General features: G+C 67.0%; 51 protein-coding genes and 1 pseudogene (1 of these 52 only partly in view). 23 read left to right on the forward strand and 29 right to left on the reverse strand.

Going from position 1 to position 56,229, the window contains the following annotated elements; all coding sequences use genetic code 11:
* Positions 1-68 precede the first annotated feature (68 nt).
* A pseudogene (locus NKT36_RS18870) lies at positions 69-959 on the reverse strand (outer membrane protein assembly factor BamB family protein); the annotation flags it as partial.
* Between the two features lie 229 nt (positions 960-1,188).
* Between NKT36_RS18870 and NKT36_RS18875 the strand changes: the two are divergent.
* Entirely contained in the window at positions 1,189-3,522 is a 2,334-nt protein-coding gene (locus tag NKT36_RS18875) for a hypothetical protein (protein ID WP_327054179.1), read from the forward strand.
* A gap of 329 nt (positions 3,523-3,851) precedes the next feature.
* Here the strand turns inward: NKT36_RS18875 and NKT36_RS18880 are convergent, their stop codons facing one another.
* Positions 3,852-8,069, reverse strand: coding sequence for a PAS domain S-box protein (locus tag NKT36_RS18880; RefSeq protein WP_327054180.1), 4,218 nt, complete (start codon positions 8,067-8,069; stop codon positions 3,852-3,854).
* Between the two features lie 236 nt (positions 8,070-8,305).
* Between NKT36_RS18880 and NKT36_RS18885 the strand changes: the two genes are divergently transcribed.
* Entirely contained in the window at positions 8,306-8,605 is a 300-nt protein-coding gene (locus NKT36_RS18885) for a DUF7344 domain-containing protein (protein WP_327054181.1), read from the forward strand.
* A gap of 177 nt (positions 8,606-8,782) precedes the next feature.
* On the opposite strand, the gene NKT36_RS18890 is transcribed toward NKT36_RS18885, so the two are convergent.
* The 3 genes from NKT36_RS18890 to NKT36_RS18900 form a co-directional block, all read right to left on the reverse strand.
* The gene (locus NKT36_RS18890; RefSeq protein WP_327054182.1) at positions 8,783-9,157 is read right to left on the reverse strand and encodes a PIN domain-containing protein; all 375 of its coding nucleotides are present in this window, start codon (positions 9,155-9,157) and stop codon (positions 8,783-8,785) included.
* Complete coding sequence (locus tag NKT36_RS18895; RefSeq protein ID WP_327054183.1) at positions 9,154-9,387, reverse strand: antitoxin VapB family protein; 234 nt, start codon at positions 9,385-9,387, stop codon at positions 9,154-9,156. Before NKT36_RS18895 ends, NKT36_RS18890 begins: the two co-directional genes overlap by 4 nt.
* A gap of 170 nt (positions 9,388-9,557) precedes the next feature.
* Complete coding sequence (locus tag NKT36_RS18900; RefSeq protein ID WP_327054184.1) at positions 9,558-9,794, reverse strand: UPF0058 family protein; 237 nt, start codon at positions 9,792-9,794, stop codon at positions 9,558-9,560.
* 108 nt (positions 9,795-9,902) lie between these two features.
* On the opposite strand from NKT36_RS18900, the gene NKT36_RS18905 reads away from it, so the two are divergent.
* The 3 genes from NKT36_RS18905 to NKT36_RS18915 all read left to right on the forward strand — a co-directional run bounded on the left by NKT36_RS18905 (position 9,903) and on the right by NKT36_RS18915 (position 12,087).
* Positions 9,903-10,085, forward strand: coding sequence for a hypothetical protein (locus tag NKT36_RS18905; RefSeq protein WP_327054185.1), 183 nt, complete (start codon positions 9,903-9,905; stop codon positions 10,083-10,085).
* 809 nt (positions 10,086-10,894) lie between these two features.
* On the forward strand, positions 10,895-11,686 hold the full coding sequence (locus NKT36_RS18910) for a ParA family protein (RefSeq protein WP_327054186.1): 792 nt from the start codon (positions 10,895-10,897) through the stop codon (positions 11,684-11,686).
* Positions 11,683-12,087 carry a hypothetical protein gene (locus tag NKT36_RS18915; RefSeq protein WP_327054187.1) on the forward strand — a complete coding sequence of 135 codons (405 nt, stop codon included), beginning with the start codon at positions 11,683-11,685 and terminating at the stop codon, positions 12,085-12,087. The genes NKT36_RS18910 and NKT36_RS18915 overlap by 4 nt, the downstream gene beginning before the upstream one ends.
* Positions 12,088-12,102: 15 nt before the next feature.
* Here NKT36_RS18915 and NKT36_RS18920 read toward each other — a convergent pair whose 3' ends face one another.
* The 3 genes from NKT36_RS18920 to NKT36_RS18930 form a co-directional block, all read right to left on the reverse strand.
* On the reverse strand, positions 12,103-12,456 hold the full coding sequence (locus NKT36_RS18920; RefSeq protein WP_327054188.1) for a PadR family transcriptional regulator: 354 nt from the start codon (positions 12,454-12,456) through the stop codon (positions 12,103-12,105).
* A gap of 229 nt (positions 12,457-12,685) precedes the next feature.
* Positions 12,686-12,934, reverse strand: a complete 249-nt coding sequence (locus tag NKT36_RS18925; protein ID WP_327054189.1) for a hypothetical protein — start codon at positions 12,932-12,934, stop codon at positions 12,686-12,688.
* Between the two features lie 359 nt (positions 12,935-13,293).
* Entirely contained in the window at positions 13,294-14,250 is a 957-nt protein-coding gene (locus NKT36_RS18930) for a transcription initiation factor IIB (RefSeq protein ID WP_327054190.1), read from the reverse strand.
* 437 nt (positions 14,251-14,687) lie between these two features.
* Here NKT36_RS18930 and NKT36_RS18935 point away from each other — a divergent pair, with 437 nt between their 5' ends.
* Positions 14,688-14,885, forward strand: a complete 198-nt coding sequence (locus NKT36_RS18935; RefSeq protein WP_327054191.1) for a hypothetical protein — start codon at positions 14,688-14,690, stop codon at positions 14,883-14,885.
* Positions 14,886-15,272: 387 nt separating this feature from the next.
* On the opposite strand, the gene NKT36_RS18940 is transcribed toward NKT36_RS18935, so the two are convergent.
* On the reverse strand, positions 15,273-15,572 hold the full coding sequence (locus tag NKT36_RS18940; RefSeq protein ID WP_327054192.1) for a PadR family transcriptional regulator: 300 nt from the start codon (positions 15,570-15,572) through the stop codon (positions 15,273-15,275).
* A 283-nt stretch (positions 15,573-15,855) separates the two neighbouring features.
* Positions 15,856-16,449 (reverse strand): DUF7344 domain-containing protein, encoded by a 594-nt coding sequence (locus NKT36_RS18945; protein WP_327054193.1) that lies wholly within the window; start codon positions 16,447-16,449, stop codon positions 15,856-15,858.
* Between the two features lie 658 nt (positions 16,450-17,107).
* Between NKT36_RS18945 and NKT36_RS18950 the strand changes: the two genes are divergently transcribed.
* Positions 17,108-17,854, forward strand: a complete 747-nt coding sequence (locus NKT36_RS18950) for a helix-turn-helix domain-containing protein (protein WP_327054194.1) — start codon at positions 17,108-17,110, stop codon at positions 17,852-17,854.
* Here the strand turns inward: NKT36_RS18950 and NKT36_RS18955 are convergent.
* The 5 genes from NKT36_RS18955 to NKT36_RS18975 form a co-directional block, all read right to left on the reverse strand.
* The gene (locus NKT36_RS18955; protein WP_327054195.1) at positions 17,851-18,912 is read right to left on the reverse strand and encodes a helix-turn-helix transcriptional regulator; all 1,062 of its coding nucleotides are present in this window, start codon (positions 18,910-18,912) and stop codon (positions 17,851-17,853) included. The genes NKT36_RS18950 and NKT36_RS18955 overlap by 4 nt on opposite strands.
* A 331-nt stretch (positions 18,913-19,243) precedes the next feature.
* A complete protein-coding gene (hisS, locus tag NKT36_RS18960; protein ID WP_327054196.1) occupies positions 19,244-20,566 on the reverse strand; it encodes a histidine--tRNA ligase in 1,323 nt (440 codons plus the stop codon).
* A gap of 77 nt (positions 20,567-20,643) precedes the next feature.
* Positions 20,644-22,887: a flippase gene (locus NKT36_RS18965; protein WP_327054197.1), complete on the reverse strand. Its 2,244-nt coding sequence runs from the start codon at positions 22,885-22,887 to the stop codon at positions 20,644-20,646.
* 156 nt (positions 22,888-23,043) lie between these two features.
* Positions 23,044-24,633: a right-handed parallel beta-helix repeat-containing protein gene (locus NKT36_RS18970; RefSeq protein WP_327054198.1), complete on the reverse strand. Its 1,590-nt coding sequence runs from the start codon at positions 24,631-24,633 to the stop codon at positions 23,044-23,046.
* A 337-nt stretch (positions 24,634-24,970) separates the two neighbouring features.
* Positions 24,971-26,239: a glycosyltransferase gene (locus tag NKT36_RS18975; RefSeq protein WP_327054199.1), complete on the reverse strand. Its 1,269-nt coding sequence runs from the start codon at positions 26,237-26,239 to the stop codon at positions 24,971-24,973.
* A 244-nt stretch (positions 26,240-26,483) separates the two neighbouring features.
* Here NKT36_RS18975 and NKT36_RS18980 point away from each other — a divergent pair, with 244 nt between their 5' ends.
* The 9 genes from NKT36_RS18980 (at position 26,484) to NKT36_RS19020 (ending at position 33,541) form a co-directional block, all read left to right on the forward strand.
* Positions 26,484-27,185: a DUF4129 domain-containing protein gene (locus NKT36_RS18980; RefSeq protein ID WP_327054200.1), complete on the forward strand. Its 702-nt coding sequence runs from the start codon at positions 26,484-26,486 to the stop codon at positions 27,183-27,185.
* Positions 27,182-27,772, forward strand: coding sequence for a DUF7269 family protein (locus NKT36_RS18985; RefSeq protein WP_327054201.1), 591 nt, complete (start codon positions 27,182-27,184; stop codon positions 27,770-27,772). Before NKT36_RS18980 ends, NKT36_RS18985 begins: the two co-directional genes overlap by 4 nt.
* The gene (locus NKT36_RS18990) at positions 27,769-29,019 is read left to right on the forward strand and encodes a DUF58 domain-containing protein (RefSeq protein WP_327054202.1); all 1,251 of its coding nucleotides are present in this window, start codon (positions 27,769-27,771) and stop codon (positions 29,017-29,019) included. Before NKT36_RS18985 ends, NKT36_RS18990 begins: the two co-directional genes overlap by 4 nt.
* Entirely contained in the window at positions 29,016-29,756 is a 741-nt protein-coding gene (locus NKT36_RS18995; protein WP_327054203.1) for a DUF7519 family protein, read from the forward strand. The genes NKT36_RS18990 and NKT36_RS18995 overlap by 4 nt, the downstream gene beginning before the upstream one ends.
* Before the next feature lie 77 nt (positions 29,757-29,833).
* On the forward strand, positions 29,834-30,745 hold the full coding sequence (locus tag NKT36_RS19000) for a glycosyltransferase family 2 protein (protein WP_327054204.1): 912 nt from the start codon (positions 29,834-29,836) through the stop codon (positions 30,743-30,745).
* A gap of 4 nt (positions 30,746-30,749) precedes the next feature.
* Complete coding sequence (locus NKT36_RS19005; RefSeq protein ID WP_327054205.1) at positions 30,750-30,920, forward strand: hypothetical protein; 171 nt, start codon at positions 30,750-30,752, stop codon at positions 30,918-30,920.
* Between the two features lie 244 nt (positions 30,921-31,164).
* A complete protein-coding gene (locus NKT36_RS19010) occupies positions 31,165-31,749 on the forward strand; it encodes a DUF7344 domain-containing protein (RefSeq protein WP_327054206.1) in 585 nt (194 codons plus the stop codon).
* Between the two features lie 137 nt (positions 31,750-31,886).
* A complete protein-coding gene (locus tag NKT36_RS19015; protein ID WP_327054207.1) occupies positions 31,887-33,179 on the forward strand; it encodes a helix-turn-helix transcriptional regulator in 1,293 nt (430 codons plus the stop codon).
* A 140-nt stretch (positions 33,180-33,319) separates the two neighbouring features.
* The gene (locus NKT36_RS19020; RefSeq protein WP_327054208.1) at positions 33,320-33,541 is read left to right on the forward strand and encodes a DUF7563 family protein; all 222 of its coding nucleotides are present in this window, start codon (positions 33,320-33,322) and stop codon (positions 33,539-33,541) included.
* Between the two features lie 54 nt (positions 33,542-33,595).
* Here NKT36_RS19020 and glmU read toward each other — a convergent pair whose 3' ends face one another.
* The 4 genes from glmU to NKT36_RS19040 form a co-directional block, all read right to left on the reverse strand.
* Positions 33,596-34,777 (reverse strand): bifunctional sugar-1-phosphate nucleotidylyltransferase/acetyltransferase, encoded by a 1,182-nt coding sequence (glmU, locus tag NKT36_RS19025; protein WP_327054209.1) that lies wholly within the window; start codon positions 34,775-34,777, stop codon positions 33,596-33,598.
* A 120-nt stretch (positions 34,778-34,897) separates the two neighbouring features.
* A complete protein-coding gene (locus tag NKT36_RS19030; protein ID WP_327054210.1) occupies positions 34,898-35,290 on the reverse strand; it encodes a hypothetical protein in 393 nt (130 codons plus the stop codon).
* A 65-nt stretch (positions 35,291-35,355) separates the two neighbouring features.
* Entirely contained in the window at positions 35,356-35,715 is a 360-nt protein-coding gene (locus NKT36_RS19035; protein WP_327054211.1) for a hypothetical protein, read from the reverse strand.
* A gap of 167 nt (positions 35,716-35,882) precedes the next feature.
* Complete coding sequence (locus NKT36_RS19040; protein WP_327054212.1) at positions 35,883-36,653, reverse strand: SDR family oxidoreductase; 771 nt, start codon at positions 36,651-36,653, stop codon at positions 35,883-35,885.
* A gap of 173 nt (positions 36,654-36,826) precedes the next feature.
* Between NKT36_RS19040 and NKT36_RS19045 the strand changes: the two genes are divergently transcribed.
* Both NKT36_RS19045 and NKT36_RS19050 read left to right on the forward strand, forming a co-directional pair.
* Positions 36,827-38,554 carry an NAD+ synthase gene (locus NKT36_RS19045; RefSeq protein ID WP_327054213.1) on the forward strand — a complete coding sequence of 576 codons (1,728 nt, stop codon included), beginning with the start codon at positions 36,827-36,829 and terminating at the stop codon, positions 38,552-38,554.
* 39 nt (positions 38,555-38,593) lie between these two features.
* Entirely contained in the window at positions 38,594-38,764 is a 171-nt protein-coding gene (locus tag NKT36_RS19050; RefSeq protein ID WP_327054214.1) for a hypothetical protein, read from the forward strand.
* Between the two features lie 66 nt (positions 38,765-38,830).
* Here NKT36_RS19050 and NKT36_RS19055 read toward each other — a convergent pair whose 3' ends face one another.
* The 7 genes from NKT36_RS19055 to NKT36_RS19085 all read right to left on the reverse strand — a co-directional run bounded on the left by NKT36_RS19055 (position 38,831) and on the right by NKT36_RS19085 (position 46,160).
* Positions 38,831-39,559 carry a DICT sensory domain-containing protein gene (locus NKT36_RS19055; protein ID WP_327054215.1) on the reverse strand — a complete coding sequence of 243 codons (729 nt, stop codon included), beginning with the start codon at positions 39,557-39,559 and terminating at the stop codon, positions 38,831-38,833.
* Entirely contained in the window at positions 39,556-39,936 is a 381-nt protein-coding gene (locus tag NKT36_RS19060) for a helix-turn-helix transcriptional regulator (RefSeq protein ID WP_327054216.1), read from the reverse strand. Before NKT36_RS19060 ends, NKT36_RS19055 begins: the two co-directional genes overlap by 4 nt.
* Positions 39,937-40,083: 147 nt before the next feature.
* Positions 40,084-41,523 carry a M61 metallopeptidase family protein gene (locus NKT36_RS19065; RefSeq protein ID WP_327054150.1) on the reverse strand — a complete coding sequence of 480 codons (1,440 nt, stop codon included), beginning with the start codon at positions 41,521-41,523 and terminating at the stop codon, positions 40,084-40,086.
* Positions 41,524-42,336: 813 nt separating this feature from the next.
* Complete coding sequence (locus NKT36_RS19070) at positions 42,337-42,960, reverse strand: hypothetical protein (RefSeq protein WP_327054151.1); 624 nt, start codon at positions 42,958-42,960, stop codon at positions 42,337-42,339.
* 205 nt (positions 42,961-43,165) lie between these two features.
* Positions 43,166-44,455, reverse strand: a complete 1,290-nt coding sequence (gdhB, locus tag NKT36_RS19075) for a glutamate dehydrogenase GdhB (protein WP_327054152.1) — start codon at positions 44,453-44,455, stop codon at positions 43,166-43,168.
* Between the two features lie 6 nt (positions 44,456-44,461).
* On the reverse strand, positions 44,462-44,611 hold the full coding sequence (locus NKT36_RS19080) for a rubrerythrin-like domain-containing protein (RefSeq protein WP_327054153.1): 150 nt from the start codon (positions 44,609-44,611) through the stop codon (positions 44,462-44,464).
* A 259-nt stretch (positions 44,612-44,870) separates the two neighbouring features.
* Positions 44,871-46,160, reverse strand: a complete 1,290-nt coding sequence (locus tag NKT36_RS19085) for a polysaccharide deacetylase family protein (protein ID WP_327054154.1) — start codon at positions 46,158-46,160, stop codon at positions 44,871-44,873.
* Between the two features lie 185 nt (positions 46,161-46,345).
* Here NKT36_RS19085 and NKT36_RS19090 point away from each other — a divergent pair, with 185 nt between their 5' ends.
* Positions 46,346-47,881 (forward strand): hypothetical protein, encoded by a 1,536-nt coding sequence (locus NKT36_RS19090; protein WP_327054155.1) that lies wholly within the window; start codon positions 46,346-46,348, stop codon positions 47,879-47,881.
* A gap of 134 nt (positions 47,882-48,015) precedes the next feature.
* On the opposite strand, the gene NKT36_RS19095 is transcribed toward NKT36_RS19090, so the two are convergent.
* Entirely contained in the window at positions 48,016-48,816 is an 801-nt protein-coding gene (locus NKT36_RS19095) for an FkbM family methyltransferase (protein WP_327054156.1), read from the reverse strand.
* A gap of 221 nt (positions 48,817-49,037) precedes the next feature.
* Here NKT36_RS19095 and NKT36_RS19100 point away from each other — a divergent pair, with 221 nt between their 5' ends.
* From NKT36_RS19100 to NKT36_RS19115, 4 genes are all read left to right on the forward strand, one after another.
* Complete coding sequence (locus NKT36_RS19100; protein ID WP_327054157.1) at positions 49,038-50,552, forward strand: lipopolysaccharide biosynthesis protein; 1,515 nt, start codon at positions 49,038-49,040, stop codon at positions 50,550-50,552.
* 247 nt (positions 50,553-50,799) lie between these two features.
* Positions 50,800-52,518 carry an asparagine synthase-related protein gene (locus tag NKT36_RS19105; protein ID WP_327054158.1) on the forward strand — a complete coding sequence of 573 codons (1,719 nt, stop codon included), beginning with the start codon at positions 50,800-50,802 and terminating at the stop codon, positions 52,516-52,518.
* A gap of 136 nt (positions 52,519-52,654) precedes the next feature.
* Positions 52,655-53,962, forward strand: a complete 1,308-nt coding sequence (locus tag NKT36_RS19110; RefSeq protein WP_327054159.1) for a DUF1616 domain-containing protein — start codon at positions 52,655-52,657, stop codon at positions 53,960-53,962.
* Entirely contained in the window at positions 53,962-54,549 is a 588-nt protein-coding gene (locus NKT36_RS19115; protein ID WP_327054160.1) for a metal-dependent hydrolase, read from the forward strand. Before NKT36_RS19110 ends, NKT36_RS19115 begins: the two co-directional genes overlap by 1 nt.
* 127 nt (positions 54,550-54,676) lie before the next feature.
* Here NKT36_RS19115 and NKT36_RS19120 read toward each other — a convergent pair whose 3' ends face one another.
* Together NKT36_RS19120 and NKT36_RS19125 are read right to left on the reverse strand one after the other, a co-directional pair.
* Positions 54,677-55,132 carry a type IV pilin N-terminal domain-containing protein gene (locus NKT36_RS19120; RefSeq protein ID WP_327054161.1) on the reverse strand — a complete coding sequence of 152 codons (456 nt, stop codon included), beginning with the start codon at positions 55,130-55,132 and terminating at the stop codon, positions 54,677-54,679.
* A gap of 461 nt (positions 55,133-55,593) precedes the next feature.
* Positions 55,594-56,229 carry the 3' portion of an NAD-dependent epimerase/dehydratase family protein gene (locus NKT36_RS19125; protein WP_327054162.1) on the reverse strand. 282 nt of this gene lie beyond the right edge of the window, so 636 of the gene's 918 nt are visible here — the last part of the coding sequence; its start codon lies off the right edge, out of view — the gene reads right to left on this strand; its stop codon occupies positions 55,594-55,596.

Below are 56,229 nucleotides of genomic sequence, written 5' to 3' on the forward strand. Positions count from 1 at the left end.
ACCGCCCCGTCGTCCACGGACCGCGCTTCGACAGTGACGCGGTCGTCGTCGCCGACGAGTCGTTCGGTCCGGACGTAGTACGCCGTCCCGTCCTGGACCGCCGGGCTGCCGAGCGTTCCGTTCTCGACGGCGACGCGCCACTTCACCGACCCGTCGTCGGCGTCCAGCGCGACGCCGTCACTGCGGAGGACGGTGTCGTCTCCGACGGCAAGTGCGTCACCGATTTCGCCGGTCGCCCCGTCGACGCCGTCCGCTCTCCAGACGGTCTCGCCGGTGTCGCAGTCGAACGCGAACGTGCCGTCGCGGTTCGACGTGAACACCAGGTCGTCGGTGACGACCGGTGGCGACCACACGTCGTGCTCCGTGCGGTCCCACTCCGTCCGGCCGGTGTCGGCGTCGAGGGCGTAGAATCCGCCCTCGCCTGCGTCCGGCGTCCCGTGCAGTCGCGTGGCGAAGTAGACCCGGTCGTCGTCGACCGCCGGCGTCTTCTGCGCCGGGACGTCGGAGCGCTGCCACTGCCGGTCGCCGGTCTCGACGTCGACCGCGCGGACGTACCCCTCGCTCTCGGCGTCGTCGCTGTCCGTCGTCACGCCGATGTAGAGGGTCTCGTCGGCGACGACCGGTTCGACGTTGTACATGCCGCCGTTCAGGTCCATCCGCCAGTCGAGAGCGGGGTACGGCGTCGGACCGCGACCGTTAGTCGTCCCCGTTCTCGCGGGGCCCGACCGCGGCCCCGTCCATTCCTCGTCGTTCTCGTCTCGACCGTCGGCATCATCCCCGTCTCCGTCGTCCTGTTCGTCCCCGTCTCCGTCACCCTGTCCGTTTCCGTCTCGCCGGTCGCCGTCCTCGTCGGCGAGGGAGACGGCGCTTCCGTACCCGGCCGTTCCCACCGCGACGCCCATCGACTGCAGGAGCGCTCGACGGCTGTGATAGTTCCGAGAGTGTGGCTCTTCACTCATGCATTCCAGAAACAAAATCAACACTAACTGGTATTGTTATACTGTCCCTGCAATCGGTAGTATGCGTTCAGGTCCCGGATAACAATGATATCGAACGCGATTAAATCGAAGTATGCGAAACAGGGAAATCATCGGGTGCCGAACGCGAATTTTCGGCGTAGTGTGCCAGGACAGCGCGTCAGGTGTCAGTAGAATCACCGTGGGCGGGTCGCCCAGCGGAGGTGCCTGAATGCCGACCTACGACGCCGTCGAGCAGGGGGCGGACGACAGCGGACAACAGGCCATCGACCCCGTCCTCGACGACCTCGTCGGGAGCGACACGACCATCGTCTTCCCGCCGGGGACGTACCGACTCGACGAACTCGTCGTTCCGTCGGGGGTCGACGATCTCGAACTCGTCGCACCAGACGGGGCACGGCTCGTCCCGGGTCGGGCGGGCGACAACGTCCGGTGGATCGACGTGTACTCGGACGGGTTCGTGCTGGACGGGTTCGAACTCGACATGCGGAACGTGGCGGTCCCCCCGTTCGTGCGGATGGACTCCGGCGCGGGCAACTGGGAGCTCAGGCGACTCGTCACCCGCGGGCGGGTCCGGGCGGCCACCGACACGAACGTCGGGTCGGACACCTCCAGCGACGCGCGCACGTACTTCCGACTGTCGTCGGCGGCGGGGACGCGCGGTCTCCTGCAGGACTGCTACTTCCACCGGGGGTCGTGTGCGCCGACGGAGGCGAGCAACCGCCGTGCGATACTGGTCGAGTCCGCGAAGGGCGCGCTCACGCTCAACCGCTGCTGGTTCGAGAACTGGGCGGAGAACACGATCTACGCAAAGAAACCGGAGGGGACGCTGAAGATCCAGAACTGCTTCGTCCGCAACTCCCAGAACGGGATGCGCCTCGGCGGCAACACCGAGGTTCGCAACTGCGTCTCGATCAAGAACGCCCGCCACCCGACCCAGGCGTGGTCCAACGGCTCGCTCCAGCGCGGCGTGAACGCGGAGGCGACCGACCCGGCGAACCCGTCGGCGGACATCAACACGTACGACGGGACGCTCACCGTCGCGGACAGCGACTTCTACCACCGGTACCTGGACAGCAGTTGTGGCGGTGCCATCACGGCACCGACGCCGTGCGAACGCATCGACGTCCGGAACGTCCGGATCAGCTACGACTCCCGGAAGAACCACGACGCCATCTACACGTACGATTCGCGGATGAGCGACGGGACGCCCGCGAACCTCGAGTACCTCCGACTCGAGGACGTCCACGTCACCAACGACCACGACTCGGAGTACGGCATCTTCGTCGGCCAGGCACCGGACACGTGGGGACGGGTGTCCGGCGTCATCGGCGGTAGCGGCCCGGCGACCAACTCCTCGTTCGTCCGGAGTCGGATGACGATCGACGGCGACCCCGACGCCCCCGACACGACGCCGCCGCTGCCGAGTCCGCCGCCGGTCGGCGAGGTGCCGATGGAGCCGTCCCAGCTCGTCCGCATCGACAACACGGGCACCGACGCGCCGACGACCTACCGGATAACCGCCGGCGAGTACGTCCTCCCGGCGGGCAACGACGGGGCGACGCTCACCACGTCCTGGGGGCCGGACGGCGGCCCCAGGCGGCCGCCGAACGCCGCGGTCGCCACCGGGACGGTCCCGGCGGGGAAGGCGTACGCCTTCTACGTCACCGGTGGCATCGTCTCGACCGAGGCGGACGGACCGGCGACCTGGACGGTCGACGGGGAGCCGTACGACCCGAACGCACCGGCCGCCGTCGTGACGAGCACCGTCACCAGCGACCAGCCGACGAGGGAGACGTGGTTCCGGGCCGACCCGGTCGCGCAACCGAACGGCGTCGTCGTCGCGAAGCCGCTGTCGTTCGACGGCGCGGAACCGGCGCACGTCAGGCTCCGGAACGTCGCCGACGGTGCCGTCGAATACAGGCTCGAGGAGTGGGCGTACCTCGACGGCGCGCACGTCAGCGAGACGTTCCACATGCTCTCCACGGAGGTCGGCCAACGGGAGCTACGGCTGGCCGACGGCTCACCCTACCGGATGACGGCCGGCACCGCGGTCGCCCGGGACGACTTCGTCACCGTCTCGCTGGACGGCGTCTTCGACGCGCGGCCGGTCGTCCTGGCGCAGGCCCAGACGTTCGACGGCCCCGACCCCATCGTCACGCGACTGCGGAACGTCGGCGGGAACTCCTTCGAGGTGCGACTCCAGGAGGAGGAGGCGCTCGGCAGCCACACGACCGAGACGGTCGGTTACGTCGCGCTCCAGCAGGCGACGGGCCGACTCGCGGGCAGCCCGTTCGAGGTGCGGCGGACAGCGGACACCGTCACCGACGAGTGGTCCCGTCTCACTTTCCGGCAGGAGTACGAGAATCCGCGGTTCGTCGCCGACATCCAGACGTTCGACGGCCGCGACACGGCGGCGCTCCGCTACCGGAACCTGACCGGGACCGGCGTCGAGGTCACGGTCGAGGAGGAAAAGAGCGCGGACGACGAGACGAACCACACCACCGAGGCGGTCGGGTACGCCGTCTTCGAGGGCGACGTCTGAGGCCCCTTGCGGCCGACGCGTCACCCACCGGCGACGAAAAGAGTCCAGCCCGGGCGCGTTTCAGCGAACCTTCTGAACGGACCCGTTCCGACGCCTCGTCGACCCAGATGGGTGAGTCCCCGGCTTGAAGCCGCTCCCGCTTGAGAACGGGCTTCGCGCTTCCCGGAGAGCGTCGCGTTGGTACGAAACGCTTCCGTTTATAATTCTAAGCGGAAGTGCACTGTTCGGCGATCGAACGGCGAAAATCGCATGACTGGGGCGCGACGACGAGAGAATAAACTCCATGCTGCTATACAGAATCTCGGGGGTCCCGTCCACCGACCGGGGTCTTACGAGAGCGACGACGCCAGGAACCGGTCGAAGACCTTCTGTTCGGCCTTGCGGAGGTGCTGGTGGAACGTCGGCGCGGCGATGCCCAGCGAGGTGGCGACGTCCTCGCCGGAGGTCTCGCGAGGCCAGTCGAAGAAGCCGGCGTAGTAGGCCGCCTCGAGAACGGTCCGCTGCCGGTCGGTGAGGTCCTCGGTCAGTGCGCGCTGGACGCGCCTGGCCGGGTCGTCCTGGCGCGTGACCTGGCGCCGCTTGAGCAACTGGGCCGTGGGGTAGGTCTCCTCGACGGCGTCGATTATCCGCCGGACGTCAGCGCTCGGTGAGACGTGGAGGGTCATGTCGTAGTCGCCGTCCTCGATGACGGCGCGCTCGACGGACCCGCCGAGCGACGCGACCACCGACAGCACTGGCGGTTCGGAAAGCTTGAGCCGGAAGTCGGTGTCGCCGCTCTCGTCGTGGAAGTCCACCGACTCCCAGTGCGGGACCGTCTCGACGAGTTCCCGGACGTCGTCGACCGCGTCCGCGGTCGCGCTCCCGTAGACGAGGTACTCCTCGTCCTCGACGGGGACCGCGTAATCGAGCGTGATGGTCCCGGTCCCGTCGGCGTCGGCTCCCACCGTCTCGAAGACGTCACGGATGTGGAACTCGAGTTCGACCATCTCGTCGCTCATCAGCGCTCGCTTGCGCTCGGTGGCGGCGATGGCGTGGCCGACCACCTCGCCGAGCTGGCTGATGACCGCCCGTTCCTCGCCCGCGAACGCTCCTGGCCGTTCCGCGTAGACGTTCAGCACGCCGTACACCGTCTCCTCGTGGACGATGGGGATGGCGGCGGACGACCGGAAGCCGTACTGGCCGACGGTTTCGCGCCAGGGCTCGTAGTCATCGTCGGTGTCGATGTCGTGCGTGGTCTGGATCTCGCCCGTCTGGAGCGCCTTGCCCGTGGCTCCCCTGCTGCGCTCGTCGTCGGGGTGGACGGAGATGGTGACCTCGTCGAGATACCCTTCGACGCCGGCCTCTGCCTTGAGCGTCACCGTCTCGGACGCCACGTCGACGTCGCCGATCCAGGCGAACACGTAGGAGTCCGAGTCGGCGAGGCGGTCACAGACCGTCTGCTCGATCTGCTCGCGGGTCGACTGGTCGAGGACCGCGTCGGTCACGTCGCGGACGACCTCGTTGAGGTGGTTCAGTGCCGCGAGCCGTTCGCGCTGGCGGACCAGTTCCCGCTCGTGGTCGTGACGAGCGATGGCGGACGCGAGGATGGTGGCGACCGACTGGACGAAGTTGACCTCGTGCTCGGCGAACTCCCTGGGTTCGGTGTCGTGCGTACCGAGGATGCCCCACGGGTCGTCCGGCGAGCCGATGACGACGCTGATGCCGCTCCGGACGTCGTGGTCGGTGAGGAGGTCGGGCCCGGTGAACCGCGATTCGGCGTCGAGGTCGGTCACCACGATCGGCCGGTCGTTCCGTATCGTGTGGGCCGCCTGCGACTCGTCGTCGACCGCCGAGATGGTGGTCGACCCGACGATGCCCTCCTGCCATCCGACGCCCTCGCGCAGTCGAAGCTCGTCGCCGTCCGCGTCGAGTTCGAGCACCTTGGAGTACTCGTTGCCGAGAGCGTCGGCGACCAGCTCTGCTCCCTCGGCCATCAGCGCGTCGAGGTCGTTGTCCTCGAGCGCGCGCTGACCCAGGTCGGTCACGACCTCCTGCTGGTGAACCTGCTGTTCGAGTCTGTGCTCGCGCTCGATGCGGTCGGAGATGTCGCGGACGATGCCACAGCGTCCTTCGCCGTCCTCCATCGGGAAGGGGGCCAGCCTGCTCTCGCACGGGACGGACTCGCCCGACTTCGTGTGCAGGTCGAGGTCGATGCTCGCGCTGTCCCGTTCGCCCGCGGCTATCTGCTCCACCACCGACTCGGCCCTGGGCGTGATCGCGTCGTCGTGTACCATCGTCGCGGGTGCGCCGAGAAGCTCCTCGCGGTCGTACCCGGTCAGGTCGCACAGTCCCTCGTTGACCATGACGATCCGGGCGTCCTCGTCGACCGCGTAGATGCCGTCGTCGACGGTCTCGACGATGGTCTCGTACTGTTCGAGTTCGCGCTCGCGTTCGACGCGGTCGGTGATGTCCTGGGACATCCCCATTGCGGTGAATATCTCTCCGTCTTCGTCGCGGACCGGCACGAACTGGAACTGGTAGATCCGGTCACCGACCGTCTCCTCGAACCTGGCGCTCTCACCGTCGAGCGCGGCCTCGTAGCGTGGGACGACCACGTCGCCGAGTTCCTGGGGCAGCACGTCGCGAAGGGAGCCCCCTTCCAGGTCCGCGCGCCGCAGATCCCCGGTACTTTCCGGGTCACCTCCGAACGTGACGTAGCGGAGGTCCTGGTCGACGAGCGCGACGGCACCGTTCGGGAAGTGCTCGACGAGGGTCTGGTACCGGCGACGGGTCTCTTCGAGTTCGCGCTCGCGCTGCTTGCGCTCGGTGACGTCGCGGAAGTACACCGAAACACCGTTCTCGGAGGGGTACGCCGTCACCTCGAACCACGACTCCAGCGGCGGATAGTACTCCTCGAACGAGGCCGACTCCTGCGTCTCGAGCGCCTGTTCGAACTGCTTCTGGAACGTCGAGTTGACCTCTTCGGGGAACACCTCCCAGACGTTCCGTCCGACGAGTTCGCCGACGGACCGGTCCAGGTAGTTCGCCGCCCGCTCGTTGACGTGGGTGAACCGCCACTCCCCGTCGAGCGCGTAGAACGCGTCGTCGATGCGGCCGAACACGTCCTCCAGCTCGCTCTCCAGTTCGTCGCGCTGACGTTCCAGCCGGCGCTCCTTCCGTCTGCGCTCGGTGACGTCCCGTCCGATGCCGGTCACCCCGACGACCTCACCGTCGTCCCTGATGGGCGTGGCAGTGAACTCGTACGGAACCGTGGACCCGTCGGCGGTCTTCAGTGCCAGTTCGGCGGTGATGCTCTTGCCCTGCAGCACCCGTTCGATGGCGGTGCTCATCTCCTCCGTCGCCTCGTCGACGACGAAATCCCTGGGGCCCATCTCGCTGATCCGTGCGTCCGCGTACCCCGTGACCTCCCGCAGGCGGTCGTTCCACCGGAGGAACTCGCCGTCGGCGTCGAACGCGTAGACGATGTCGTGCTGGTTGTCGAACAGGCTCTCGACGAACGCCTTCTCGTCGCGCAGTCGCTGTTCGTACTCGCGGCGTTCGGTCATGTCGCGGGTCACCTTCACGTACCCGTCGAGTTCGCCGTCGTCGTCCCGGATGGCGGTGATGGTGGCTCTCGCCCAGAAGCGCGACCCGTCGGCGCGGACGCGCCATCCCTCGCTCTCGACCCATCCCTCCTCGGCCGCGGCCGCGAGGTTCCGTTCGGGGATGCTCGCCTCCCTGTCTTCGTCGGTGTAGAAGACGGAGACGTGTTCCCCGAGGACGTCGTCGGCGTCGTATCCCTTGATGTGCTCGGCACCGGAGTTCCACGTCCGGACCCGTCCGTCGGCGTCGAGCCTGAATATCGCGTACTCCTCGACGGCCGCGACGAGCGACTCGAACTGTTCGCGGTCCTCGTCGCGTGCTCGTTCGGTCCGCTTGCGGTCGGTGACGTCGTAGTAGAGCTCGACCCGTCCGCCGGCGAAGGCGCCGGACTCGATCGGTTCGCTGTGGTGTTCGAGCCAGCGCTCCTCGCGTCCATCGTCGGCAGTCACGTGGCACTCGAACTGTTCGGGGTCGGTGTTCTCGTCGTACGCCGCGAGCAACGTCTCGGCGAACGACGCCGAATCCTCGACGGCGTCAGCGATGGTCTCGTCGATGAGTTCGCGCTTGTCCCGTCCGACGACCTCCCCGTGGTCGAGCCCGAAGTACCGCCCGGTCGTCGCGTTGATCCACGCGACGTCGAACTCGTCGTCGAGGACGAAGACGCCCACGTCCGCGCCGTCGAGGACGTCGCCGACGAGCGACTCGGTGACGGCCGCCCACTCCGTCGAACCCTCGCGTCGCTCGGGCGGCGGCTCGGACCGCGGTCGCCACCAGACTCGCGCGCTCGCCCCGACCTTCTTGGTCTCGAGGCGACCGTGGTCGACGAGGCGGTCCAGTCGGTCGTAGGTACTTCGACGACCGAGGTCGAGGCGATTCGCCACCTCGCTCGTCGTCAACGGGTCGCCGGACCTGTCGAACACGGCGAGCGTCTCCTGAAGGCTCTCGGTCAGCGATTGATGTGACATACGCCGTCTACTGGCCGCGTAGCTTATAAGCTTCCGCCGGCGGAGCCTCGACGACCGTTACGTATCTTTCTGGTCACGTACTCGTACCGTACTCGACGATAGATGAATTCACGTCGGGATCCGGTATCGATTTCTGGCCCCAGGCGGGCCGAGCCTAAGATATTATAGGACACTCTTACCGCCGGCCGGTGTCTTTCCCGGTGTACGGAGCAACCCACCCGACACGCTACGATACCATGACTCAGTCAATACGCGACATCACCGGCGAGATGACGGGTACAGTCGAATTGAACGAAAGCGAGCGCCACCAGCTGCTCGCGTCCGAGCGCCGCCGCACGACGCTCGAGATCCTCTCGGGACGCATCACGCCGGTCGACCTCGGAGAACTGGCGACCGCGGTCGCCGAACGGGAGACCAGCGTAGCCAGCGAGCAGCACAGAGAGCGGATACGGATCTCGCTCCACCACAAGCACCTCCCGAAGATGGCCGACATGGGCGTCGTCGACTACGACGCAGACGCGGGCCGGGTGAAGTGACGACCGGCTCGGTCGGCCGAGTTACGGTCTCCGACGACGCTACGGTGGACGGTGGATCGTTTCCGGAGGACGCGCCGTGTCGAGCCGCGACGGTATCTCGATTTTCCGACGACGTCGACCCGCGAGCGACGCGACTCGTGTCCCCGGCCGACCGCCGCACATTCATCGACTCCAGGATCAGTAGGTCTCGACCGCGACGCCGTCGATCCGTTCGAAGTCCGCCACGTTCGCGGTCAGCACCGGCTCGTCGTGGCGGGCCGCCGTCGCCCCGATGACGGCGTCGCCGTAGTCCAGTCCCAGCCGTCCCGCGATCCACCCGGCCTTCCGCGCGACGTGCTCGTCCAGCGGGACGACCGGATGCCCCCGGATGGCGTTCTCGACCTGCCGCGCCTCGTCCTCGTTCTCGGTCGCGCCGTATCCGACGAACAGCTCCACGATCGTCATCGTCGGTACCTTCAACGGCGTGTTCCCGTCCGTCAGTCGCTGTCCCTTCTCGAACGCCGCACGGTCCGCGTCGAGGAGGTCGAGCACGTAGGAGGTGTCGACTATCATTCGGTCCGGGCCCGTTCCCGCAGGTCCTCGACCCGCCCGCGGGTCCGCTCGCTCGACTCGTCGATCGCGTCCCGCATCTCGTCGACGTCCTCGCCGACACCGTAGAGGTCGAGCAGCGAACCGCCGCCGACGAGGCGTTCGATCGCCTCCGAGAACGTCTCGTCGTCGCGCTTCTTCGCCTTTATCCTCTCGTAGACGTCGTCCTCGATGCGGACCGTCTTCGTCCCCATGTATACAGCGTATACAGCTACGACAATCAACCTTGTGCTGCCCGGATGCGACGGTCGTCGTCACTGCCTTCCAGTGGGTAGTCGCCCGCACCGTCGCTCACGTCGGCGGCACTGCTGCCCGTTCTACTGTCGCGACCGCTATCCGTCGAGGAGTCGAACGTCGAGTGGGCTCAGTCGGCGCTCGCGGGTACCGTCGTGGTCTCGTCGGCGTCCATCGCCGATGTGAGCTCGTCGGCCAGAGCTATGATCGCTTCCTTGTGGTCGGTCTTCGAGTGGTGGATAGAAGTCGGTCGGGTGTTCAGCGATTTGTACGTCGAGAGGTCGAGCGCACCGTTTGTCTGGTCATCGTATCGTTCACGTACCTCCGCCAGCAGTCCGTGAAGATGGATGAGCTCCTGTTTCTTCATCCCAACGGCTGCTAATGACTCGATTATTATAGTATTACCTTGAGGAACATTGACTTGCATGGCCTGCCCACAGGCCAGATTTATCCACGATCATATCTAACGTGAGGCATGCTCAAACCCAGACGCCAGTTCTGGCTCGGTATCTCGCTGCTGGTTGCGGGGACGGTCATCCTCTTCGGGAGCGTCTTCCCCGCCGTGAACTCGTCGCCACCCATCCTGGCGCTCGGCGTCCTGGTGCTCGCCGCCGGCACGCTCCTCGTCGCCGTCGGTCGACAGGGACGTCCCGTGTAGGCTCGTTCATTCAGCCTTCCGGAATGCGATTACTGCGACTAGTACATTAATTCATCGTGCGCGCGCGTAGAGTTATCTGCCGTCCGCCGACCCGTGAACGCCAGAGACGCACGGCCCGGATGTCAAAACCAGTTTGGACAGTTTGTACGCTTCTCGTGTCTTTGACTGGCCCGCTCTCCTGGACCCTACCGGTCTGCTCTCCGAACCGGTTCGCCCGGCAAAACCCTCTTTGACAGTTCGTCCCTCTCGACCGTACTCCTCCCGGCGACTGCCAGGTCCGAACGGCGTGCCCGGCCGTCCCTCCTCGAATTTTGCTAGTTCGTACGGTTTTGCCAGTTCGAACATCGTTGCCAGCCCGCCCGACAGTTTTGACGGTTCGCCCGTCTCGTTTGGTTCGTGCGTCTCGGACGGTTCTGTCCTCTCGCCGCGTTCGTCCGTTTCGCCCGCGGACCAGCAACAGCCATCCTTGACCTGACGTCGAGTCGAATGCTGGTCGCACGGACGAACTGGTTTTGATGAACGAACGGTCCTGACTAGCAGAACCGGTCCAGTATCACTGCGTCGACAGCGAGCAGCGGTCGCAGGCACGTCGACCGCCACTGGTGGCTGTCCATCGCGACGCTCGGCACATACGAACTGTCCGAACCGGTTTTTCGCTCCGAACTTGCCATCAAAACTGGTTTGTACAGCAAAACTCTCTTGGCTGTAAAGGCGAAATAGGCGCATTACGGCAGCTACCGGCGGTTCCAGGCGTATCTTTCGAACGTCTGACGTAGATTTATGTGGTTTGGACGGTTTTGCCGATTCGTATGACCGACGCGGCCAGGATGGCGATCTCGAACCAGAAGGGCGGGGTCGGAAAGACCACGGTAGCGATCAACGTCGCGGGGGCGTTGAACCGCCGCGGACACGACGTGCTGTTCGTGGACCTGGACCCGCAGGGGAACGCGACGGAGGGACTCGGACTCGAAGCGGAGTACGAGGCCGAACCACCGACGCTGTTCGACGCATTGACCGACCACGAGGCGCGCGACGACGTCGACTCGCTGGTGGTCGAACACGCGGAGATGGACGTGCTCCCGAGCAACATCGACATGACCAGCGTCGAACCGGAGCTGACGATGGCGATGCGCGGCCGGGAACGACTGGGGCAGGTGCTCGACGAGATCGACGCCGACTACGACGTCGTCCTCGTCGACTGTCCGCCGTACCTCGGCAACCTCACCGACAACGCGCTGCTCGCCGCGGGGAACGTGCTCATCCCTGCACTCGCGGAGTCGACGAGCAAGCGCGCACTCGAAATCCTCTTCGACCAGATCGAGGTGCTGGAGGCCGAGTTCGACACGCACATCCGGGACCTCGGCGTGGTCGCGAACCGCGTCGAGACGACAAACGAAGCCGAACAGATGCTGTCGTGGTTCGAGGAGGCGTTCACCGACGTGCCCGTCTGGGAGGTCCGGAAACGGGTCGCGCTACAGCGCGCCTTCTCGGCGGGGTCGTCCATCTTCGAGTACGAGGCCGACTGCGACATGGAGTCCGTGTTCGACGACGTGGCCGCGCAACTCGAACGGCAGTTCGACCTCGTGGAGGTGACCGCATGAGCGACGACGGCAGTCGTGCGGACCGACTTCGTCGCCGCCGCGAACAGCAGCGCGACCAGCAGCCGACCCCCTCGACCCCGTCCGAACAGTCCGAGACGTCCGACCCGTCAAAACTGTCAGAAACGTCCGAACAGCCCGGGTCCTCCGGGACGTCCGGCAACGACGGGACGACGAGCGTGAAGGACGACCGTGTCGGCACGTACATGTACCTCCCCGAGGACCAGCGCGCCGAACTCGACTTCGCGTACAAGGAACTGAGCCTCGCCTACGAGCGCGAGTTCGGCGACGACCTCGAGAAGAACCGACACTTCTATCCGCTGCTCGTCCAGGCCGGCCTGGAACATCTCGACGACCTGGACGGCGACGCCATCCGCGAACGACTGGAATCCTTCGAACCGTAACCGTCCGCTCCGGTTCTACCGTTCGTCGACCAGCGACCGGAGCACCTCGGTGCGGTCCTCGTCGGTCTGGAACTTCGAGAACGACCACTCGAACAGATCGACCAGCACTGTCTGCCCGTCGTCCGTGAGCGCGTACTCGTTGGTACGCTTGTCCAGCTCGCTCTTCTCGACGAGACCGCGCTCGATGAGCCCGTCGAGGTTCGGGTAGAGGCGACCGTGGTTGACTTCCTCGCCGTAGTAGTCCTCCAGTTCACGCTTGATGGCGAGCCCGTAGCGCGCCTCCTCGGCAAGGACGAACAGGACGTTCTGCTGGAAGGCGGTGAGGTCTCTCGCTGTCGTCACGTCACTCTTTGTCTGTGTCTCTGACATGGTTGTATACTGCAACGTGGTTCGACCGCGAGTATAAAACTTCCTAACCCGGACAATATTCATGATGTCGCCTACAAATTTTATATTATTACGGACTAACTGGTACAGAGGATGTCGGCCGGTCGAGGGGACGTCGCCGACCGGTCGCGTCCAGAATCGCCCGCGCCTGGAGTAGAAGCGGCGGCCGTCGAGATGCGTCGGTGGGGGAACGTCGATGGTTCTCGGTGTGCTACGTGGTGAACTGATCGCGGAACCCGGTGAGCGTCGTCTTCCCGTCGTTGATGGGATCGTCGAGGTCGAGTTCGATGCGGAGTTCGCAGTCGCGACACGAGGCGTCGCCGACGAACCCCTTCTCGTCGTCGCGGCGGATGTTCACCCGGAACCGCTGGTTGTCGCAGTCGCCGGCCGGGCACTCGAGCTCCCCCGACTCGAGCATCGCCCGTAGATTCCCCTCGACGATCTCTATAATATCGTTCATAAATTCGTAGATGTAATGTAGGTATATTAAAAATAGTGGGGAATATCAGAACCGATAACTGGGTGCGTCGACGACGGGTGTCGGCCGGAAGTGGTCGAAACTATCGGTTTAGCATGTGTATAACGAAGTGGATAGGTGCGTACGGTCCAGGTACGCCCGCGGTCGGGCGCCGACGCAGTCGGCCGGCGATGCCGGGGTCCCTGGGGCGGGCTGGCACCCCGCTGACGTGTCTCCAAACCCTCACGAAAGTTCTCTTTCCGGGCGACTCCGCTCGAACGCGGGACTCGTTTGCGTTCTCGTCGCTACGATTACCGACCCCGAGTGGCGACGCGGACGGCAGAACGGGAAGCGAACGTCGGTCAGTGGATGCCGAGCGCTTCGATCTGTTCCTGGTAGCGGTTGCGGATGGTGACCTCGGTGACCTGGGCGACGTCGGCGACCTCGCGCTGGGTCTTCTTCTCGTTGCAGAGCAGCGACGCCGCGTAGATGGCGGCGGCCGCGTACCCCGTCGGCGACTTGCCCGAGAGTAGTCCCTGCTCCGCGGTCGTGTCGATGATCTCGTTGGCCTTCGACTTGACCTCCTCGCTGACGCCGAGATCCGAGCAGAACCGGGGGACGTACTGCTTCGGGTCGACGGGCTTCATCTCGAGGCTGAGCTCCTGGGAGATGTAGCGATACGTCCGCCCGATCTCCTTCTGGTCGACCCGGGACACTTCGGCGACTTCTTCGAGGCTGCGCGGGATGCCTTCCTGACGACAGGCGGCGTAGAGCGTGCTCGTGGCGACGCCCTCGATGGAGCGCCCCCGGATGAGGTCCTCGTTGAGCGCGCGTCGGTAGATGACGGAGGCGACCTCGCGTACCGACCGCGGGACGCCGAGCGCAGAGGCCATCCGGTCGATCTCGCTCAGCGCGAACTGCAGGTTCCGTTCGCCCGCGTCCTTCGTGCGGATGCGCTCCTGCCACTTCCGCAGCCGATGCATCTGGCTGCGCTTCTCGGAGGAGAGCGACCGCCCGTAGGCGTCCTGGTTCTTCCAGTCGATGGTGGTCGTCAGTCCCTTGTCGTGCATCGTCTGGGTCGTCGGCGCGCCGACCCGGGACTTGCTCTGTCGTTCGCTGTGGTTGAACGCGCGCCACTCCGGCCCGCGGTCGACGTGGTCCTCCTCGACCACGAGACCGCAGTCGTCACAGACCAGCTCGGACTGGTCCGCGCTGTTGACGAGGTTCTCCGACCCACACTCCGGACATCCCTGGACCCCCTCGTCCTCCGTTTCGCTCTCCTCGGTATGGCGCTCTCGCTGGCGAGTGGACCGTTCCATGCAGTTTCCCTACACGCGAGCGACATTTAAACCCCCGGATGCAAACTGGTGTTCGACTGACAGGCTTCCGCCGCGTCGGGACGTCGCTGGCCTGGCCACCGCGCGTGCTAGCTGCCGGCACGACCCTCCCCGTTCGATGCAGTGGGCGCGTCCGTCACGGACGGTCTGCCACCGTCTGAACGAGCAGCGACAGCCGGCACACTGCCATCCCGAGTAACGGCCTCAGAATCGGTTTTAAAATGTTATGCCGGCTCTCGCTCCTTCGTGAAACGTCGTAGGTTGCCGGTAAAACATCCCCTGTGCGCGTAAAAGACGCGAATCGTCGCTAAGGCTCGCCCGCTTATATGTCGTCCCGGCTCGTTCGAAGCAATATGGTGAACGTGCCCTCCACGTTGCGAAACGACCCCGAAACCGCCGACGGTGTCGATCTACGGTCGATGGTGCTGGAGACACGCCGACTGGTCGCGCCGCCGGTCCAGTTCGTCGCGTTCTGGGCGGCGATATCGCTCCCGTTCCTCTACCTGCCGCTCTTCTCCGGCGGTCTCGAATCGGCGGAGGTGACGGTGTTCCTCGGCCTGGTGGCCCTCCACGTCGTCGCGCTCTTCCTGGGACACGGCCACCGGAACGACCGGTAGTGGTCGACCCCCGGTTGCTCGCCCGACGGACGTCCCCGTCCCCGGACGTCCACCGGGTCGCTATCGAAGGTCGGTCTGACAGCTCTCGCAGATGTCGACGTCCGCTCGGAGATACGAGTCGCCTTCCGCCACCGCCAGTTCGATGCGCGTTACCGGAACGTAGTCCCGACAGTACGCGCATCGCTCGATAGCGTCGATGTCGTTCGGTGTGTCATGGTTCCCCGGCATTTCTCTCCCGCCTTCGGGACTGACGACCATCACGAAAAACCTTGCAAAGTGGGGTCCAAAAACTACCCCTTAGCATATCCATCTTTTATATGTCTCTCCGTCGGGGTGCTCGCGGGGAGAAGTGGTCGCGGGACGGGTCGGCGACCGAACGACGGTCGTTCAGCTGGTGAGCTCCGCGGCCTCTCTGTCGTCGAGGTACTTCGCCTCCCACGCGCGCCGCGCCTCTATCTCGCGCTGTCCGCGACGGGTCAGCGTGTAGTAGTTCGTGCGCCGGTCCACCTGCCCTTTCTCCACGAGTCCCTTGTCCACGAGGGTGTCCAGGTTCGGGTAGAGGCGACCGTGGTGGATGTCCTTCTCGTAGTAGTTTTCCAGTTCCTCTTTGATGGCGAGACCGTGAGGCTCGTCCAGACCGTTGATGACGTACAGCAGGTCGCGCTGGAAACCGGTCAGGTCGTACATGTCCGCATCATTGTAATGTCTCCGTGGTATTAGTTAAACACATGATAATGCCGGTTCAGGGGATGAAAACCGGTTTCGTCAGCGGTAAAGAGAACCGACATATATGTAAGAATACAATTGTTCGAATGGAGCAGCTGGCACGATGGTCCACGCCGCACATCGATTTGGTGCAGCGGGGGTCGTCGGCTTCCGAGGAAACAGGCAGTTTCCGTCTATCGAAAATCCGGAACGACGGCCGCAGAACGCTATGAACGCCGGTTGACGGATTTCGCGGTCTGGCGATTCACTGTGACGTTCGTTCCTCGCGTGCGACGCGCATCTGGACGAGCGTCACGAGAGTGACTGCGGTGACGACGAGTCCGCCGACCGCGATCGGCGGAAGCGCGCTGACACCGGGAAGCCCGGCCGTGACGCCACTGAGCAGGAGGGCTCCGAGGACGGAGATGCCGAGGTAGTACGTCTCCCACTGGTGTGCGCGGTCGTCGTCCTCCTCGTCGGGTTCCTCCGACACTTCGAGGTAGCGGTCGAAGCGGTTCGCCAGTTCCGTCCGCTCGACGATACCGCGGCTCTGGTCGTACTCCACCACCCCCTCCTCGTCGAGCTTCGGCAGGTGGGACTGGTACAGCGGGATGTAGACGCGCTGGCGCTCGTCCGAGGTGAGCGCCGCGACGGTCGTGTCGTTCTCCCAGGCCGCGACCTGCTCCGCGATCTCGCGCATCTCGGCCGGCCCCTCGTGTTCTTTCAGATAGCGCAGCACGTACCGTCGACGCGGCGTCTGCAGGAGATGGAACACGTCGTCCTGCGAGAGCTCGGGCTCGGTCGACGGTTCGGGGACCTGATCGGTGGCGCTATCGGTCCGGGTCTCTGTAGCGCTCATGATATCGATCCTATCGGCGACTGGGGTAATAAACAGGTGACGCTCTCCCACATCGTTGCGGACCGTTGTCGGGGTCGTAGGGGGTCCTTTCCCGGGCGTTAACGTCAGTACAATGGTTAATTGTAATCACAGTATGGCTGTTATATTGTCGGTGGGACGCCGGGCACCGTTCCCCAGAGCGTCGTCGCGACTCGCCAGGCAGGGATGCGAAAAGGGAGTCGACGCACAGCACGCTGTCGGGATGGCCGTCGAGGCGACGACGAGCGCGGTGGACGTCCGTCCTCCTCCGAACCGACCGTTCGGACTGATTAACGACTCTATAGTAATTCCCATCGAGCGCGTAGCGGACGTCGCCCAGCAACCGCTGGGAGCAGTCGAGAGGAGCGAGGGTCGTGGCGCTCATGATATCGTCTCCCTCGCCTTTCCTTGCCACCCCGTCACGGACGATTCGCCTTCGATCGCCGACGTGTCAGATGGCTCTGCTGACCAGTGACCGTGTCAGGTACGTGTTCTGACCGATAGCCGACGTCATACGACCTGAATTCTAGATTTGTACTTATATTGTGGGGGTAACATTGAATTTCGTCTGTGTTCCCACTCCCTAAGTTTTAATGCAAGGTGCTCTAATATCTCGAACTGGATTTGAGTTCCCCCTACAATGGCTCGTGGCGCATCCAACACTGACGGTCCCCTCGACGAGGCCCCTGATACATCCGGGGGTGTGTCGTTCGGTGATTCGACGCCGTCCGACTCCCCGAGGACCCTGCTCGCCGAAATCCACCTCTCTCACGACGATCTCCTTCTCACGTCGACCATCGAGTCGGTACCGGGCGTCACCGTCCAGCTCGAGGACAAGGCGATGGCGAGCGAGTCGACGTTCTTCGTCAGCGTCGTGGGGGACGATTTCGCGGCGTTCGAACGCGCGCTCGACGGCGACCCGACGGTCGCCGAGGCGACGACGTTCTCCGTCTCGGCCGATCGACGGGTCTACCGGATCGGTGCCACCGCGTCCGTGACGCGGTTCCTTCCCCTGGCTGCCGAACTCGGCGTTCGCGTCCTCGACGTGAAGAGCGGCGACGGCGGGTGGGTCGTTCGCGTGCAGATGCTCTCGCGTGACCCGCTCATCGATTTCCGGACGGCGTGCGTCGAGGAGGACATCTCGTTCCGGGTCCGACAGCTGTACGACGCCGAACCGTCCGACGACTCCACGAACGTCCGCCTGACCGGGCGCCAGCGCGACACCGTGTTGACGGCCTACGAGTGCGGCTACTACGACGTGCCGCGCGGCATCTCGCAGGGCGAACTCGCCGAGAAGCTCGACATCTCCACGTCGGCCATCTCGCAGCAGCTTCGCCGCGCAACCGGACAGCTGATCGCGAGCACCTTCGCCGTCGACCGCGACTAGGCCTCGGACGACGACGTCGACGCCTCCGGCTCCGACCCGTTCAGGAACACGAGGTTGCCGCGCCCGACCTGCATCCGCGTTATCGTCTCCTCCTCTTCCATCTTCGACAGCTTCCGACTGACGGTGGATTTCGACCACGACGTCTCGGCCGTGATGTCGGCCTGTTTCATCTGCCCGCCGTACTGGATGAGCAGCGTCCGGATGCGCTCCTCGTCGGTCAGCATCTCCTCGTTCGCGAGCGACGTCGACTCCGCCTCCTGCCGCTCGTTCCATCCAGCGGTGGTACCCCCGCCGATACGGCTCGCCGTCGTTGCGTCGGTCCGTTCGTCGCCCCCTCGGAGCGACGAGAACGGTTCGCGGTCGAGGACGCCCGCGAGTGCACCGCGGAGTCGCGCCAGCAGCCCGTCCGGGTCGCTACCGTGCCCCGCCACGGCAGCGCGTCCGTCGGCACCGGACACCTCGTACGCCGACGCACTCGTCCACTCGTACCCGTCGTCAGTGACCTCGACGACCGCGTCGAACAGCGTCGTCAGGGTGTCGACGGTCTCGGGGTCGTGGACGGCCGGGTCGAGCTGGTAGTAGCCGACGGCGCCGGCGGCCTGCACCCTGTGCGTGAGGACGTGGAGGTAGCGGAAGGCGGTGTCGAAGTCGACGTACTCCAGCATGACGCTCAGCGTCTGGACGACGACGACCACCGACTCGTCGGCGTGTCGCTCCAGGTGGTCGCTCACGGGGACGACGATCTCCATCGGGTCCGCCGGGTCGACGACGGTTGACGACACGCTGCCGGGCGTGGTCTCCTCGTACGATTCTGCTCCCGCGATCCGGTTCGCGTGGACGAACTGCGTCTCGGCGGGAAGGCTCCCGACGACGTCCAGCCAGTCGTCGGTCCACCGGTCCGGGGGCTGGGTGTACGTGACGGCCGCGAGCGCCAACTCCTCCGGCGGCGTCGCGGCCACCAGTTCCATGCAGTCCCTGTTGCCCGCCGGTGTGAGCGGCGCGAGTACGAGCACGTTCGACGCGTCCCGTGTCTCCGGTTCCGTCCCGTGGGTGGTCATCGATGATGTTCCTCGGATCGACGGCGTCCGTCGTTCAGCGAGCGGATGCTAGATTCCGTCTCCACAGTTGTCTGCAATCAACCATCAATCTGTTGTTTTTTCCAGCTGTCTGGGACGTCTGGCGACCGTCCGGTCCCCGACACGGCTACCGCCCCTGGATGGACCGTCGGAGTCCCGCCGCTACGGGGCTGTCGACGCCGGCATCGTTCGAACGGTTCGTTCCGTTCGACGGGTTTTGCTAGTTCGGACGGTTTTGCTGTCGAGGCTGGTTCGCGTGGGGTCGCCGACGCTGTGGCTGGCCGTCCGGAGAGCGATAGAAGAGCGGTCCCGGTCAGCGGTGGTCGAGCAGGTGGTCGACGGCCTCGTCACGGGGCACCTGTTCCTCCTCCCCGGACTCCATGTCCTGGACCGTCACGACGCCCTCCTCGAGGTCGCGCTCGCCGACGACGACGACGTGGTCGGCGTTGATGCGGTCGGCGTAGCCGAACTGCTCGCCGACGCTCCGGCCGGTGAGGTCGGTCTCGACCGTCAGCCCCTCGCTCCGGAGTTCCTTCGCGTACTCGAGGGCGACGTCGCGCACGGAGTCGGAGACGGCAAGCACGTAGGCGTCCGTCGTCAGGGTCTCCTCGGGGATGGCGTCCAGTTCCTCGAGCAACTGCATCGTCGGCGAGTACCCGAAGGCGAAGCCGACCGCGGGCACGTCCTGCGCGCCGAACTTGCCGATGAGTCCGTCGTACCGGCCGCCGCCGAACAGCGCGCGGAGGTCGGCCTCGGTGGCGAACGCCTCGAAGACGAGGCCGGTGTAGTAGTCCATCCCCCGGACGATGGCGAGGTCGAGCGTGCAGGTGTCGGCGACGCCGTAGCTCGCCAGCGCGTCGTGGAGGTCGTGCATGCGGTCGATGGCGGCGTCGGCGCGCTCGTCGTCGGGTGCTTTCGCGGCGAGTTCGACCAGCGACTCCTCGAGCGGCCCGCGGATGGCCGTCAGCTCGTCGATCTCCTCGGCCGTGGCGCGGTCGAGCCCTTCGGCCTGGAGTTTGCCGAGGAACTCCTCGCGGCTGATCTTCTCCTTCTTGTCGATGACCCGCATGACTTCCCTGCGGACGGCCTCGGCGTCCTCGGCGTCCGCACCGACGTCGACCGACTCCAGCAGTGCGTCGAGCAGCTGGCGGTCGTTCAGCTTGAACTCGACGGCGTCGCCGACGCCGAGCCTCTCGTAGATGGTGGCGGCGCAGGCGATGATCTCGGCGTCGGCCTCGACGCTCTCGACGCCGAAGATGTCGACGTCGGTCTGGAAGAACTCGCGGTCGCGACCCTTCTGGACCGCCTCGTAGCGCCACCGCTTCGAGGTGTCGAACCACTTGATCGGCGTTCCGAGGTCCTTGCGCTGCTGGACCAGCCGTGCCCGGGTCGGCGTCTGTTCGGGGATCAGCGTCACCTCGCGGCCGCCCTTGTCCTCGAAGCTGTACGTCTCCTCGACGATCTCGTCGCCGGACTTCACCCGGAAGAGGTCCGTCGGTTCGACGCTCGGCGCGTCGATCTCGCGGAACCCGAACTCGCGAGCCGTCTCCTCGACGGTGTCGATGAGATCGCGCCACGCGGCCCATTCCTCGGGGTACCGGTCGTAGAACCCTTTGAGGCTCTCGAAGTCGTCCATGCTCCCCGGTTCGGAGGCGAGCGATTTACTTCTGGCTATTCTCTGGGCGAGCGCAGGGGGCGGTGGCCCACCGACGGTCAGAACGGCCAGTCGTCGTCCACCGTCTCGTTGTCGGTCCCGGTCGTCCCGTCGGACCAGCTCCATCCCGGTCCCGACTCGGTCGTCGTGGTCGTCGTAGTCGTCGCGTTCGTGGTGGACGCGGTCGGGGACGTCCCGCCGTTCGTGGTGGACGTGGTCGTCGAGGTTGTCGTCGGCGTGGTAGTCGTGGTCGTGGTCGGCGTCGTCGAGGTGGTAGTCGTGGTTGTCGTCGTAGTCGTCGGTGTGGCCGAGGTGGTGGTGGTAGTCGGAGTGGTCGACGTGGTAGTCGGTGTGGTCGAGGTGGTGGTGGTAGTCGGAGTGGTCGACGTGGTAGTCGGTGTGGTCGAGGTGGTGGTGGTGGTAGTCGGTGTGGTCGTCGTGGTCCCTCCCGTCGTGGTGCTCGCGGGTGGCGTCGTCGACTGGTCCGGCGGGGTCGTCGTCTGGTCTGGCGTCGTGGACGTCGACGTCCCGTCCGCCGGTTGCGTCGTCGGCGTGGCCGTCGTCGTTTTCCCGGGCGACGGCCCGGCGTTCGGAGACTGTCCGTCGTCGTCGCCGACGAACCGTCCGAGTCCGACGCCGGGGTCGAGGGCAGCGAACCCGATCCCGGCGACGAACAGCAGGACGCCGACGACGACGAGCACCTTCTGTACCGACTCTGCTTCTGACGTGAGTGACATGTTTGAGACGTACCCGTGGAGCGTTTCGGCGCGCGAGCCGACTGGTTCCGGGAACGACGAGAGCGTCTGGAGGGCCTCGCGGACCCCGAGCGCTCCCGTCGCGAACGCGACCAGGAGGTAGACGGCGAACCCGAGCGGCGGGACGACGACGATCGACAGGGGAACCGCGGCGTCGACGGCGACGCCGGTCGCCGGGACCGTGCCGTCGACGACCACCCGCGAGTCGACCCGTCGCGCGATGGCGAAGATGGGAACCGCCGCCAGCGCCGTCGTCACGACGACGCGGACGAGTCGCGCGTCCGACAGCGGGTCGAACCCCACCCGTCGCGCGCTCCAGAAGTGGAGGACTGCCATCGAGCCGTACCCGACGCTGGTCGCCGCCGCCGCGCCGACCATCCCGTAGCGCGGGATGAGCACGGCGTTCAGGCCGAGGTTCAGGACCGCCGCGGTTCCCGTGGCGAGGATGGGGAACGTCAGTTCGCCCTTCCCCTGGCTGATGGCGAGGACGGGCCGGGCGACAGCGAACCCGAGCGCACCCGGCAGCAGGAGGACGAGCGGCGTGACCGCGGGCGTGTACGTCGCGCCGAAGTAGATGGGGACGGCGACGTCAGCCAGCGCCGCCAGCCCGAGCGCCATCAGTCCGGTCAGGAGGAACGTGTACCGCGTGGTGCGGGCGGCGAGCTCGGATATCTTTTCCGTCCGGTCGTTCGACCACAGCTCCGACGTCGAGTGGACGAAGACGGTCTGGAGCGCCAGCGGGACGAACCAGAGGAACTCCGCCAGCTTCAGCGCGGCGCGGTAGTAGCCGACCTGCTCGTTGTCGGCCTGGAACTGCAGCATCAGGATGTCGACGTGGTACAGCGACATCAGGAGGAGGATGAGCACGATGGACAGCGAGTTGAACGTCAGCATCTGGCGGCGCGGGAACCCCGGCGGCGCGCTCCGTGCGACGGACTTCACCGACACCCGCCGTCCGATGAGCACCAGCCCGATGACGGCCACCGTCGCGCCGGCCGCTATCTTGCCGGCCAGCGCACCGACGACGCCGTAGCCGAAGTAGACGAGCGGGATGGCGACGCCGACGAACGTCAGCTGCTGGAGCACCTTCAGCGGCTCCGAGTAGCGTTCGAGTCCGAATCCCATCAGCGTCCGGCGGGCGTAGGCCCGGAACTGGTCGGTCACCACCAGCACGGCGAGGACGTAGAAGTACGGCTCGAACTGCGGGCCGAACACGTCGGCGACGACGCCGCTCCAGGCCGCCAGCGCGAGGAGCCCGGAGCCGCCGACCGAGAGCACGAGCGCCAGCCGGAAGTAGAACCCGACGACGTTGGACTCCCAGTACGGGCGCGAGCGGTCCTCGGCGAGGAACTTGCGGACGCCGTCGCTCACCCCGGAGCTGACGAAGATCATGAACAGCGAGAACACCGAGAGGACGGTGGTGTAGACGCCGACACCCGCCGGCTGGAGTAACCGGTAGAGGAGGGGCGTCGTCAGGATACCGACGACCAGCGTGAGGACCTTCGTGCCGGCGACCGAGAGGACACCGCTCAGGATGCTTCGTTGCACTCGATCACCACGGTCGCCTGCCGCGTTCTCGTTTGGACGACACTCTCCCGGCGCTTCTCGCCGGGACGGCTTTATTATACACCGGCTAGACTGCCCGTCGACGAACGGTATCGTCCGCTCCGGTGGCGGACGTGACAGCTCGGGAAAGAATGCGACTCAGGCGCTGTACGTGTTGTCCCAGAGCTTCAGGTCGTCGCTGCCGCGGTTCTGGATGCCGTCCTCGAGCACGCTCTTCTTGATGTACACGCCGCTCCCGGTGTCGTAGAGGAGGACCGACGCGTGGTCGTCGACGCTGTCCGCGTGGACCGACTCGATCCAGGTGTCGTCGCCGTAGTTGATGATGGGGTTCTCGCGGCCGACGTACTCGCCGCCGATGAGCATGCAGTCGTCGGCGTGGAGTTCGATGGCGCGCCGGCGACTCGACCCGGTCTGGCGGACGTCGAGGTCGCGGAACGTGCAGTTCGGCCGGTCGCAGCGGACGGCGGCGCGGGCGCTGACGTGGCCGCCGTCGCCGACGAAGGTGCAGTCCTCGACGTTCACCTCACCCTCGCCGTCCCGAATCCAGACGGAGAACCCGCCCGCAGCCCCGTGGTCGAACGTCGAGGTCTTGATGCGGCTGACACCGGTGTCGTCGCCGAGGTGGAGCGCGTGGACGGCCTCGTCGCCGCCGGTCGTCACCGTCGAGTTCTCCAGCAGGAACAGGTCCACGTCGAACGTGCTGATGGCGTCGCCGTTCGGGTCGGGCACCCGGACGTCGCAGTTCTGGACCCGGATGTAGTTGCTGTTCTCCGCGCGGATGGCGTGCTGGTTGCCCCGGTCGCGGGCGTCGTCGACGACGACCGTCGCGTTCCGGACGATGCTGTCGGTGCCGCCGATGCGGAGGCTCGCCGTCTGGCTGTTCCTGTACGTGCCCCCGTCGACGATGATCTGTCCCGACCCGTTGGCGGCGTAGAGGCCGTTGTCGGGGAAGTCGCCGAGCGAGCAGTTCTCGAACCGCATCGTCCCCCGGTTGAAGTCGTTGCAGACGATGCCGGACGGCCCGCGCCAGAGCTTGTCGGCCGGCGCGTCCTCGGTCCAGGCGGCTCCGTCGGCGGCGCTGAAGTTCCGGACGACGCCGCTTCCGTCCTGGTCCGTGACGGCGAACCGTCCGGGCCCCCACGCCCCGGAGTCGTGTTCGCCGATTATCTCGACGTCCTCGACGTGCAGGCCGTCGTCGACCACGGCCTCGACCACCCGGACGCCCGTGTCCTCGGCCGTCTGGTCGACGGTGAGGTTCTTCACGAGCAGGTCCGTGCCGGGGTTGTAGGAGACGCCCAGTCGGAACAGGCGGTAGTTCCAGTCGTCGTCGTCGAACGCGTGGTAGTCGTCCGGGACGAGCGTGACGTCGGACTTCCCGAGGATGCCGAAGTTCTGGAACCCGGTGAAGCGGAACTGGCTGTGCATCCGGTAGCGACCCGACGGGAACAGGAGCAGCGTGTCGTCGTCCGCGTACTCCTCGAGCAGCGGGGTGACGGACTCCTCGCCCGTCGGGTCCGCGCCTGCGTCGTCGACCATGTCGACGACCGTCCCGTAATCGTCGAGGTGTGGGCTGCTCCACTCCGCGCTGGCGGTACCCGCCACGTACTGTCCCCCGGCGACGCCCAGTCCGACCGCGCCGATGCTCCGGACGAACGTCCGTCGCGTCGACCGTCCTACTGCGTCGTCTCGTGTGTCGTCCTGCCTATGTGTGCCGTTTGTCCGTTTCATACTGGATCGATGACGTGTTCTGACCTCGTATCACGCCGCTGATACGGCGCGACGCGCCCCAGGGGACCTGTCGTCCCCCGGAGGTAGCTTCCGACGGGACAACGTATCCCGTCGACTCTGCCAAAGTCTGTGCCTTAACCTGTCCGCCCTTTAAGTTCGACCGGCGTGCCAGTTCGTCGCACGCTCGGCGTCACGCGGGTGCCAGAATTCGCTGCCCCGAGACGACTGCGGTCGGAATTATCGAGAAACAGACGGTTCGAGTACGGCAGTGTCAGCGCGGTTCGACGTCGCACCGTCGAGGCCGAATCTCCCAGCTGGTGTTCACGAAGCTACCGGACTACTGACGCGACCTCCCCGCGTCTTCGAGGACCTCGGCGTAGAGGTGGGCGACGTCGACGCAGACGCGCTCCCAGGTGAACTGCGCGGCGTGGGCCTCGATGGCGTCGCGGTCCCAGTCGGTCCGGAGCGCCCGGACGACGGCGTCCGCGAGGTCGTCGTGGTGTTCGGGGCTGTCGACGAGGTAGCCGAACTCCTCGCTCGTGACGACCTCCTCGCTGCCGCCGTTGATGGTCGAGACGACGGGTGCGCCGCAGGCCATCGCTTCCAGTTGTACGAGCCCGAAGCTCTCGCTGTAGCTCGGCAGGACGAACGCGTCGGCGGCGCTCATCCAGTACCTGAGGTCGTCGTTGTCGACGTACCCGAGCAGGTCGACCCGGTCTTCGAGGCCCAGTTCGGCTATCTGGCTCTCCAGGTCCGGGCGCATCCCGCCGTGGCCGCCGATGGCGCAGACCACGTCGCCCTCGCGCTCGACGACCTCGGGCAGCACCGCGAGCAGGTGCTGGAACCCCTTGCGCTCCTTGAGGTGGCCGAGCGCGAACAGCAGTTGCGTGTCGGGGTCGACGCCGAGTTCGCGCTTCGCCTCCTCCTGGGGGACGCGCTGGAGGCGGTCGGTGCTGAACCCGTTCGGGACGTAGTAGACGTCGTCGTTGAACCGCCGGAGCGTCGACTCGTCCTGGCGGTTCACCCGGACGACGGCGTCGGCCCGCTCCCAGGTGCGGTCGATCTTCTCGTTGTCGGACTCCAGTTGCTCGACGAACAGGTCGTGGTTCTCGTGGACCGTGAGGACGAAGGGGAGTCCGAGGTCCCGCTGGAGGACGCTGCCGACGTAGCCGGCGGTCCAGGTCAGGTGGGCGTGGACGACGTCGAACTCGACGGGCAGGTCGGCGACGACCTTCTTGACCTTGCGGGCGTGCTGGTCGCCGAGGAACCGCCGGTGGAGGTCGATGGGGAGGTAGAGCAGCGGCGTGCTGACGACGGTGACGTTGTCCGGCTTGTCCTCGCGGTTTATCTTCGCGCTCCGGCTGAACGGCTTGGCGTAGTCGATGGGGAGGTACTCCGAGACGTCGGCGAACCGGTTGTAGCGCACGAGGACGTACACCTCCGCGAAGTAGTCGGCGAGGACGTCGATCTGACCCTTCACGAAGTGGTTGTAGCTGTGGGCGACGACGAGCAGGTTCCGGTCGGAAAGCGTTGCGAGGTCGTGGTCGTGGGGCACGTTCCCCAGGTCCGGCGCGTCGTCGGTCCGTGCCCGCGCGTCGCTCGACATACTGGGGCGTTGGCAACCGGCGGTGTTTATTATCGGGTGTCTAACGCGCCCGGCGGTCGACCGCCGCGCCCGGGACGGGCGCGCGTTCGACGACCGGAACAGGTCGTCCCGTACGATTCGGAACAGACCGCCTGACGGCGGGAGTGTGGCGCCTACGGCGCGTTTACGAGGTTTATAATTAACTCCTGCGGGTGACGAACGTTTCCGTGTCAATGGGGGGAGACGCGACTCGTCGCGGACGGCGATGAACACGGACAGACTCTTCACAGCCGCCATCGCGCTGTGTTGCATCTTCGCGCTCGGTACCGCCGCGTCGACGCTCGACTCGTCGGTCTCGACCGAACCGGACGAGGTCGTCGACGTCGACTACCGGTCGCTCCCCATCGAACCGGACGCGGCGGGCGAGCTGAAACGTCAGGCGAACTCGGGGCCGACCGAGCGGACGGCCGGCGGCTCGCCGGCTTCCTCCGGCCAGCAGCGACGCTCGCAGTCGAGCGCCGACGCACAGCAGCAGGAGTCGAACAGCGAGACGCTGCCGTCGCTCGGCGGCGACCTGCGCGGTCTGATCGCGTGGCTCCTGAACCGACTGCGGTTCGTGGTCGCGCTACTCGCGTTCGCAGTCGGCCTCGTCGTGGGCACGCGGTTGCGCGACCGACTGCTCGCCGGCGACGACGACGGAAGCACGCCGGCCGACGCCCCGCCGGACCCCTCCCCGTCGAACGAGGTCGAGCGGGCGTGGTGGACGATGGTCGAGCGCACCGGCGTCGACGACGCGCGGACGAAGACGCCCGGGGAGTGCGCCGACGACGCGGTCGCGGCCGGCGCGGACGAGGACGCCGTCGCGACGCTGACCCGGACGTTCGAGGCGGTGCGCTACGGCGGGGCGTCGGTCACCGACGACCTGGTCGACCGCGTCCGGCGACACGTCGACGAGGTGGCGCGATGAATCGCCGGCGGACCCTGCTCGGTCTGACCGGTGCGACGGCGCTCCTGGTCGCGGTCGGCGGCGTCGCGAGCGTGCTCCCGGTGCGGTCGGCGGTCCGGGCGCTCGGCAACGACTACCTGCTGGTCGCCGCCATCGCGGCCGCGGGGCTGGTCGCTGCGCTCCCCGCGCTCGTCAGCGGGCGTGCGAGCAACGTCGAGCAGGCCACGGTCCCGACCCCCGAGACGCCGGCGACGGTCCCGCCCGCGGGTGCGACGTTCGACGAGGCGGTCGGGTCGTGGCGGCTCAGGCTGCCGCTGTACGGTCGCGAGCAGCGCCGCGAAGTCCGCGACCGTCTCCGCTCGGCCGCGATCGGGACGGTGATGCGCGAACGCAACTGCTCGCGCGACGCCGCGCGTCGGCGGGTCGCGACCGGCGAGTGGACCGACGACCCCGGCGTGGCGGCCTACCTCGGCGGCGGAGCAGACGTCGCCGACCCGCCACGCGCAGGCGTCGGCGAGCGCGTGGGGGCGCTGCTGACGGGCGAGACGTGGCACGAGCGCCAGGCCCGCCGCACGGCGGAGCACGTCGCCGAGCGGGGGCGGCGATGACGGCGACCAACCGCTGGCGCGGCGTCGTCGCGCTGGCGCTCGCGGCGGCGGCGACCGCGCTCGTCGCCGACCGCCCCGACCTCCTGCTCGTGGCCGCGCTCGGCGTCGCGTTCGCGGCGTACCCGCGCGTGTCCGGCGCGCCCGACCCGGACCTCGACGTCGAACGCCGGCTGAGCGACGCGAGTCCGCGCCCCGGCGACGAGGTGACGGTCACGGTGACCGTGACGAACGAGGGCGGGTTCCTCGCCGACGTGCGCGTGGTCGACGGCGTGCCGGCGCTGCTGTCGGTCACCGACGGATCGCCGCGACGTGGGATGGTGCTCTGGCCTGGCCGGTCGGTCAGCTTCACCTACCGCGTCGTGGCGAAACACGGTCGACATCCCTTCGAACCGGCGACGGCCGTCGTCCGCGACGTCAGCGGCGCCCACGAGGTGGAGACGCGACTCGCCGACGACACCGACATCGACTGCACGACGACGGCGGCCGACGGTCCGCTGCGCGATCAGACGCTCGACGGGGTCGGCCGCGTCGTCGCCGACCGCGGCGACAGCGGCATCGAGTTCTACCGCACCCGCGAGTACCGCTCCGGCGACCCGATGAGCCGCATCGACTGGAACCGGTACGCCCGGACGGGCGAACTGACGACCGTCGAGTACCGCACCGACGAGGCCGCGACCGTCGTCCTCCTGGTGGACGCGCGGCGGCAGGCCTACCGCGCCGGCGGCGACGACCCGCACGCGGTCGCACGCAGCGTCTCGGCGGCCGAGCAACTGCTGGCGTCGCTCCACCGCGACCGCAACCGCGTCGGCGTCGCCGCGATCGGCCGGGAGTTCTGCTGGCTCTCCCCCGGCGCGGGGCGCGACCACCTCGCCCGCGCCCGTCGCCTGCTCGCGACCCACCCCGCGTTCGCGTCGACGCCGCCGCGCGACGGGGCCGACCACGACGCGCAGGTCGACCGCCTCCGCGGCCGCCTGCCCGACGACGCGCAGGTCGTGCTGCTCTCGCCGCTCACCGACGACGCCATCGTCGAGACCGCCCGCAACCTCGACGCCCACGGCCACCACGTGAGCGTCGTCAGCCCGGACGTGACGAGCGAGGCGAGTTCCGGTCAGCGCCTCGCCGCCGTCGAACGCCGGAACCGCCTGACTGTGCTCCGGACCGCCGGAGTCCCGGTCGTCGAGTGGGAGTCGACGACGCCGCTCGTCACCGCGCTCATGGAGCGTCCCCGGGAGGTGGGGTCGCCGTGAGCACCGCCACCGACGACGCGGAACGGACGGACGACGCTGCGTCGTCCCCCCGACTGGAGACGGTCGCTCCGGCCCGGCGGCCGACCCGCCTGGCGAGCGCGCTCGCGTTCCTCGCGGCGATAGCGGGCGCCTGGCGGCTCGGCGCGTCGCCGCTCGCACTCGGCGTGGCCACCGTCGGCGTCGGCGTGCTCGCGGTCGGCGCCCGGCTGTACCGCGGCGACCGCCGACTTCCGGGTGTGGTGGTCGCGCTCGCTGGCGTCCTGGTGGCCGTCGGCGCACTCGGCCTGACCGCCCTCGCCGTCTCGCAGTCGAGCGGCTACCTCCGGCACGTGCCGGCAGTCACCGGCGTCCTCGTGCTCGGCACTGCGCTGGTCCCGTTCCAGGGGACGGGGTCGCGCGGACTGGTGACGGCCGGCACCGGCCTGCTCTTCTTCGCCGTGCTCGTCTCCGGCGTCTTCCAGTCGGTCGCCCTCGGGCCGTTGCTGGTCGCCGCGACGGCGTCGGTCGTCGCGTGGGACGCCGGCGAGCACGCCGTCTCCGTCGGCGAGCACCTGGGTCGGCGGAGCGGAACGGCCGAAGTCGAGGTCGCCCACGTCGCCGGCACCGTGGCGGTCGGCGTGGTCGGAGTGACGGCGGCGCGGCTCTCGAGTGGCGTCGGCCTCTCGGGGCTGTCGCTGGCGTCGCTCGCGCTCGTCCTCGTCGCGGTCCTGTTCTTCGCACTCGCGCTCCACGAGTAGCCGCTCGACGGGGACGGACGCCGATTCGCTTAGGGGCCCGATAATAAAGACCTACGGGGGCAGAGGTGTGTGCAAAAATGGGCCCCACAGTGAGCGTCATCGTGCCGACGTACAACCGCGCGGACGCGCTACCGCGGACCGTCGAGAGCGTCCTCGGGCAGACCCTCGACGACCTGGAACTCATCGTCGTCGACGACGCCTCGACCGACGACACGCCGGCGGTGATCGACGACTACGACGACGACCGCCTCCGGTTCGTCCAGCACGAGCAGAACCAGGGCGCGAGCGCCGCCCGGAACACCGGCATCGAGCACGCGGAGGGCGACTACGTCGCCTTCCTCGACTCCGACGACGTCTGGCGGCCGACGAAGCTCGAGAAGCAGGTCCGGACCCTCGACCGACGCGGCGACGACTGGGTCGCCGCCTACTGCGAGGCCGAGACCGTCCACCCCGACGGGCAGCACCCGCTGGTGAAGTGGGTGACCGAACTCGTCTCCCGGCGCAACGAGACCGAGGGCGCGGAGGGCGGGAAGGAGCTCGTCGGTCCCGTCCTGAGCGACGACCTCCACACCAGCGCCGGGTCGACGCTGCTCGTCGAGCGCGAGGTGGCCGAGGCCATCGACGGCTTCGACGAGTCGTTCGACCGCTTCCAGGACCCCGAGTTCCTCATCCGCGTGCTCCGCCAGGGGAAACTCGCCTGCGTCGACGAACCCCTGCTGTTGCGCTACGAGACTGGCGATCCGCCGGCCGACGACGTCCGCGCTGCCGACGAGCACTTCCGACGCACGTTCGCCGACACGGTCGAGCACCTCGAACGGCAGGGCGTCGACGTGACCGGCGCCCACCACTACATCCTGGCGCGCCACTACCTCGACGAGGGCCGACTCAGGACGGGACTCCGGTACCTGCGCTCGGCGCGACCGCCGACGCCGCGCCAGTACCCCGGTCTCCTGCTGAACCTCTACGCCGGCGTCCGCCACCACATCTAGAGCCGTGCAGTACGAACGCTACTACCTGGGACTCTCGCTGGGGGCGACGCTGCTGTTCGGCTGTTCGGTGCTGAACGTCGGTCCGCTCGCTGCGCTGTCGCCGGCCACCTCGACCGGCGTGGTCATCGGGGCGTTCACCGCGCTCACCCTGGTCCACTCCTTCGCCGCGCGGTAGGCACCGCGCGCCGGGTCGCGAGCGCGGTCGGACGGGCGACGACCCGCCGCAGACCGGCCGTCGGACGGACCGATTCGAGATGAACTTAGAGATACATCTTTGGCGATAACCGCAAGCAGTAGTCGGGGTGAAACGGTCCGAAACGACGGACAACACTGCCGCGTCGGCCTGCAACTGACCGCAACACCCCGCGAGCGTCGCCCCGGTTTATGCTACCGGCACTTCTGGACTTCGACGAGAACTCATGAGCGTCACGACGCCGACCCTCACCGAAGATGGACCCGAGCTGCCGACCGACGAAACGCCGACGGAACTCTCGCAGGACAAGATCTTCCACGTCCTCCAGACGCAGCGCCGCCGCGACGCGCTTCGCTACCTGAAGGACAACGAGGGGCCGGTCGAGATGCGCACGCTGGCCGAACAGGTCGCCGCCTGGGAGAACGACACGACCGTCGCGGCGCTCGCGTCCGACGAGCGCCAGCGCGTCTACATCGCCCTCTACCAGTCTCACCTGCCGAAGCTCGACAAGGAAGGCGTCATCGAGTACGACCAGAGCCGCGGCGTCGTCGAGCGTGGCCCGCTGGCCGAACAGTTCGACCCCTACCTCGAAGCCGACGCCGACGCCGGTTCGGACGTCGTCTCCGACGGCGACGCCGACGCCAGCCGATGGATCCAGTACTACCGCCGCACCACGGCGGCCAGCGCGAGCCTGCTCGCCGCAGCGTGGCTCGGCGCGCCGTTCGTCGCCTCCCTCCCCGGCCAGGTGCTCGGCGCGCTCGTCGTCGCCGTCTACGCCGTCATCGCGACCGCCCAGGTCGCACTCCAGTAGCCGGTGGCTGACAGGAGCATCCTCTGATACGTACCCGCAGGTATGTATTTTAAATACGTTACGACTAATTGAGGTATTTTCGTCTGACACAGAACTATATGATAGGAGTGTGTATCAGGCGACAGTAACTCGAAAAAATGGAACCAGGTTCCAGGAACCGCGACAACTGGTCGCTGTACGTGGTGTTCGCGGTCGTCCTGGTGCTCGCGAGTGCCGCCGTCGTCACGCCGGCGAGAGCCGACGGCGAGGCCGTCGCGCACATCGTCGCGGTCAACGATACGGGCGAGGCCGTCGTCGCGTCGTCGAACGGGACGACGTACCTCTGGCAGACGGAGTCGTACGCTGCGAACGTCACGTTCAGGGTCGACGCACCGGAGGACAAGTACTCCGTCTGCGTCTACCCGGACGAGTCGGCGTCGAACGAGTTCGACTGCCAGAGCAAGGATATCGGCAACGGGACGACGACCACGGCCCTGCTGGACGTCGGCAACGCGAGCGCCACGGGTGAGCGCTCGCTCTACTTCGAGGTCGTCCCGACCTTCGGGAACGACGAGACGCCGCTGGCCAACCGGACCGTCACCCAGTACGTCATGTCGAAGGACGGGGACCTGGACGACGACGGACTGACCAACGAGAAGGAGGTCAACTTGAGCGAGAAACCCGGATGGCCGAAGGACGCGTTCGACGATCCGGACATCGACAACGACGGACTCGAGGACGGCCGCGAGGTCAACTACATGGACTCGTCGCCGACGAACGCCGACACCGACAACGACGGGTTGCCCGACGGAGCCGAGGTGCAGTACGGGACCGACCCGACCGACAGCGACACCGACGGCGACGGTATCTCCGACTGGAAGGAGGTCCGGGAGCTGGGTTCGGATCCACTGGACCCGTCCAGCCCCGAATCGACGGGCGAAACGGGGACCGACTCGCTGACGGACCCGGTCACGCCTGACTCCAACGACCAGTTCGCCCTGTTCTTCCTCCTCGGCGTGGGGGTCCTCGGGGCGACGGCGCTGCTGTGGCACGCCGGCTGGGGTCAGGACGGTCTCGGGGCGGCGCTCCGTTCGTCGGAGACCACCGAAACGTCGACCGACGAGGCTACCGGGACGGCACAGGGTGCCGGCGAGGCGGACGGCGACGGAACCGGCGTTTCCGGACCGACGTCTGCAGCAGACGCCGCGCGCGACGAACCCCTGACCGACGAGGGACAGGTCAAGCACCTGCTGTCCAAGAACGGCGGACGGATGAAACAGGCCGACATCGTCGACGAGACGGGCTGGTCGAAGTCGAAGGTGAGTCGCCTGCTCTCGCGGATGGAGGAGCGCGACGAACTCAACCGACTCCGCGTCGGCCGCGGCAACATCGTCTACCTCGACGGCGCGAAGCCGTCGGGCGTCGATCCGGGCGACGATTCTCCTCGGTAATCCGAGATTCGATAACCGACCTACGGCGTCGGTTCGTCCGTCGGATCGGGGCGATTCGATAACACCGTTTCATAGAGTTTCAGACGTTTAACTGCTGGATAATAATAGGGGTCCCCACAGAAGGCCGGAGTACGATGGCGATGAACACGTCCGCCGAGCGCGAGACCGACGACGGAACCGTGGCCGACACGCGGTGCCGAAACTGCGACGGGTTCGTCACCCCCCAGTTCGCTCGCGTGTTCGGCAACAACCGGAACGAGGTGTACGGCTGCTTCGAGTGCATGACCGCGACCGAGATCAAGAAGGGCAGTGCGAACCATCCGGAAGCGGCCGAGCGCGCCCGCCAGGACCTGCGGCGGTGACGGCCGACCGCAGTCCTTTCGTCCTTCACCGAGAACGAGCGACCAGCGGCGGCGTCACCTGTCGCGCGATACGGTCTCGCCGGGGAGCGTCGTCGCTCCCGCCGAGAGGGTGACGCCAGGGTAGAGACTGGTGTCGATCCCCGTCTTCGCGGCGTCGCCGACGACGACGCCGAACTTCCGTCGTCCGGTCGAGACGCGCTCGCCTTTCACCGTGTGTTCGACGTCCTCGCCGTCGTGTCGAAGGTTGGCGACGTTCGTCCCCGCGCCAAAGTTCACGTCGCGGCCGAGGACGCTGTCGCCGACGTACGAGAGGTGGCCGACCGTCGCGCCGGCCGAGAGGACGCTGTTTTTCACCTCGACGCTGTGTCCGACCTTCGCGTTCTCGCCGACGAGCGTCGCACCGCGAACGTAGGCGTTCGGTCCGACGGTCGCTCCCGACCGGACGAGCGCCGGCCCCTCGATGACGACGCCGGGTTCGACGGTCGCGCCCGCCTCGACGACCACGTCGCCGTCGATGGTCGCGTCGTCGCTCACGTCGCCGCGGAGGTTGCGGTCGAGCTCCGCGAGCTTCCACTCGTTCGCCGCGAGCAGTTCCCACGGCCGGCCCACGTCGAGCCAGCGGTCGAGTTCGACGGACGTCACGTCGAACTCAGCGACGACGCGTTCCACGACGTCCGTGATCTCGTACTCCCCGCGCTCGCTCTCGGACACGTCGAGCCACTCGCTAGCGCGTTCGGGGAAGACGTACGCGCCGGTGTTGGCGAGGTCGGTCTGGGGGTCGTCCGGCTTCTCCACGATGCCGGTCACGCGCTCGCCGTCCGTCGAGAGCACGCCGTAGTTCGACGGGTCGTCGACCCGGTAGGAGCCGACGGCCGGAGCGGCGTCGAACAGGCGGGCGACGGCGTCGGCGTCGTAGACGTTGTCCCCGTTCAACACGGCGAACGGTCCGTCGATGTACTCCCGTGCAGCGCGCACCGCGTCGGCCGTGCCGCGCTGGCGCTCCTGGACGGCGTACTCGACCGGGATGCCGCCGTACTCGCGACCGAAGTGGTCCCTGACGGTGTCGGCCTCGTACCCGACGACGAAGACGAGTTCGTCCGCGCCGGCCTCGACGGCAGCGCGGGCGGTGTGGGCGGCCAGCGGTTCCTCGGCGACCGGCAACATGGGTTTGGGGTGCGACGCGGAGAGCGGGCGCATCCGTGTCCCCTCGCCCGCAGCGAGAACGATCGCTTGCATGCGTCTAGGGTTCCGGCAGGGCGCGTATTATTATTCAGGGGCTAACGAACGACGTCGGGACGGATTAACCGTAGCAGGCGCAGCGAACGGCGTGGACGACGAACTGGCCGGACGACGGCGTCAGCGTCGGGACGCCTCGCGGTCGTCCTGGAGCAGGTCGCGGAACGGGTTCGACCGCTCGCGGGGCGGCAGGTCGGCCCACACGCTCGGGTCGTCGTACGTCCGGCCGAACTCCATGTACTCGCGGGCCAGCCACAGCGCGTGGTTCTTCGACCCGAGCCCCGCCAGCAGCGTCCGCGTCCGCCCGTCGGCGACCACCAGCGCCTGCCACCGGTTCTCGACCCGACGGCAGACGACGGACCTCTCGCCGTCGCGCCACTCGACGGCGGCGTACACGTTCCGCTGCAGGGCGAACCTGCCGACGCGAGACGGGATCGCGTCGTGGTAGCCCTCCGACTCCCGGACGACGCGCCGTTCGCCGTCCGTCTCGACGCCGGGGCAGTCGTTGGTCATCTACTACGTCAATCACGACGTGACGAGGATAGTAGTTGGGCTTCGAACGCCCATGCTTTAAACCGCTACGAGGAGGTCGACGGGGCCAGTCGCGTCACCTCGACCATCAGGTCGTGGTCGGCCGCGCCGCAGATCGTCCACGACCGGTCGAAGGTGACGCCCACGCTGTGGGCCTGCCTGAGGAGCGCGCGGAGGGCAGGTTCGAACGCGCCCTCGTCGAGTTCGGGCCCGCAGTCGTCGTTCGTCCCGTCCGACTCGCCGGCGAGTCGGGTTATCTCGACCATCAGGTCCGGGCGGTCGTCGTACCGGCAGGTCCACGCGCGGTCGACCGTCGTCTCGTCGTCGGCCGCGGTCAGCAACGCCTCGAGCGAGGCCTCGAACTCGTGGGTGCTTCCCCACGTAACAGGGCCGTCAGTTTGGCTCATCAGTTCTCGATTCGAGCCTCACTCCGTGTAATAATAAACCCTCGACCCTGTCCTGAACTGTTGCATACCGTTGCAAACCGGTTTAGAGCCCCCATAATGGCTTTTTTGTCGGGGCCGGATAGTTATCGTATCGACGAACAGTTTCAGGGTGTAGCCCCCGACGTCGTTCAGGTGTTCGTCATGCCACCGTCGACGACCAGCGATTCGCCGTTCACGTAGTCGGCCATGTCACTCGCCAGGTAGAGCGCGGCGTCGGCGACGTCCTCGGGGTCGGCGAACCGTCGCGACGGGATGGTCTGGCGGTACCCCTCTTCGGTCTCGGTTCCGAGGATGGGGACGTCGTCGGTGGTCATCGCCGTCTCGACCAGTCCCGGATGGATGGCGTTGACCCGGACGCCCTCCGGCCCGAGTTCGTCGGCGAGCGCGTACGTCAGCAGCCTGACGGCACCCTTCGAGGCGCAGTAGGTGGCGAACGTCGCGGACCCGGAGAGGCCGGCGACGCTGGACATGTTGATGATGACGCCGCCGTCGTCCTCGACCATGCGCTTCGCGGCGGCCTGTGCGCCGAAGAAGGAGCCCTTGACGTTGACGTCCATCAGCTGGTCGTACTGCGCCTCGGTCACGTCGAGGAACTCGTGGCTGCGGAAGATGCCGGCGTTGTTGACCATCACGTCGACGCCGCCGAGTTCGTCGGCGGCCGCGACCGCGGATTCGAGATCGTCCGTGTTCGACACGTCGCACTCGACGAACCGCGCTTCCCGGTCGGTCTCGCGCTCGACGAGTTCGTGGGTCGGTTCCCCGTCTTCCCGTGGTTCCTCCCGGAGGTCGGCGACGACCACGTCGGCGCCTTCTTCGGCGAACGTCAGTGCGATAGCTCGTCCGATGCCACTCGCAGCGCCCGTAACGACCGCCACCGTGTCCTCGAGCAGTTCAGCCATACCACACGTTGGACGAGTGAACTGATAAAGGAGCGTGCTCGTTCCAGCACCGTGGGACGGCCCCCGGCGCGACCGACCACGGATGCAGCACCGACGGCGTCCGGAAACCCGTCTCGGTCGGCGCGGAGATTTTGCGCCCGGGCGTCCTACGTCCACACGAGAGTTCCATCACCATGACACCGCTCCGCGTCGCACTCGCCCAGTCGAACTACACCGTCGGCGACGTCGACGGCAACGCCGCGAAGATAGCGCGCGCCGTCGACCGCGCACGCGACGCGGACGCGGACCTCGTCGTCTGCTCGGAGCTCTCGGTGACCGGGTATCCGCCGGGCGACCTGCTCGAACGCGAGACCTTCGTCGCCGACCAGCGCGCGGCGCTCGACCGCATCGCCGCGCGCACGGGCGACGACCTGACGGCCGTCGTCGGGTTCGCAGCCCGGTCACCCGGGGAGACGGGCAAGGCGGTCCGGAACGCCGCCGCCGTCTGTCGCGGCGGGAGCGTGGTCGGGACGACGGCGAAGCGACTCCTCCCGACCTACGACGTCTTCGACGAGGACCGGTACTTCGAGGCGGCCGACGGCCAGCCGGTCCACTCGCTCGACGGCGACGAACCGGTCGACGTCGGCGTGAGCATCTGCGAGGACGCCTGGAACGAGCCGGACGTGTGGGAGCGCCCGCTGTACGAGGACGACCCCATCGAGGACCTCGTCGCCGCCGGCGCGGACCTGCTCGTCAACTGCTCGGCGAGCCCCTTCGCCGTCGGGAAGCCGGCGTTCCGCGAGCGACTGTTCGCCGACCACGCCACGGACCACGGGCGGTGGCTTGTCTTCGTCAACCAGGTCGGCGGCAACGACGAACTCGTCTTCGACGGGCGCTCGTTCGTCGTCGCCCCGGACGGTAGCCTGGCGTGCCGCCTCGCCGCGTTCGAGGAGGACTTCGCGGTCTGTGAGGTTCCGCTCGACGCCGGGACGGTGGCGGCCGCAGCGACGGATCGCGACGAGGCGCTGGCTCCGGAACCGGACGACGACGCGGGGGAGGCGTGGGACGCCATCGCGCTCGGTCTCCGCGACTACGTGCACAAGTCCGGGTTCGAGGACGTCGCTCTCGGCCTGTCAGGGGGGATCGACTCCGCAGTCACCGCCGCAGTCGCCGCCGACGCGCTCGGGGCGGAGCACGTCCTCGCGCTGGGTATGCCGACGCGGTACACGAGCGCCGAGAGCGAGGCCGACGCGCGAGCCGTGGCCGAGAACCTCGGTATCGAGTACCGCGACGTCCCCATCGAGGAGACCTTCGAGGCGTTCGAGTCCCAGCTCGCGTCCGTGCTCGACGAGGAGTTCGGCGTCACCGAGGAGAACGTCCAGGCGCGCGTCCGCGGAACGACGCTGATGGCCGTCGCCAACGAGGAGTCGCGACTCGTGCTCGCGACGGGCAACCGCAGCGAACTCGCCGTCGGCTACACGACGCTGTACGGGGACATGGTCGGCGCACTCGCGCCGCTCGCGGACGTTCCCAAGACGGACGTCTACGAACTCGCCGAGCACGCGAACCGGGAGACGGAGACGATCCCGGAGTCAGTCGTCCGGAAACCGCCGTCGGCCGAACTCCGACCCGACCAGACGGACGAGGACGACCTTCCCCCCTACGCGGCGCTCGACGCCGTGCTCGCCGGCTACGTCGACGAGGGGATGACCGCCGACGACCTCGTCGCGGTGGGCCACGATCGGGAGACGGTACGGGAGGTGCTCGGGCTGCTCCACCGGTCGGAGCACAAGCGCTGGCAGGCCCCGCCGGTGCTGAAGGTGTCGCCGAAGGCGTTCGGCGTCGGCTGGCGCTATCCGCTGGCGGCCGACTACGACGGCGTGCTCCCGGACGGCCCGCCGAACCGGTCGCGGGAGGAGTGACGACGGCGCGTTTTATACGATGGTCCGCGAAGGAGGGACATGGCAGAGAAGATCGTCAACGCGCCGAACTCCAACGTCACCCTCGAAGACGGGACCACGATAACCAACGTTCACGTCGCCGTGTACCCCGACTGGGTGGAGATACAGACCCGCGAGGTGAACCAGTACTTCCCCCGCGAGCAGGTGCGCGAGGTCAAGACGGAACGGTAGCGCGTCGACGCCTCGACGCGGAGCTGGCGACCCGGTAGTACCCCGCCGACCCCGGAGGACTGCGGGTCAGCCGTAGCTCCGTTCGAGATACGCGAACAGTTCGTCGACCGTGGCCGAATCGTAGGTCCAGAACCCGTCGTACGCCGTCGATTCGCGCTGTTCGGCGAGCAGGGCGCACTTGGCGTCGTCGTCCTCGTCGCCGTCGTACGCGACGAACCACACGTCGCCGATCTCGTCGTTCGACTCGGCGTGGACGGCGAGCCCGTCGACGTCGGGCGGCGACCACTCCGGGCGGCCGTAGACGTGGACGTCGAGGTCGGAGTGGTTCGCCAGCTGCCGGTAGACGGAGAGCTGGTCGCGGAAGCCGGTCAACGACTGGAACCCGGCGTGCAACCGGCCGCTGGCCCTGCGCCAGGCCAGGTCCTCGATCTCGCGCGACGTGGCGAGCAGCTGTCGTCGGTTCGCGGACCGGAACAGGGTGTCGTCCAGCAGGGTGAGGAACCGCTGGAACGCGGTCGTCTCGTCGGGCGACTCCCCGAGCGGTCGGACGGGCGGTGTCAGCAGCTCCTGGAGCGTCGTGACGCCGATGGCGGCCCGGAACCCGTCGCGGTCGCGGACGATGACGAACCCCTCGTCGCCGACGTCCGGCAGCAGCCGGTGGGTGACCCTGACGTTGCGCGTCGCGAACCGTTCGGCGAGGTCGTCGTCCGCCGTGGCCGCGTACACGACGAACTGCCGCTCCAGCGCGGCGACGTCGTCGATCTTCCGCTTGAGGAACGGCCGGGTCGAGCTCACGGTTTCCCGTCCCGTTCGTCGGCCGTGGTTCGCGGACCGCCTGACTGTGGCCGCTCGTACGCCCGCGACCATTCGAGCAGGTCGACCACCGGACCGTCGACCGACGCGAGTTCGACGACCGTGTACTGCTCGTCACATTCCACGAGACCCGCCTCGACGAGCGCCGGGAGGTGGGCGTGGTACAGCTCCGTCTCGAGTCGCTCGCGGTCGTCCGGGTCCGCCAGCCCGTAGCCGTTCGCGTGCAGCCACCCCGTGAGGACGTCCGCCAGTTCGTCCGTCGACATCGACCGTCGGTCGAGAAGGAGATAGAGCGTGTACCGGCGCGTCCTGTCGACGAGCGCCCGGAAGACCTGGCCGTCGATGGACGTGTCGAGCAATACGTCCGGGATTCCTCCTGAGCTGTTCCGGTCCATCCACTCTCTGACAGTGGATGTCGACGCAGGCATCAGTAAGTGTTTTGCTAACGTCCCACATCACCCGTCGTTCGTCGCGGGGCGCTCCCGGACGCCGCCCGCGACAGCCGGCTAGTCCTCGCCTCGCAACCAGCGTCCGATCCCGGAAACGTACCCCCCGAGTGCGACGCCGACGACCAGTCCGGCGAGCGCCAGCGCGCCCCACAGCTTCAGCGACGAGACGACGTACTCCCGCGGCCCCGGGAGCTCCGGTCTGTCGCGGTCGTCGAGGTCACCGCCGGGCTCGTCGACGCCGACCTGGCCGACGTCCGGCCGTTCGCTCGTCGTGACGTAGCGGTCGAGCCAGCCGTCCATCGACTGCCCGGCCACGTCGGCGACGACGTGCTGGAAGTCGGCGTAGGTGACGTTACCTTCGTGGGCGTTCATCCGGTCGAACACGTCGCCCAGGTCGCGCTCGCCGCCGGTCGCGTCGCGTATCTCGCGGTCCAGTGCCCACAGCACGAGCGGCCCCCGGTAGTACGGCACCTCCGGGCTGCTCCAGGTCGCGGGCTTCGAGAGCGTCGCGTTACCGAACGTCTTGCCCGTGAACGCTCGCGCGACCGTGGCGCGTTCGATGCGGTCGTGCCGCAGGGACGACCGCGCGGCGAAGTAGCCGGCGCTGGCCTCGCGGAACCACCGCATCCGCGTCCCGAGGGAGAACGACTGGCGGGTGTGGAGGTACTCGTGGACCCAGAGGTTCGACGGCGTCGACAGCGCGGCGTCCTCGTGGACCCAGAACTCGTCGGTCCGCGCCGACGAGAACCCGCCGCGTCGGATGGGGTCGGGGAGGACGAACGCCAGCACCGAGTCGGGCGACTCGCCAGACAGGTTCCGGTCGGCCGCCACGAGCGCGTCGAGCGCCGTCTCCGGCGGCGTCGTGGGGGTGGCGTTCGACGCGACGACGACGCGGAACCGACTGCCGTTCGCCCGCCGGGTGTACTCCTCGTACTGGCCGACGTAGAGGAACGACTGGCCGAGCACGCCGTCCTCCGCGAACGACGCCTGGTGTGGGTACGATTCGGCGAACGGCTGGCGGTATCGCCACTCCCCGTCGCTCGACGGGAGCCAGGCCACCGTGAGCGTCGGCGTCGGCGCGAGCGTCCACGCCTCCGTGGCGGCGAACTCCTTCCCCTCGAACGTGTCGCCGCCGCTCGTCTCGTCGACGGAGGTGACGACGGTCAGCGACGGCGACTCCGTCTCGCGGTCCCAGCGGTACCCGGAGTCGCCGTCCTTCGTCTCGCCGGCGACGAACCCCTCGCTCGCTGCGACCGTCCCGCCGTGGTCGAGCACCCAGAACGCGCGGGCGTTCGACGGTGCATCGAAGGTGAGCCGGAGGCGGACGGTCGCGGGGTCGTCGCCGCGCTCGACGGTGACGTCCACGCTCGGCGGCGACCCCGCCGTCCCGGACTGCGCGGCTACCGGCGCGGCGAGCGGTGCGACCGCTGCGGTCACGAGCAGGAGTGCGAGCAGCGGTGCGGTCACCCGGGCGGACTGGCTCCCGACGTCTGCCATCGGACCGGCCGACGGCGGTCGGAGACTTCGTTATACGTCGCCTGTCACGTTTCAGGGCAGCTGTCGCGGGCGACTACCTGAATCAGGGAGAGAGTCCCGTTCTTCAGGGCGGGCGTGAATCCGCCACACCACTTCACGAACCACGGCGGCTACTCCGGGGTATCGTCCCTGACTTTCTTCTCGTCTTCGAGGAACAACCCCTTTCCACGTCAGCCCACGATGCTGTACCTATTGAACCTCTTTATCTCACTTACTATCGCCGCTATCGCCGTTCTTCCCTTTGAACAACGTCCCGAGCCAGGTACCCTACCGAGACTCGTTTCGGTGATAACATTCTTCACCGTCAAACTCACCGCTGTATTGACCGAGTTGGGACTGTGGTCGTGGACGAGGCACGCCCTGTGTTCAGCAGCACCTGAACAAACTACCAGAGTTCAGTCAGAAACCGTGTGCGAGATGTAGAGCCGTTATCGAGTATATTTCACGCGCGCGTACTGGAGTCCGTGTACCAAGAGAAATGCGCTCAAGACACTGATCACAACCCAGATTCCCAGCTCAGTACCGGTCAGGGTTACTCGAGTGGTGTTAAAGACGATACCGAGCAGCGCGAGGGTGGTCGAACCGATGACCGTTCTCCACGAGATCACGTCAGACATATCCACCATATTATGTAAAATTTAATATGTAATTTGCTAATTGGAGTGAAGAACCCATGCTACCGGCTCCTGTGAAGGAACGCCATCCAGCAGGTGGCGACCCTCGAATGGTGTTACACCGTGAGAACGAACCTGCTGAACAGCAGTATGCTGATGGTTAGCTACCGGCGAGAGCACCGTTGTCGTGGGAGGGCGGGCTAGTGTGGAGGAGATATCCCATTGCAACGAGTGAAACGGCGAGTAATTCGATGAACGGCATCCATCCCGGAAGTTGGCCGTTTTTCAACCCGACAGTATAGGTCAGCATCCAGGTTCCCGAGAAAACGAGCAATGGAATCCCGACGAAGCGGCTGGAGTCTTTTTGCCAGAGGAAAGCGAGCCCGAACGACCCGGCCCCCACGATGTACGGCAGTGGACTGAACCAGAGGAGAGCCGGTACGTCGGGGAGCGGCCGAACGAAAACGGTCAGAAGACCGCTCGCAAAGAGGATCGGTGTGAGTGCCATCAGTGCACCGCCCACGACTGCCAGTCGGGGAGTCGTGGAGCTCAGGCGGTAGTAGAGGCCTGCCAGAGCAACGAATGGCAGTCCAAATCCGATGAATCCGAGCAGTCCAGTGGAGAAAATGAAGCTAGTCCATCCGGGGAGGCTCGCTGGGGCGGTGAATCCGACGATGTCCGGAAAGGTCGTGACCCCAATCTGGATCGAGAGGAATCCGCCCGCGATCAAGAGGAGGGCTCCGGTCTTTTCTTCGAGGAGTTCTCGTAGTTCCAACTGGACCATTGACGTTAGTGTCCTCCCGCTTATTACTGTTAAATGTAACGTTCGTATTTGTTACGGGTCTGGATAGACCGCTGATTTCCCGCCCCTGACCCGACGCATCGGCTTTCGTCCGAGCAAGCAAATCTCTAGGTTGAGAACCGAACCCGATGCGCCCACCATCTCCGGAGTTCGGTTCGCTGGCCAGTACCTCGGCCGTGAACGGTCGCTACGGCCAGAGGCCCCTGCTGGATTTCGCCTCGCCAACGCGTTCGAGCGCGACGACGTATGCAGCATCGCGCCAACTCACGTCGCGGGCCTCGACCTCGGCTCGCACGTCGTCCCACGCCGAGAGCATCATCGACTCCAGCTCTTCGTGAACGCGCTCGAGCGGCCACTGGCGGCGGTTGATATCCTGCAGCCACTCGAAGTACGAGACCGTCACTCCGCCCGCGTTGGCGAGGATGTCCGGAATAACGGGAATCCCGCGCTCTTCGAGGATGGTATCGGCGGCCGAGGTCGTCGGACCGTTCGCACCCTCGACCACGATGTTGGCCTGCACGTCGTCGGCGTTGTCGGCGGTGAGAACGTTGCCGATGGCGGCCGGAATCAGCACGTCCACGTCGAGCTCCAGCACCTCCTCGTTCGTCAAGGTGTTCGGGGCGTCGTAGCTCATCACGGCCTCGGGTTCTTCCTCGTGGGAGGGGACTGCGTGAGTGTCGAGACCGCTCGTGTCGTAGGCCGCGCCGTTCACGTCGCTGACCGCGACCACGTCTGCCCCCCAGTCGTCCAGCAGGCGGGCGGCGTTCGCACCGACCGACCCGAAGCCCTGTACTGCAACGGTGGCCTCACCGATGTCCGTATCGTAGTACTCCAGAGCTTCGCGGGCGATGATGGCGACCGAGCGACCAGGCGCTTCCTCGCGGCCTTTGCTCCCGCCGATGACGGGCGGTTTGCCCGTGACGACGCCGGGGGTCGTCTCACCCTCCTGCATCGAGTAGGCGTCCATGAACCACGCCATCGTCTGGGCGTCGGTGCCCATGTCGGGGGCCGGAATATCCTGTTTCGGTCCGATGGTGTCCCGGATTTCCTCGGCGAAGCGCCGAGTCAGGCGTTCTTTCTCCTCGGTACTGAGATCTTTCGGGTTCACCACGACGCCGCCCTTCGCACCGCCGAAGGGCAGGTCCATGACCGCGCACTTCCACGTCATCCACATCGACAGTCCCACGCACTCCTCGGCGGTCACGTCGGGATGGAAGCGCAGACCGCCCTTGTAGGGGCCGCGCACGTCGTCGTGCTGGGCGCGGTAGCCGGTGTAGACCTCGACCGACCCATCGTCGCGCTTCAGCGGCACGCCGACCTCGACCACTCGGGTCGGGTGTTTCAGGCGCTCGATGACGCCGTCGTCCACGTCGACCTGCGTGGCCGCGGCCGAGAGTTGTCGCAGGGCCGTTTCGAGTGCCGATTCGGTCTCGGAGTAGTCGTCCGCATCGCGGTCGTCCAGCGTGTTCGTGGCCATAAGGGATTATTCGAAGGGCATTCCCCGGTTGCGCATCGCAGCCCCGCAATCGTCGCAATCGCCGGGATGATTGTCGGCGCGCGCGGTCGTTCCGCAGCGCAGGCATTCGTACTCGCTCTCGGCGTTCAAGTTGTAGTCGGGGTCGCGGAGGCTCATTCGGTAAATTTTGCTATGGACTACGCCACCTTCGGCTATGCAGTTGAATAGTGAACCATGTGATGCTGGGCCATGGTTAACTGTTCAACCGCTCTCGAACTCGCCCAGTTCTCGAACAGCGACGCGACCAGTTCTCACTCGACCCGACAGACGTTATCGGAGAACACGATACATCAGCGACCCACCACTGAAGCGGGCGGATTCGACGGTGGATTCCCGTTCGAACTCCAGGCGGGAGTGAGACGTCGGCGACGCGAAATCAGCGCAGCAGCCCCTGCTCTTTCAGGTCCGAAGGGGTGACGACGTCGACGTCCTTCTTCTTGACGTACTTGAGGATGGTCTCGAAGTCCTTCTCGGGGAGACCGTTCTTGCCGCCGATGCGGTGGAACAGCGGGACGGTCAGCTGCTTGTACTCCGCGGCGAAGTCGACCATCCGCTTGACCTTCCGCACGTCGTCGGCGTAGATGCGGGGGAGGATGGCGTCCTTCGTCGTCACCGGGAGCGCGCTCGGCCCTCCGCCGAAGGTGAAGGTGAGGTCGAAGTGCTTCTGCGCGAGCGCGAACGTGTCCTTGCCGACGGCGTTCTTCGGGACCGCCAGGTAGCTGTGACCGTCGAAGCCGTGGCGCTTGAGCCACTGCTTGGAGCTGGTCATCAGCGACTTCTGCTTCTTCCGGGACAGCTCCGGCATCGGCGTCGAACCGACGTTCGGGTGAGCCATCATCTCCCAGCCGTCGTTGGTCATCTCGCGCATCTGCCCGGTCGTGAGGAACCCGTCGTCGTAGACGGCCTCCGTGATTACCGCGTCGACGCCCGGGAAGCCGTACTGCTTCATCTTCTCGTACGCCTTCGTGTAGTGGGACGCTAGCCCGTCGTCGAACGTCAGCATCACCTTGCCCTTCTTCGGGGTCGGGACAGCCTGCAGGTCGTCGACGAGGAACTCGACCGGCTCGTTCGACGTGTGGTCGCGCGGCCGACCGACGATGCGGATCTGGTACACCTTCGAGAGGTCGACGCTCTTGGGGCGCATGACGTCGGTCGTGCCGAGGTTGATGCGCATCCAGGTGTCCTTCGGCCCGAGGACGGTGCGCTTCAGTTCGACGACGTGCCCGCTGTCGGGCGCGTGCAGTTCGACCGAAATCTTCGAGAAGTCGTGGGACGTACACTTGTAGGCGAACGAGAGGTTCTGCCCGCTCAGGTCGAGGCCGTCGCTCCCGAACTGGGCGCTGAATATCTTCCCCTCGTTGGTCGAACCGCCCTTGACGCGGGCCGCCTGCGAGCCCGTGTACGAGTCTTTGCTCGCGTTGAGCGACCCCATCCCTTCGACGGGGTGCCACTTCTGCAGCTTCTCGAAGTCCTCGAGCTGCCGGGCGCCGCCCTGGCCGGACGGCGTGGTTCCGTCGCCGTTCGAGGTGCCGTCGCCGGGACTGCCGGTGGTCGTCCCGTCGGTCGTGCTGGAGGGCGTCCCGCCGGAGTCGGTGATGCCGGCGCAGCCCGCGAGACCCGCCGCACCGACGGCAGCGAGGAACGTACGTCGTGTCTGTCTACTCATCGCTACCCTGTCCAAGCAGTCGCGGGTATTTTCTTATATTGCGCTTAAGCTAGTTGTAGACATCACAACATGACTGCCGCGTTACCGTCTCGGCACCGTTCAGAAAGTTTCCAACGGTGGGAGAGTCACGTGTGCAGAATCTAGGCGGCAGATAATTAATGTCCGTCCTTGCGACGACGGTGGTGATGCCCACAGACAGCAACGATCGGGCTGGAACGAGCCGCCGTTCGTACCTCAAACTCGCGACGGCGGTCGCCGCGTCCGCCGGGGTCGTCGGCACCGCCGCCGCCGGAAGCCTCGACGACGAGTACGGAACCGTCGTCGACGTGACGGAAGCGGGAGCCGACCCCGACGGCAACGAGTCGATCACGCCGATAATCGAGGAACTGGAGGGAGACGACACCCTGCTGAAGTTCCCGCCGGGACGCTACTACGTCGACCGGCGGATCCGCGTCACCGACCGCGACAACTTCGGCATGGTCGGCGACGACGCGACGCTCGTCCCGGCGACGTACGACGAGTACGACGACCTCGGGGACTGGAACTACAAGCTGTTCAGGCTCGGCGTCGACTACTCGCCGATGACGGACCTGCGCGTCGAGAACTTCACCGTCGACATGTCGGCGGCGAACACGGGGGTACGGGCCCTCGACGTGGTCGTCGACGACGGGCTGGTCGTCCGCGACGTCGACGTCGCCGGCCGGCACGACACCGGTGCGTGGGGGCCGGGGCGGTTCGTCGTCAACGACCCGGACGGCTCCGGGCTCGTCGAGCGGTTCACCGCGCCGGACGGCGCGGCACTGTCGGCGAACGCGCCGGGCGACCGGCTCAGGTGGGGCCCGTCGGGCATCATCTGCAACGACTACAACGAGGGGACGATCACGTTCCGGGACTGCGTGGTGAACGGGTTCCCCGACAACGGGCTCTACGCCGCCAACGGCTCCGGCTCCGTGCGGATCGAGGGCGGCCACTTCGAGAACAACCTGGGCGCGAACGTCCGTCTCGGCGGCCACGACAGCTACATCCGGGACGCCACGGTCGTCGTCGGCAGGGACACCGACGTGCGCGCCCAGCGGGGCGTCCGCCTGGAGAACGGTAACCTGCTCGTCGTCCGGAACGTCGACCTCCGGACGACCGTCGACGACAGTCCGGCCGTCCGCATCACCGACGACGCCGACTACAACTTCGTCGTCGACTCGTCCATCACGGCCAAGTCGGCGGGCTCGAACAACGCCATCTCGGTCCGGCCGAGCGGCAACCAGACGCGCATCAAGCGCACCACCATCGAGCACGACACCGGCGGGAGCGCCGCGGTGGTCATCGCGGACGGCGACTACCCCGTGTTCCTGCGCAACGTCACCGTCACCGGCAGCGCGCCGGCCGACGGGTACTACGGCGCCATCCACAACGGCCGCGACGACTGCGAGTTCCGCAAGGTCACCGTCGACCACGGCGGCGGCGCGAGTCGCCGCGCGCTGACCAACACCGGATCGAACTGCATAATCTACGAGGGCGAGTACGAGTCGGAGGCCAACGCCATCGTCGACGGCGGCGACAGCACCTGGATAGAGGGCATCACCGCCCGGTCGCGACGCGACGAACCCGGACTGCGACTGACCGACGAGGCCAGCGACATCTACGCCAAGAAGAGCCGCATCGTGAACGGCATCGAGGACTACAGCCAGGACGGCTACAGCGGCTGGGGCAACGACCTCTCCTGAGCCGCGCGGCCATTCCGCCCCTGTGACCCCGCCGACACCTTCGTCCCTGCCGACGGTCGCCCACGTCCCTGCCGACCTTGCGTCCCCGCTGGCAGTCCGCTGACGCCCACTGACGTCCCACTGACGGTTTTATCTCACACGCGCGACGCGCGGACGTGGTACGCGTCGGAGCGCTCGTTGAGGCGCTCGGTCGAGAACCCGTGGTCGCACAGGAACGCTTCTATCTCGGCGGTCGAGGTGTCGTAGTCGCTGCTCAGTTCGTGGTGGAGTTCGACGTAGACGACGCGGACGTCGTCGAGACGGTCGGCGAGCCCCCGGAGCACCCGGAGCTCCGCGCCCTCCACGTCCACCTTGAGCACGTCGGGTGCCGGATAGGTGCCCTCGTCGATCAGCGACTCGCCGCGGCGGACGTCGACGGGCAGGTCGCCGTCCGTGGCGAGGGCGTGGTTGCCCTCGCCGAAGTCGTCGCTCTCGACGGAGAGACGGCCCGTCCCGTCGTCGTCGTCGAGCGCGAGTTCGGCGACCCGCCAGCGGCCGGACGGGACGTTCGTCGAGAGGTTGTGACGCAGGCGGACCGCGTTCGTCGGCATCGGTTCGAACGCGACGACCTCGCCGTCGCGGAGTTGGCGGCCGACGAAGCAGGCGTGCGTGCCGATGTTCGCGCCCACGTCGTACACCACGTCGGACGGCCGCACGTCGGCGAGCAGCGACTCGACGACGGCGCGCTCGCCGACGAGCGACGTCGCGCGCTGGTACTCGGTCGGCGTGTCGGTGGCGAACGTGACCGTGTGGCCGCCGACGGTCACCGACGCGGACCAGCAGTTGGCGGCGAGCTTCGAGCGCCAGTAGAGCGAGGAGATGTGGGACGCGAGTCCGGCCCGCTTGCAGGCCTCCCACAGGCGGCTCTCCGAGGCCCGCTGCGCCAGGTCAGCCATGGGCGAACGTCGGCCATCGACGCATAAATATATGTCACGGGTAAACGACGCCCGACGGGCGTCTTTTCGCGGGTTAGCAGGCGCATAATAAAGGGCGCGAGATGGAAAGCGACGGACGACTGGTGGCCGCGTCCAGTGCGGCGGGCGGCCGACGGTACGGGTGCACCAGCACCCGCCGCGACGGACGCCGACCGGCGGACGACGACCACCGGGCGAGATACATGACGAGGGGACTTCTCGGACGGCTACGACGGCTGAAGCGCCGGCTGACCCCCGGCGGCGGCGTCTCCGAGCGGGCGGTCAAGAGCGGCATCTGGGCGACCGGCGCGAACGTCGTCGGACGGGGGCTCCAGCTCGTGAAGCTGGTCGTCCTCGGCAACCTCCTCGGGCCACAGCAGTTCGGCCTGGTCGCGTACGCCCTGCTGACGCTGGCGGCGATGCGTCGCTCGTCGAAGCTCGGTATCAAGGAGGCGCTCATCCAGAAGGAGGCGGACGACGTGACCGACTACCTCGACACCGCGTGGACCCTGGAGACGCTCCGCGGCGTGGCGCTCGCCGCGCTCGCCGTCGCCGCCGCGCCGTACGTCGCGGCCTTCTTCGGCGAACCGCGGGCCGAGCCCGTCGTGAAGGCCATGGCGGTCGTCCCGCTGGTGATGGGCGTCCAGAACCCCGGCATCGTCTACTTCCGAAAGGACCTGGCCTACGACCGCCAGTTCGTCTACCTCGTCGGCAAGTCGGTCGTCTCGGCCGGCGTCGCCATCGGCGTCGCGCTCGTCGACCCGACCGTGTGGGCGCTGGTGCTCGGCGACGTCGCGGGCGTCCTGACCGCGACGCTGCTGTCGTACGTCCTCCACGACCACCGGCCGCGGCCCGCGCTCGACCGCGCGAAGGTCGGCGAGATGATCGGGTACGGCAAGTGGATCACCGCCTCCGGCGTCGTGGTCTTCCTCATCACCGAGGGCGACGACGCGTTCGTCGGCTGGCTGCTGGGCAGCACCGCGCTCGGCCTCTACCAGTACGCCTACAAGCTGTCGAACGCGCCCGCGACGGAGGTGACGCAGGTCATCTCGACGGTCATCTTCCCCACGTACGCGAAGCTGCAGGACGACGCCGCCAACCTCCGGCGAGCCTACTTCAAGACGGTGCAGCTGACGACGTTCGTCTCGGTCCCGCTGGCGGTCGGCATCGTCGCCGTCACGCCGACGTTCGTCGAGGCGTTCCTGGCCCCCGAGTGGGAGGCCGCCGTCCGCGTCATGCAGGTGCTCGCGCTGTGGGGGCTGTTGCGCTCCATCGGCGCGACGACCGGCCCGCTGTTCCAGGCGGTCGGCAAACCGGACGTCGCGACGAAGATCCAGGTCGGCAAGCTCGCCATCCTCGCGGTCGCCATCTACCCCGCGACGGCGGCGTACGGCATCGAGGGCACGGCGGCGGTCGTCGTCGGGAACGCCCTCCTGTTCTCCGCGCCCGTCTCGACGTACCTCAGCGTCCGCGTCGTCGAGGGGAGCTACCGGCGTTTCTTCGCCATCCTGGCGTACCCGCTGGCCGCCAGCGGCGTGATGTACGCCGCCGTCTCGTTCGTCGGCACGACTTTGACGGTCGGACCGCTCCTGACGTTCGCTGGCATGGTCGCCACCGGCGTCGCCACCTACGGCGCGGCGATACTCGCGATGGAGACGTGGGGCAGCTACGGTCTCCGGGACGTCATCCAGACCGTGACGGGCGCGGTCACGGAGTGAAACGGTTTCGGGGTCGCTTAATCGAGCGACGTCCGGTGTTATCCGCTGTATAGTTAAACGCCCCACCGACGATACCGGAATCGAAGGCACCCGTGGAACGAGCGAACTACGCGACCGGCCGACGTCGGCGGACGAATCGCCCCCGCGGACGACCAGTCGACCGTCGAGGGCGGCGGGGCGGAGACTGGACGACCCGCGCCGACGGGGCCGCCGCAGTCGCTCCCGACCGCGGGACGGAGCAAGAACGATGAACAAGGAGATATTCGGTGTTTTCGGCGATCGCGAGGCGTTCACCAGGTTCCGGTCAGAGCGGGAGTTCGACGACGTGGTGGCGGGTGACGTCGCGACCGTCGGCATCCGGGACACCGGTCTCGGCATCCCGGGGCGGAGCGCCTCCTACTCCGGCGACGAGGGGACCTGCGTCATCTGGGGCGAGGCGTACCCGAACAAGCGCGGCTGGTCGGAGCCGGCGCGCTGGCTGCTCGACCGCTACGCCGAGATGGGCCTCGACGCCATCCGGGCGCTCAACGGGTCGTACCTCGCCTTCGTCGAACACGACGGGGAGGCGGTCGTCCTCACCGACCCCATCCGCTCGTGGGAGTGCTTCTACACCGACGACCCCGGCGTCCGCGTGTTCGGCTCCGACGCCGCCGCGGTGGCGCGCACCGTCGACGAGCCGTCGATGCGCCGGCGCTCGGTCGGCGAGTTCCTCCACATGGGCGTCGTCCTCGGGAACAAGACGCTGTTCCACGAACTGGAGCGCGCGCCGTTCGACGGCTACGTGACGCCCGACGCGACGGGGACGCTCGACCGGTTCGTCTACGACGAACGGGAGATGGCCTACGCGGACGAACTGGCCGAGCGGTTGCAGCGCGCCATCCAGCGGCGCTCCCGCCAGCCCGGCGACAAGGGACTGCTGCTGTCGGCGGGATACGACTCGCGGACGTTGCTGTCGCAGTTCCCCGACATCGACCACGCGTACACCGTCGGCACGCCGGACGCCCAGGAGGTACAGGTCGCCCAACAGCTCGCCGACCAGTACGACGTCAACCACACCACGCTCGTCACCAACGACCGCTACATCGTGCCCGGAGAGGAGAAGGTCCGGGACACCAACGGCATCAAGGAGTCCATCCACATCCACCACGCCGGCTACAACGCCGAGATCGGCGTGGACACGATGTACCACGGACTGCTCTTCGACACGCTGTTGCGCGGGTTCGGCCACAAGCGCTCGGAGATCAGCCTGTTCGGCAAGCAGGTGCCGCTGCGCCGGATGGAGTCCGACCCCGACCCCGTGGAGGCGTCGCTGGACAACTTCGGCTACCTGCCCGACCAGAGCCGGGAGGTCGCCGAGCGATACACGGACGACCCCGACTCCGGCGGGGAGTTCGTCCGCCAGGCCATCGCCGACGAGTTCGAGCGGTGCTGGGAGCGCACCGACTCCGCGCAGAACGCCCTCTCGCTGTTCAGCATCAGCAACCAGCCCACCATCCCCTTCCGCACCCACCTCGCCGACAACTACCTCGAGTCGTTCATCGCGGCCGACACGGAGCTGCTGGAGTGGCACCTCCAGACGCCGCCGCGGTTCCGGACCACGGAGACGTTCATCCGCGCCATCGAGCAACTCGACCCGGACATCTGCCGCCACCGGCCGCCCGACCGCCCGTACACCTCGCGGCTGCTCTCGGAGGCGGAGCGGTTCGCCCGCCGGAAGCTACCGTTCGTCCGCGAGTTCGAGCCGGCCTGGCCGGACCGCCAGCAGGTGTACGACCGGTACAACCTCGACCAGCGGCTGTTCCCCGAACACGAGACCGTCCACGAACTGCCGTCGCGCCACAAGCTGCGCATCAACGACATGGTCGGCTGGGTCGCCCAGTGCTCGGAGCGGTCCGTCAACCCGACCGACGTGCTCCACATGCCGACCGACGAGTACCCGACCGACGGCGTCGCATCGGAGCAGTGATGGCCGCAGCGCAGTGACGGCGGCAGAGCAGTGACGGCGGGCGAGAGCCGGCGGAATCGACGCTCGCTGGACGGCGTCCGACGCGGACCGCGTTAGGAGCCGTATAATAAAACCCGTTCCATCCCACCACTCGACAATGAGTACGAACAGCCGCTGGTGGTTCGCCGACCTGCTGGTGGTCCTCCTGCTGACCGCCGTCGGGGGATACGTGGCGTACGCGGACTTCGGCGGCCGCCTCCGCGTGGCTGTCGTCATGCCGCTCGCCGTCCTCCTCCCGGGGTATGCCCTCCTGTCGGCGCTGTATCCCTCGGCCGGAGCGGCGGGAACGTCGCGGACCTTCGGGACCGGCGAGGCGGACGCCGGGTACGCGCTCGGTGGCCCCGAACGGCTCGCGCTCTCCGTCGCGCTCTCCGTCGCCATCGTCCCGCTCGTCGCCGCGGCGACGAACTTCACGCCGTGGGGCATCCGGGAGCACCCCGTCATCATCGGCGTCGCCGGCGTCACCGCCGCACTCACGCTGCTGGCGTTCGTCCGGCAGTTGCGCGTCCCCCCACAGGACCGGTACCTCCCCGGCGTTCCCGAACTGCTGTTCACCCCGACCGGGCGGGGCGACGACGGAAGCCTGCAGATGCTGAACGTCGCGATACTGCTGAGCTTCCTCCTGGTCGTCTCCACGGCCGGGTACGCCGCGTTCAACCCGCCGCAGGGCGAGCAGTTCACCGAGTTCTCCGTCGACACCAAGGCGGTCGACAGCGACGTCGAGTCGATGTACCAGCGGTCGTTCCCCGCCGGCGAATCGAGCGAGCTGACCGTCGTCGTCGGCAACCGCGAGGAGGAGCGGACGGAGTACACCGTCGTCGCCATGCTCCAGCGCGTCGAGGACGGTACCGTCGTCGAACAGCAACGGCTGACCGAGCGGTCGGTCACCGTCGACGACGGGGAGACAATGCGGGTCCCGCTCACCGTCGAACCGTCGATGACCGGCGACGACCTGCGGATCAGACTGCTCCTCTACAGGGGAGCGCCGTCCGACGACCCGTACCGGACGGCCCGCCTCTGGGTGAGCGTCGGGTCGGATCCGCAGCGGAGCCGGCTCGCCGACGGCGATGGTGGCGGCAGCGACAACGGCGACGGCGGCGAGGACGCGTCGGCGACCACGACGCCCGAATCCACCACGGATTCGACGTCGGGGACGACGACCACGGCCGGCGGCACGACCTCGACGACCGACCCGACGTCGACGACTTCCACGACGAGCACGTCGACAACGACCCCCGGCACGACCTCGACGACGGCCGGTACCACCTCGACGGCGTCCGGCACCACCTCGACGACAACTGATACGTCGACGGCGACGACGACGCAGTCACCGGATACGACCCCGACGACCACCGACGATGGTGGCTTGTTCCCCCACTATTCGCCGGAGGGCCTCGACGGATAATGTGGCCGTGGGAGCACCTCGCCTTCGGCTACCTCTGCTACTCGCTGACCGTCCACCTCGTCCGGCGACGAGCGCCGAGCACCCGCGCGGTCGTCGTGCTCGCCGTCGCGAGCGTGCTCCCGGACCTGGTCGACAAGCCGCTGTCGTGGTCGTTCGGCGTCTTCCCGTCGGGCTACTCCGTCGCCCACTCGGTCTTCGTCGCGCCCGTCGGCGTCGCGCTCGTCGTCGCACTGGCGTGGCACCGGCGTCGCCTCCGCTACGGCGCGGCGTTCGCGGTCGGCTACGCCTCCCACCTCGTCGGCGACGTCGTCTACCCCGCCGTCCTCGGCGAGGGACTGAAACCGGAGGTGCTGCTGTGGCCCGCCGTCGAACTGCCGGCCTACGAGAACGACTACGGCCTCGTCGAGCGGTTCCTGCTGTACTTCTTCGAGTACCTGGAGATGCTCGTCGAACTGGAGTGGTCGCCGATGCTCGCGTTCGAGGCCGGACTGGCCCTCTCCGTGGTCGCCCTCTGGCTGTACGACGGGATGCCGGGCGTGCCGACTCCGTACTGGCTAGAGGGTGGGAAGGAGAGTGAGCGGTACTGACGGCGCTGACGGGAAACAGTGTTTTATGGGAGCGTAAGAGTCTCCACCGGTACCTGCGGTTTAGAAGAGATGTAACCCAGGATAAAGATGACCGATAAAGGTGTGAAAGAACAGAAGAGGGTGAGAATTAAATCGTGTGTTCTTCGTTGTTGACGACGGTTTCCGTCTTGCCGTCTTCACCCACGGCGGTCACAATCACTTGAACAGTTTGTTCTTTCGCCTGATTACCGATTTGAGCGTTGCCGCCATTATCCTCAGCGATAGTGACTGATTCACCAACGGAATCAAGTGTTTCACTAGCTTCGTCTCCGCTGCTATCCTTGGACTTAACGGTAACGTTGAGCTGCTTAGCGTTGCCCTCGTCGATCCACGTCACAGTAACGTTACCGTTGGTAGCGTTCGTGGTCTGAATCTCCGCTCCAGCGTTGACGTTGTTCTCGACGTTCTGTCCCATGCCCATGACGAACGCCCCGATGACGGCGGCGAGGATGACGGTGATGGCCACCATCAGGATCACGCCGATGACGGGACTGACGCCGCGGTCGGCATCGATGCGTTCGGTGATGTAGTCTTTCGGTGTCATTGGTGTTCTCCGCGGCCGTTCTCGAACGCGAGAAGATGCCAAACCTTTAACTTGTCTGCGAGCGGATACCCGCTCGTTGGCGCGGGGAGGATACGTGCCTGCCGTCCCACGCTAGCACCTTTTCGGTCCGATACTCGACCTATCATGGACGAATGTATGCCCCCTACTTGAAACTTTGTATGACGCCATTTTTGCATTAAAATAGGTAGCGGAGGAATCGGTAGAGAAAGCCGATTGCTGTCGTTCTCCGCCACTATCCGACGATTCGTGACACTGCACCGGAATATACTTGTGCGACGTCTATAGCATCGCATCGTCTATCGACCCCAAATAGCAGATTGTCTATATTTTCCGGGGCGTCTCCGCGACTCGCTCGGCTCTCGCTACCTCGCGCGCTCGCTGTTACGGAAGTGCGAGGAGAAGTCTCCGCCCTTCAGGGCGGGGAGGATGTCAACTCCGCGCTACTTGTACTGCGCGCAGACGCGGCGGACGCCCTCCTCGAAGTCGATGGTGGGCTCCCAGCCGGTCGCCTCCCGGAACTTCGTCACGTCGGCCATCGTGTCGTGGACGTACACGTCGTCGGGGATTGGGTTCTCGACGTACGTCGGTTCGACGTCGGTGCCGAGTTCGCGGTTGATGAACTCGACGACGGTGTCGAAGTCGTAGCTGTCGCCCGTGCCGAGGTTGTAGACGCCGGTGAGTTCGTGCTCGGCCGCGAGTTCGAGCCCGCGGACGATGTCGTCGACGTGGGTGAAGTCGCGGGTCTGGCTGCCGTCGCCGTAGATCTCCGGTGAGCGACCGTGGGCGACGTCGTCGGCGAACTGCGCGATGATGTTGGCGTACTCGCCCTTGTGTTCCTCGGCACCGCCGTAGCCCTGGTAGACGGAGAAAAAGCGCATGCCGGCCACGTTCATGTCGTAGTGGTGGGCGAAGTACTCGCCGTAGCGTTCGCGGGCGAGCTTCGACGCCTCGTAGCCAGTGCGAGCTTCGACGTCCATCGACTCCGGCGACGGTTCGGTTCGGCTGCCGTAGATGGAGGAGGTGGAGGCGTAGACGACGGTGTCGCAGCCGTCCTCGCGGGCCTGGTCGACGGTGTT

Source organism: Halomicrococcus gelatinilyticus (assembly GCA_024227995.1).
Classification (GTDB): domain Archaea; phylum Halobacteriota; class Halobacteria; order Halobacteriales; family Haladaptataceae; genus Halomicrococcus; species Halomicrococcus gelatinilyticus.

What these genes read in the sequence shown, in the direction of transcription:
- NKT36_RS18875 (WP_327054179.1), top strand. Translation starts at nt 1,189, where the DNA reads ATGCCGACCTACGACGCCGTCGAGCAGGGGGCGGACGACAGCGGACAA.
- NKT36_RS18880 (WP_327054180.1), bottom strand. Translation starts at nt 8,069, where the DNA reads ATGTCACATCAATCGCTGACCGAGAGCCTTCAGGAGACGCTCGCCGTG.
- NKT36_RS18885 (WP_327054181.1), top strand. Translation starts at nt 8,306, where the DNA reads ATGACTCAGTCAATACGCGACATCACCGGCGAGATGACGGGTACAGTC.
- NKT36_RS18890 (WP_327054182.1), bottom strand. Translation starts at nt 9,157, where the DNA reads ATGATAGTCGACACCTCCTACGTGCTCGACCTCCTCGACGCGGACCGT.
- NKT36_RS18895 (WP_327054183.1), bottom strand. Translation starts at nt 9,387, where the DNA reads ATGGGGACGAAGACGGTCCGCATCGAGGACGACGTCTACGAGAGGATA.
- NKT36_RS18900 (WP_327054184.1), bottom strand. Translation starts at nt 9,794, where the DNA reads ATGAAGAAACAGGAGCTCATCCATCTTCACGGACTGCTGGCGGAGGTA.
- NKT36_RS18905 (WP_327054185.1), top strand. Translation starts at nt 9,903, where the DNA reads ATGCTCAAACCCAGACGCCAGTTCTGGCTCGGTATCTCGCTGCTGGTT.
- NKT36_RS18910 (WP_327054186.1), top strand. Translation starts at nt 10,895, where the DNA reads ATGACCGACGCGGCCAGGATGGCGATCTCGAACCAGAAGGGCGGGGTC.
- NKT36_RS18915 (WP_327054187.1), top strand. Translation starts at nt 11,683, where the DNA reads ATGAGCGACGACGGCAGTCGTGCGGACCGACTTCGTCGCCGCCGCGAA.
- NKT36_RS18920 (WP_327054188.1), bottom strand. Translation starts at nt 12,456, where the DNA reads ATGTCAGAGACACAGACAAAGAGTGACGTGACGACAGCGAGAGACCTC.
- NKT36_RS18925 (WP_327054189.1), bottom strand. Translation starts at nt 12,934, where the DNA reads ATGAACGATATTATAGAGATCGTCGAGGGGAATCTACGGGCGATGCTC.
- NKT36_RS18930 (WP_327054190.1), bottom strand. Translation starts at nt 14,250, where the DNA reads ATGGAACGGTCCACTCGCCAGCGAGAGCGCCATACCGAGGAGAGCGAA.
- NKT36_RS18935 (WP_327054191.1), top strand. Translation starts at nt 14,688, where the DNA reads ATGGTGCTGGAGACACGCCGACTGGTCGCGCCGCCGGTCCAGTTCGTC.
- NKT36_RS18940 (WP_327054192.1), bottom strand. Translation starts at nt 15,572, where the DNA reads ATGTACGACCTGACCGGTTTCCAGCGCGACCTGCTGTACGTCATCAAC.
- NKT36_RS18945 (WP_327054193.1), bottom strand. Translation starts at nt 16,449, where the DNA reads ATGAGCGCTACAGAGACCCGGACCGATAGCGCCACCGATCAGGTCCCC.
- NKT36_RS18950 (WP_327054194.1), top strand. Translation starts at nt 17,108, where the DNA reads ATGGCTCGTGGCGCATCCAACACTGACGGTCCCCTCGACGAGGCCCCT.
- NKT36_RS18955 (WP_327054195.1), bottom strand. Translation starts at nt 18,912, where the DNA reads ATGACCACCCACGGGACGGAACCGGAGACACGGGACGCGTCGAACGTG.
- hisS (WP_327054196.1), bottom strand. Translation starts at nt 20,566, where the DNA reads ATGGACGACTTCGAGAGCCTCAAAGGGTTCTACGACCGGTACCCCGAG.
- NKT36_RS18970 (WP_327054198.1), bottom strand. Translation starts at nt 24,633, where the DNA reads ATGAAACGGACAAACGGCACACATAGGCAGGACGACACACGAGACGAC.
- NKT36_RS18975 (WP_327054199.1), bottom strand. Translation starts at nt 26,239, where the DNA reads ATGTCGAGCGACGCGCGGGCACGGACCGACGACGCGCCGGACCTGGGG.
- NKT36_RS18980 (WP_327054200.1), top strand. Translation starts at nt 26,484, where the DNA reads ATGAACACGGACAGACTCTTCACAGCCGCCATCGCGCTGTGTTGCATC.
- NKT36_RS18985 (WP_327054201.1), top strand. Translation starts at nt 27,182, where the DNA reads ATGAATCGCCGGCGGACCCTGCTCGGTCTGACCGGTGCGACGGCGCTC.
- NKT36_RS18990 (WP_327054202.1), top strand. Translation starts at nt 27,769, where the DNA reads ATGACGGCGACCAACCGCTGGCGCGGCGTCGTCGCGCTGGCGCTCGCG.
- NKT36_RS19000 (WP_327054204.1), top strand. Translation starts at nt 29,834, where the DNA reads ATGGGCCCCACAGTGAGCGTCATCGTGCCGACGTACAACCGCGCGGAC.
- NKT36_RS19010 (WP_327054206.1), top strand. Translation starts at nt 31,165, where the DNA reads ATGAGCGTCACGACGCCGACCCTCACCGAAGATGGACCCGAGCTGCCG.
- NKT36_RS19015 (WP_327054207.1), top strand. Translation starts at nt 31,887, where the DNA reads ATGGAACCAGGTTCCAGGAACCGCGACAACTGGTCGCTGTACGTGGTG.
- NKT36_RS19020 (WP_327054208.1), top strand. Translation starts at nt 33,320, where the DNA reads ATGAACACGTCCGCCGAGCGCGAGACCGACGACGGAACCGTGGCCGAC.
- glmU (WP_327054209.1), bottom strand. Translation starts at nt 34,777, where the DNA reads ATGCAAGCGATCGTTCTCGCTGCGGGCGAGGGGACACGGATGCGCCCG.
- NKT36_RS19030 (WP_327054210.1), bottom strand. Translation starts at nt 35,290, where the DNA reads ATGACCAACGACTGCCCCGGCGTCGAGACGGACGGCGAACGGCGCGTC.
- NKT36_RS19035 (WP_327054211.1), bottom strand. Translation starts at nt 35,715, where the DNA reads ATGAGCCAAACTGACGGCCCTGTTACGTGGGGAAGCACCCACGAGTTC.
- NKT36_RS19040 (WP_327054212.1), bottom strand. Translation starts at nt 36,653, where the DNA reads ATGGCTGAACTGCTCGAGGACACGGTGGCGGTCGTTACGGGCGCTGCG.
- NKT36_RS19045 (WP_327054213.1), top strand. Translation starts at nt 36,827, where the DNA reads ATGACACCGCTCCGCGTCGCACTCGCCCAGTCGAACTACACCGTCGGC.
- NKT36_RS19050 (WP_327054214.1), top strand. Translation starts at nt 38,594, where the DNA reads ATGGCAGAGAAGATCGTCAACGCGCCGAACTCCAACGTCACCCTCGAA.
- NKT36_RS19065 (WP_327054150.1), bottom strand. Translation starts at nt 41,523, where the DNA reads ATGGCAGACGTCGGGAGCCAGTCCGCCCGGGTGACCGCACCGCTGCTC.
- NKT36_RS19070 (WP_327054151.1), bottom strand. Translation starts at nt 42,960, where the DNA reads ATGGTCCAGTTGGAACTACGAGAACTCCTCGAAGAAAAGACCGGAGCC.
- gdhB (WP_327054152.1), bottom strand. Translation starts at nt 44,455, where the DNA reads ATGGCCACGAACACGCTGGACGACCGCGATGCGGACGACTACTCCGAG.
- NKT36_RS19080 (WP_327054153.1), bottom strand. Translation starts at nt 44,611, where the DNA reads ATGAGCCTCCGCGACCCCGACTACAACTTGAACGCCGAGAGCGAGTAC.
- NKT36_RS19085 (WP_327054154.1), bottom strand. Translation starts at nt 46,160, where the DNA reads ATGAGTAGACAGACACGACGTACGTTCCTCGCTGCCGTCGGTGCGGCG.
- NKT36_RS19090 (WP_327054155.1), top strand. Translation starts at nt 46,346, where the DNA reads ATGCCCACAGACAGCAACGATCGGGCTGGAACGAGCCGCCGTTCGTAC.
- NKT36_RS19095 (WP_327054156.1), bottom strand. Translation starts at nt 48,816, where the DNA reads ATGGCTGACCTGGCGCAGCGGGCCTCGGAGAGCCGCCTGTGGGAGGCC.
- NKT36_RS19100 (WP_327054157.1), top strand. Translation starts at nt 49,038, where the DNA reads ATGACGAGGGGACTTCTCGGACGGCTACGACGGCTGAAGCGCCGGCTG.
- NKT36_RS19105 (WP_327054158.1), top strand. Translation starts at nt 50,800, where the DNA reads ATGAACAAGGAGATATTCGGTGTTTTCGGCGATCGCGAGGCGTTCACC.
- NKT36_RS19110 (WP_327054159.1), top strand. Translation starts at nt 52,655, where the DNA reads ATGAGTACGAACAGCCGCTGGTGGTTCGCCGACCTGCTGGTGGTCCTC.
- NKT36_RS19115 (WP_327054160.1), top strand. Translation starts at nt 53,962, where the DNA reads ATGTGGCCGTGGGAGCACCTCGCCTTCGGCTACCTCTGCTACTCGCTG.
- NKT36_RS19120 (WP_327054161.1), bottom strand. Translation starts at nt 55,132, where the DNA reads ATGACACCGAAAGACTACATCACCGAACGCATCGATGCCGACCGCGGC.